Source organism: Rhizobium sp. NLR16a (assembly GCF_017948245.1).
In the GTDB taxonomy this organism is placed as follows: Bacteria; Pseudomonadota; Alphaproteobacteria; order Rhizobiales; family Rhizobiaceae; genus Rhizobium.
In genome coordinates, this window is sequence record NZ_CP072871.1 from 112,062 (window position 1) to 168,030 (window position 55,969).

Sequence of the window (55,969 nt, forward strand, 5' to 3'; positions counted from 1 at the left end):
TCGGCAATGCGAGACCCCTCGACCAGGCGCTCCAGCATGCGACGAGCGAAATGCTGACCTGGCTGGCGTCGGATTACGGCCTGGACCGGACAGCGGCCAGCCATCTGCTCGGCCAGGTCGTGCGTTACGACGTCGGCAACGTCTTTGACCCGGCCTATACGATGGCCTGCCGGGTCGCCAAGAAATGGCTGGTTCGCCAGTCATGACGGACCAGCATATGCGTCAGTCGTGCCGCGACAGGAAGCGGGAAACGGTCGCCAGGCAAAGCTGCTTTTCCTCGACATGCGGCATATGGCTGGAATTTTCGAAGAGCACCCATTCGCAGCCCGGGACGCGTTCGAGATAGGGCCTTACGACGAGGGGCGTCGCCTCGTCATGTTTGCCCGAGATCAGCAGCGTCGGTGCTTCGATGCGGTCGAGCCTGTCTTCGATCGTCCAATCCTTCATCGTTCCGATGACGTGGAATTCCGTCGGGCCGTTCATGTTGCGATAGACGGTGTTGTCTTCGTCCATGATGGCGAATGTCCGCGCCACATCGGGCGGCCATGGCGCGACGCGGCAGACATGGCGATCATAGAAGACGCGGGAGGCGGCGATATAGTCCGGATCGGTAAGGCTTCCCGCCCGTTCGTGCTTCAGCAGCGTGTCCTGCACCTCCTTCGGCAATTCCTGCCGCAGCCGATTGGCTTCGGCAACCCAGGTGTGCATGTTGGCCGGCGAGTTGGCGATGACAAGGGCCTTCAGGCCTTGCGGCCGGCGCACCGCATGTTCGGCGCCGAGCATGCCGCCCCAGGACTGGCCGAGGAAGGCGTAACGATGCTGGATGCCGAGATGGGCAAGCAGTGCGTCGAGCTCTTCGAGGAACAGGCCGACCGTCCAGAAATCCGGGCCCTTGTCCGGAAGGCGGGTGGAATTGCCGTTGCCGAGCTGGTCGTAGTGGATGACCGGGCGGCCGTCGAGGGCGGCGATTTCCTTGAAGGAATCGACGTAGTCATGCGTGCAGCCGGGCCCACCGTGGGCAACGACGAGAGGCAGCTTGTCGCTTTTCAGCGAACCGGTGACGCGGTACCAGGTGCGATAATCGCGAAAGGGCAGATAGGCTTCACTTGTTGCGACTTCGGCCACCGACATCTCCATTCCTCGGAAGTTTGGCAACCATAACGCGGCAACCGCGGCGAAGGCAGCTATCACAAGTTATAGGATGGCAATGATCGGCCGCGCTCTTAGAGCAGGCGGTAATGAGTGGCGCGTACGACGGCCTGCGTACGGTTGCGGGCGCCGAGTTTCTTGGCCGCGGCGTTGAGATGCATGACCACGGTCGGGACGGAACGGCCGATGATGCGCGAGATTTCCTTGGCGGAATAGCCTTCCGCCGAATGGCGGAGGCATTCGCGCTCCCGCTCGGTCAGGCGAATGGTGCCGACGCTTCGAGCCTTCGTGTCGAAAAGCGAATAGGCGGTCTCATGGAAGACGTGGGCAAGCAGGTTGAAGTCAGCGATAGCGCGCAACGCATGCCGTTCGAAATCGCGGTCGCCGCGGAAACGGATGCCGGTGACCGTCGCATAATCGCCTCCCGGCATATGCACCGGCACGGTGACACCGGTCGACATGTCGCGTTCGAGGAGATAGCGCGTCACCGGTGCGGTGTCGTCACTCATGAAGCGGTTGATCAGCGTGTCCGCATTCGTGTCGTAATTCCAGAAGAACGGCGCGGTGCTGCGCAGCGCCACCTGCTGGACCGGGTCGATGCGGAAATAACCGCGATCGAACCAATAGTCGTGCATATCGTCGGCGATGTTCCGGAGCTTCAGCAGCGACGGGATCATGATCGCGCCGTCGAGGTCGTAGGGCACCGGCGTATAGTCGTAGATGAGAGCCTCGAAGCCCAGCTGCTTCATCGCCTCGAAGGCCTGGTCGATCCGGCCGTCCAGCGTCTCATGCGCCGTAAACTGCCGTCTGATCGTTCCGATGTCGTCAAGCATGGGCTGCTCCCGGTTTCGGCGTGGCGCCCTACCCTATCACTTCTTATAGCTGGCACGGAACGCGATTTACGGTAAAAAATTAACCACGCCCAAATATTGAGCAAGGGGTATTTTCTGCTGGAGCAATCAATGTGGCGTGAAATACAGCCGGACGCGCGATTTGAGATCGATGCCGGTGGCTATCGCGTCGTCGCCTATAGCTTCGGGACCGGCAACGAGACGGTGTTCTGCCTGAACGGCGGTCCCGGTCTGCCCTGCGATTACCTGCGCGAGGCGCACTCCTGCCTGATCGACAAGGGCTACCGCGTCGTCGCCTTCGACCAGCTCGGCACCGGCGCCTCCGATCGGCCGGACGATCTCTCGCTCTGGACGATCGGCCGCTATGTCGAGGAGACCGAAACGGTGCGCAAGACGCTCGGACTCGGAAAGGTCCACATGCTCGGCCATTCCTGGGGCGGGTGGCTGGCGATCGATTATGCCTTGACCTACCCCGAAAACCTCAAGACGCTGATCCTCGAGGATACCGTCGCCGACATGCCGCATCTGATCTCGGAACTGGAACGGCTGCGGGCAGCGCTTGGTCCGGAAACAGTCTCGATGATGCAGAAGCATGAGGCGCAGGGGACCTACGATCATCCGGAATATATCGCCGCCGTCACCATCCTCAACTACCGCCATGTCTGCCGCCTGGCCGAATGGCCGGCGCCGATACGCCGTTCGCTCGACGACTGGAACATGGCGCCTTACGCGACGATGCAGGGCCCGAACGAGTTTCTTTACATCGGCAACCTCAAGGACTGGAACCGCATCCCGGATCTGCCGCGGCTGACGCTGCCCGTGCTGATCACCACGGGAGAGCATGACGAGCTGACGCCCGCCTGCGCGCTCAGGATGAAGCTGGCGCTGCCGAATGCCGAGCTCCGGGTGTTCGCCAATGCCAGCCACATGCCCTTCTATGAGAACCCGCAGGACTATTATCCGGCGCTTCTCGATTTCCTCGACCGGCACAAGGCAGCCTGATGCAAGTGAAAGCGGCTCAAACCGGACGAGGACAGAGGGGCGGCCGTGCTCATGTATCGCTATAAATTCGTTCTGACCCGACCGCTTCAGTTCCTGCCCGTCATCTTCGGCATCAGCGTCATCACCTTCATTCTGGTTCGGCTGATCCCCGGCGATCCGGCGCGCAACATCCTCGGTACGCGCGCCACACCGGCTGCCCTTGCCAGCATCCGTGCCCAATACGGTCTCGATCAGCCGATGTGGCTGCAATATGTCTATTTCCTCAAAAATCTCGCCAATGGCGAGATGGGCAAATCGATCCTCTACAAGATCGACGTGCTGAAGCTGATCGTCACCCGCATCGAGCCGACGCTTGCCCTCGTCGCCGCAAGCGTCGTGCTGTCGGTGCTGATCGCTGTGCCGATGGCGGCGATCGCCGCACGCAATGCCGGCCGGGCGCCGGACCATGCGGTGCGCATCGTCTCGACCTTCGGCATCGGCTTTCCGCCCTTCTGGTTGGGGCTGATGCTGATCATCCTCTTCAGCGTCGAACTCGGGCTGCTGCCGGTTTCCGGCTACGGCGCGACGCTCGGCGACAAACTTGCGCATCTCGTGCTGCCGAGCCTGACGGTGGCGCTGTCGCTCTCGACCGTTTTGACGCGCAGCCTGCGCGCCGCGATGATCGAGTCGCTGAAATCAGATGTCGCGACGGCGGCGCGCGCCCGCGGCATGCCCGAAGGCATCGTCTTCTGGCGGCACGTGCTGCCGAATTCGCTGGTGCCGACGATCAACCTGCTTGCCGTCAACATCGGCTGGCTGATCGGCGGCACGGTTGTGGTCGAGAGCGTCTTCGCGCTGCCCGGCATGGGCCAGCTCCTCGTCAGGGCGATCTTCTCGCGTGACTATATGGTGGTGCAGGGCGTCGCGATGGTCTTTGCCTGCGCCACCGTGCTGATCAACTTCATCGCCGATATCGTCACCGTTGCCGTCGATCCGAGGGTGAAGCTATGAGCGTCGAGGTGACAACACCCGCGTCCCCTGGCCGCCTCCTCCTCGGCCGGCGGCCGATGTTTGCCGTCGGCGCCGGCGTGCTGTTGTTCTTCATCCTGCTGGCGCTTGGCGCGCCTCTTCTCGCGCCCTATGACCCGATCATGCAGAATGCCGAGGTGCGCCTGCAGGCGCCTTCGCTGCTTCACCCCTTCGGCACCGACAATTTCGGCCGTGACATCCTCTCCCGCGTCATCTGGGGTGCGCGCATCGATCTGCAGATGGCGCTGATCGGCGTCGTCTTCCCGTTCCTGATCGGCACGACGGTCGGCACCATCTCCGGCTTCTTCGGTGGAATCGTCGATGCACTGTTCATGCGTCTGGTCGATATCATTCTTGCCTTTCCCTTTCTCGTGCTGATGCTGTCGATTATCGCGATCCTCGGCCCAGGACTCGGCAGCTTCTACATCGCCATGGCGCTGGTCGGCTGGGTCTCCTATGCGCGGCTGATCCGGGCGCAGATGCTGGTGCTGAAGAGCAGCGATTACGCAGTGGCCGCCGTCAGCCTCGGCTTCAGCCGCAGGCGTATCATGTTCCGGCACCTGCTGCCGAACGCGATTGCCGGCTCGATCGTCTTTTCCATGTCCGATGCGACTCTGGTGCTGCTGAGCGGTGCGGCCGTCAGCTATCTCGGCCTCGGCGTCCAGCCGCCGATCGCCGAATGGGGCGTCATGGTCGCGGAGGGGCAGAGCTTCATCACCACCGCCTGGTGGATCACGCTGTTTCCCGGCCTCTCCATCGTCTGCCTTGCCTTCGGCTTCAGCATGCTGGGCGATGCGCTCGGCGAATTGCTGGGAGTGCATGAATGAGCGGTCCTGTGCTCTCCGTTCGCGATCTCACCGTCAGAGCGCATCTCGATTCCGGCCCGCGCACGCTGCTTGATGCAGTCTCGCTCGATCTCGGTCGCGGCGAAATTCTCGGTCTCGTCGGCGAGAGCGGCTCGGGCAAGAGCCTGTTCTGCCGCTCGCTGGTGCGCCTCTTGCCCTCCTCGCTGCTGAAGATCGAGAGCGGTTCCATGCTGCTGGAAGGACGCGACCTGACGCGGATCCATGACGTTGAGATGCTGAAGGTGCGCGGCGGTGAGATCGGCATGATCTTCCAGAACCCGACCAGCCATCTCGATCCGGTCATGCGGATCGGCAATCAGATCGCCGAGGGCATCCGCTATCATCAGGGCCTTGGTGCCCACGAAGCTCGCGCCGCGGCGTTGGAAATTCTCGCGCAGGTCGGCTTTCCCGACCCCGGCCGGCAGTACGACAGCTATCCGCATGAATTTTCCGGCGGCATGCGCCAGCGGGCGATGATCGGTGTTGCCCTGTCCTGCAATCCGAAAATCCTGATCGCCGACGAACCGACGACGGCGCTCGACGTCACCATTCAGGCGCAGATCCTGCGGCTGCTGATCGATATTCGCGACCGCCGCGGCCTGTCGATCATTCTCATCACTCACGATCTCGGCATCGTCGCCCAGACCTGCGACCGCATCGCCGTAATGCGTGGCGGCAAGCTCATCGAAGAGGGGCCGAAGCGGACGATCCTCGCACAGCCGCAACATCCCTATACGATCAACCTGATCGACAGCCACCCGTCGATATCAGGCGGGATGCCGGCGCCGGCGCTCGAGATCGCCGAGGCACGCGCGCCGGCGAGACCCTTGCTCGAAATCGATGATCTGCACGTGCGTTTCAGAGCCGGTGGCAGCCTGGTCAAGGGTGGCGCCAAGACGGTCAGCGCCGTTGCCGGCGTCAGCCTGCAGATCATGCCGGGCGAGACGGTCGGCATCGTCGGCGAATCCGGCAGCGGCAAAAGCACGCTTGCCCGCGCCGTGCTCGGTCTCACGCCACTTTCCTCGGGTCATGTCACCTTCGACGGTGTCGATCTCACGCTGCAGAAAAGCGCTGGCCTGGCAAAGCTCAGGCGCGAAACGGCGATGGTGTTCCAGGACCCCTATAATGCCCTCAATCCCCGGCTGACGATCGGGCAGATGCTGGCCGAGGTGCTGAAGGTGCAGGGCAAGGTCGCCAAGGTCGATATTCCGGCGCGCATCGGCGAACTGCTCGATCTCGTCGGCCTCGAGCGCGAATTCGCTGAGCGCAAGCCGCGCAGCATGAGCGGCGGTCAGTGCCAGCGCGCCGGCATCGCCCGCGCGCTTGCCGTCGAACCGAAGCTGATTATCGCCGACGAATGCGTGGCGGCCCTCGACGTCACCATCCAGGCGCAGATCATCGAGCTTTTCCGCCAGCTCACCGCGAAGATGAACCTGACGCTGGTCTTCATCGCCCATGATCTGGCGATCGTGCGCAATCTCTGCGAACGCGTCGTCGTGATGTATCGCGGAGAGATCGTCGAGGAGGGCCGCTCCGACGAGGTCTTCGCGCGGCCGAAGCATGCCTATACCGCGGCGCTGATCGCTGCCATTCCCGACATCGATCCTGACAAGCCGCTGCTGCAAGGGCACCGGCCGCAGGGACGAGGCGCAATCCATATCCATCAGACGCATGCCATAACAAAGAAGGGAACGAACTGATGCCAAACAGGTGGAAATCAATCGGGCTTGCCGCCATGCTCGCTGGCCTGACATTGAGTGCAAGCTATGCCGAAGCCGCCGGTGTGCTCACCATCGGCCGCCGCGAGGATTCGACGACATTCGATCCGATCAAGACGGCGCAGAACATCGACAACTGGGTGTTCTCGAACGTCTACGATGTGCTGATCCGCGTCGACAAGACAGGCACCAAGCTGGAGCCGGGCCTTGCCGAAAGCTGGACCGCCTCCAATGACGGGCTGACCTACACCTTCAAGATCCGCGATGCGAAATTCTCGGACGGTTCGCCGCTGACGGCGGAAGACGCGGCCTACAGCCTGCTGCGCATCCGCGACGACCCGGCCTCGCTCTGGAGCGATTCCTACAAGGTGATCGACACGGCGGCTGCGACCGACGCGCATACGCTGACGATCAAGCTCAAGAATCCGTCGGCGCCGTTCCTGTCGACGCTGGCGCTGCCGAACGCTTCCGTCATTTCGAAGGCGGGCATGGAAGCGCTGGGCGCCGATACCTATGCCGAAAAGCCGGTCGCATCCGGCGCCTTCACCGTCGAGGAATGGCGGCGTGGCGACCGCATTATCCTTAAGAAGAACCCAAACTTCTGGCAGGCCGACCGAGTCAAGCTCGACGGCGTCGAATGGATCTCCGTGCCCGACGACAATACCCGGATGCTCAACGTCCAGGCCGGCGAGCTGGATGCGGCGATCTTTGTACCGTTTTCCCGGGTCGAGGAGCTGAAGAAGGATACAAGCCTCAACGTCGACGTCGATTCCTCTACTCGCGAGGATCATCTTCTGATCAACCATGCGCACGGCGCGCTCGCCAAGAAAGAAGTCCGCCAGGCGCTCGACTTGGCGATCGACAAGAAGGCGATCGTCGACGCCGTCACCTTCCGCCAGGGCACGGTTGCCAACTCTTACATTCCGAAAGGCGCGCTTTATTATTTCGCCGATAATTTGCAGCGGCCCTACGATCCTGAAAAAGCAAAGGAGATGCTGCTTGCTGCTGGCGCTTCCGACCTGACGCTCAATTATCTGATCCGCGCCGGTGACGAGGTCGACGAACAGACGGCCGTGCTGGTCCAGCAGCAGTTGCAGAAGGCCGGCATTACCGCCAACCTGCAAAAGGTCGACCCGAGCCAGGAATGGGACATGACGGTTGCGGGCGACTACGACATCTCCGTCAACTATTGGACGAACGACATCCTCGATCCGGACCAGAAGACAACCTTTGTTCTCGGCCACGATTCGAACAATAATTACATGACCAACTACAAGAATGAGGCGGTGAAGGAGCTGGTCGCCAAGGCGCGTCTCGAACTCGACCCGAAGAAACGCGAAGAGATGTATGTCGATCTGCAGAAGATGGCCAAGGACGACGTCAACTGGATCGACCTCTATTACAGCCCCTACATCAACGTCTCGCGCAAGAATATCGAGAACTTCCACCAGAACCCGCTCGGCCGCTTCTTCCTGGAAGACACGGTCAAGAACTGAGTTCGGGCAGCTCGCAAATGCTCCGCCGCCGTAGGGGCGGCGGAGCCTGATTTATTGCTGAAACAACCAGCTGGCACGGCTTGCTTATTCGGCAGCCGCCAGCTTGTCCTGCGTTTTGGTCTCGAAATCGCTGGCGTCGTGGCGCTCGTGCAACTGGCTCGACGGGTCGCCGGAGAGGCGGTTGACCATCCGGCCGCGCTGCACCGCGGGCCGGCTATAGATATTGTCGGCCCAGCGCAACACGTTTTTATAGTCCCCGACTTGCAGGAATTCCGCGGCCTCGTAGCTCCAGCCCTTCACCAGGCCGCCGTACCACGGCCAGATGGCAATATCGGCGATCGTGTATTGACTGCCTGCCACATATTCGCTTTCGGCAAGACGGTGATCGAGCACGTCGAGCTGACGCTTCACCTCCATCGCGAAGCGGTCGATCGCATATTCGATCTTGGTTGGTGCATAGGCGTAGAAATGGCCGAAGCCGCCGCCGAGATAGGGCGCGCTTCCCATTTGCCAGAACAGCCATGACAGGCATTCGGCACGCTCACTCGGCTCGGTCGGCAGGAAGGCGCCGAACTTCTCGGCGAGATAGGTGAGGATGGCGCCGGATTCGAAGACGCGGACCGGCTTCGGGCCGCTGCGGTCCATCAGCGCCGGGATCTTGGAGTTGGGATTGACGGCGACGAAGCCGCTGCCGAACTGGTCGCCCTCGCCGATCCTGATCAGCCAGGCGTCATACTCCGCACCGCCATGACCGAGCGCCAGCAGTTCCTCGAGCATGATCGTGACCTTCTGGCCGTTCGGCGTTCCGAGCGAATAGAGCTGCAGCGGGTGGCGGCCGATCGGAAGCTCCTTCTCATGTGTCGGTCCCGCTATCGGGCGATTGATGTTGGCGAATTGGCCGCCATTCGCCTTGTTCCAGGTCCAGACCTTCGGGGGGATATAGTCGGAGGTACCGCTCATCTTTTAAACTCCTGGCATTGATCAGACAGAGTGCGACGCTGGTTGGGTCGTCGCATTTTTCCTGACATAGCAGAGGCGATGAGGTTTTGTCACAGCTATCGGAGCGGCTTCACGCAATCGTCAGAGCCTTGGCAAGGTTGATGAAAATCTGCCGATTCAGGCCGCACCCTCGCCTTCATGATTGACCGCCGTCCGGGTACCGGAGGAGAACATGATCAGCGCGAAGAGCGGTTCGGTGCCGAGCGCGCGCGCCCAGTGACGGATATTGCGGGGAATGCGGATCGCATCGCCAGGTTCGAGCCGATAAAGCGCATCGCCGAGCTTGTGTTCGCAACTGCCGGAAACGACGTAGAGGATCTCCTCGCAGTCGGGGTGCGAATGCAGCTGGTTGCGTTCGCCGGGATTGATGCGACAGGTACCGAAGGTCATCTCGGCGCCGGGCGTGCCGTCGCCGGTGATCTTCCAGTTGAGTTCGCCCCAACTGGTCGGCATGAATTCACCGCCAGCTTTCCTGAAAATCACATCGGTATCGCTCAAGGCTGTCCCTCCCTGTCAGAGATTGGTGGTGACGCCGGCATTCGTGCGTCTGTAGAATTCGAAGAGCTTCATGATCTCGCGGGCGATTTCGAGCGTGCCCCTTGATATCTGGGTGCCGGCAAGGATCGCATCCGTCAGATGCAGGATCTCGGGCACATAGCCGAGATAAAAGAGATTGTTGTTATAGAGCTGGCCGAGCGAATGCTCAGGCTCATAGAGCAAAGCGGCATTCTCGTCCGGCTGGATGAAGCTTGCGGCGCGGCCATAGGACGGCAGGTCCGCCTTGCGGAAATACGTCAGACGGCTGCCGTTTTCGATGATGGCGTTGGCGCCTTCGCCGATGATCTCCACGCGCTCGAAGATGCTGCCGCCCGACTGGCCGGCGGCGAGGTGCAGCGTTCCGATCGCGCCGGAGCGGAAGCGCAGGCTGGTGACGCTTGCCCCGGCCAACGGCTCCCACTCATAACTGGCACGCTCTATCTCGCCGCCGAGGAAATTGAGGATCGCGCCTGGATGGTAGATATGGTCGAGAAAGCTCTGCATCTTGACGAGATCGGCGCGGTCTTCCGGCCTCGGCAGGCTCTGGGGATAACGGACATTGATCGAGGTCAGCCTGCCGAAACCCGGCGAGCCGATCAGATCCTTGAGTTTCTCGATCGTCGGAAAGAAGGTCTTCTTGAGACCGGTCATCACCATGCGGCCGGCCGCCGCACTTGCCGCCTGCAGCATTTCGATATCGTCGATGCTTGCCGCTGTCGGTTTTTCCATCCAGACGTGCGCGCCCGCTGCAAGGGCGTCGAGCGCCAGATCGGCCGCCTGGACCCGGCCGTCGGGATGATAGGCGGTGACGAGAAAGACCAGCTCCGGCTTTTCTCGCTCCAGCATCTCGCGATGATCGGTATAGGCCTTGCCGGCGCCGAAGAGTTTTGCGAATTTCTCGGCGCGGCCGAGATCGAGATCGCAGATGCCGGCAAGTTCCACCGGCGCATACCGCAGCGCCGGATAGACATTGCGATAGGCATGGCCGCCGGCGCCGATGAAGCAGGCCTTGATGCGATGGTCGAATTCGAAATTGTAGCGGATTTCCCGCTGGATCTGATGCGACATGGTCAGCCCTTGATTGCCCCCTGCGTCAGCCCCTCGGTGAAGCGGCGCTGCATCAGGATGTAGAGAAGAATGATCGGCAGGAACGAAATGACGGTGCCCGAGAAGACCAGGCGATAATCGGAGGCATAGGTGCTGGCGAAACGGACCAGCCCGAGCGGCAGCGTCTGTACCTCGGGGCTGATCAGCACGATCAGCGGCAGGAAGAAATCGTTCCAGGTGGAAAGCGCGCTGATGATGACGAGCGCTTGCACCGCGGGTGTCGAGATCGGCAGAAAGACCTTGGTGAGGATCTGGAAATGCGAAGCGCCGTCGATCTTGGCGGCCTCGATCAGATCGTCCGGCACGCCGATGAAGAAGCTCCGCATCAGGAAGATGCCGAAGGGAATGCCGTTGCTGACCTGCACCAGCACGATACCAGCAAGCGTGTTGACGAGATTCAGTCCGAAGAGCACCTGGTAGAGCGGGATGACGATCGCCTGGACCGGCACGGTGAGCCCGAGGATGAAGGCGTAGAACAGCCATTCCCGGCCGGGGAATCGGATCTTGGCAAGCGCATAGCCGGCCGGCGCGCAGGTGATGAGCGACAAGGCGACGACGCCGACGAGGTTGATGAGGCTGTTGCCGACGAGGTCCCCGAAGCCGCCGGTCTGCCAGGCGTCGAGATAATTCCGCCACATCAGGTCGGCGGGCCAGGTGAAGGGATCGGCCTGGCCAATCTCGGCCTCTGTCTTGAAGCTCGAGATCACCAGCCAGACGAAGGGAGCGAGGATCAGAATCAGGACCGGGGTTAGCGCCAGCGCCACCGGCCATTCGCGATTGCGCACACTCATTGGGAAAGCCTCGCGCGCCAGCGGTTGAAGACGATGGTGATGGCGAGCGCAAGCAGGCTGAGCAGGATGCAGAGCACCGCCGCAAGCCCGTGATCCTGGGACTGGAAGGCAAGCCGGTAGATGTAGGTGGTGATCAGTTCGCTCTGATAGAACGGGCCGCCATTGGTCATGACGAAGACCGTGGCGAAGCCTTTCAGGCCATTGATCATCGCCAGCGAGACGACGAAAGTGGTCACCTCGCGAAGCCCCGGCAGCGTGACATAGATCAGCTTCTGGAAGGCGTTGGCGCCGTCCACTTCCGCCGCGTCGTAAAGCGAGTGGTCGATATTCTGCAGGCCGGCGATGAAGAGCAGCATGTAGAGGCCGAAGCCCTGCCACGAGCTTGCGACATTGACGGAGAACAGCACCAAAGCGGGATCGGAAAGCCATCCTCGCGTGAAGGCGCCGAGCCCGATCCGCGTCAGGGCCGTGTTCAGCAGGCCGAAAAACGGGTCGTAGATATTGGCCCAGATGACGCCGACGACGGCGAGCGACACCAGATGCGGCAGGAAGAAAGCGGTGCGGAAGAAGACTTGTGTCACTCTCAGTCTGCTGACGGCAAGCGCCAGCAGCAGACCGAGGCCGCCGGCCATCACCACATGATAGGCCAGCCAGAGGAAGGTATGGACGAGGCTCTTCCAGACGATCGGATCCTGCGCCGCCTTGGCGTAATTGTCGAGGCCGACGAAGCGCGCGGAGGTATTGAAGCCGGCGGAACTGTTGAAGCTCAGCCAGAAGGTGGCGGCGATCGGCAGCAGCGTGAAGACGGCATAAAGGGTGAGCGCCGGCGCCATCAGCCAGAATGCGGTGCCGGCATCGCCATCGGCTGAGCCGGACCCGGCTACCCGGCGTTTGGACATACGGGCGGATGTGCCACCCGTATGTCCCGCCATGGCGGGGACGGTGCTGAGAGGAGCCACGACCTTGCCGCCGGGCGTTTCTGGGATGACCACTATTTCGCCTCTGCCATCTTCGCCTGGATCTGCTTCATGCCGTCCTCGCCGCCGATCTGGCCGGAGATCAGGCCCTGAATGACCTGGAAGTAGGTGTCGAGCACGGGGCCTGGCAGATAGACGCTCGGATTGTAGCCGACGCCGCCTGCGGCAGCCGCGAAGATGTCCTTCAGCACGGGGGTCGGCGGCTCGACACCGGGAATTTCGCGCGGATAGATCATCGTGCTTGCCGGATCCTGCGCGCGCTTCTTCATCACGGCATCCGAAAGCATGAAGTCGATCCACTTCATCGCAAGCTCCGGCTGCTTTGAGTTGACCGGAACGAGCCAGCTCCAGCCGACGCCGCCGGTGGGGATATCAGCACCCTTGATGTCAGAAGGCATGGGCGCATAACCGGCGTTGGCGAGGTCGTAGCCGGCCTTGCGGGCATTGGCGGTGAACCAGGGACCGGCAACGAACATGGCCGCACGCTTGTTGAACCAGAGGCGCGAGGCGCCGTCGAGATCGAGGCCTGCCATTTCCTTCTTGATATAGCCCGCCTCGATCAGCTTCTGCAGCCGGACGGCGCCGGCGGCGACCGATGGGTCGTCGAAAGCGATCTCGCGGCGCAGCGCCTTGCCGATCACTTCCTTGCCGCTCGCCGATTGCAGTAGGTTGCCGAAGAGGTGGCCGGCGCTGCCCGGTGTGCGCGGACCGATGGCGATCGGCTGCAGCCCGGTTTCTTCGATCGCCTTCATCAGCGTTTCGAACTCGGCCCACGTCGCCGGCATTTTCCAGCCCGCCTGCGCGAAGAGATCTTTGTGATACCAGATGCCGAGAGCATCGAGCCCATCCGGAACCTCGTAGATTTCCCCGCCGAACTGGCCCTTCAGCTCGGTGTAGAGCCAGGGATAGATCTCATCCTTCCAGCCGCGCTTTTCATATTGTTCGGTGAGCGGCACGACCTGCTTGGCGTTTTTGACGACGCTGATGCGGCCGATACCGGAATTGGTGAGGATTACGTCAGGCCCGGCATCCGACTGGATCGCCGCCTGCACCGCGCCGTTGCTGATCGTGCCGGTCGGCGGCATGAATTCAACCGTTACACCGGGATTGGCCTTCTCGAAATCGACCTTGATGCCGTTCCAGAGCTGCGCGACCAGCGGTTCGGTGATCTGCTCCGGACCCCACATTTTCAGGGTCTCGGCATGCGCCGGCAAGCTTACGGCGATCATCGCCGCCAGTGCCGTTGTCCGGGCCAGAAATTTCAGCATTGTTCCCTCCTCCGGGCCGCTCCTTGGCCACGTTTTCCGCTCGTTGAAAGGAGACCTCCCTCTCCTTCATTCACCCGGCTAACGCGCCGGATTTTCTTTCTGAAAGCGCGCCATGACGGCCTGCTGGACGTCGCTGATATGCGCGTGCATCAGCACCTTGGCGCCGGCGATGTCGCGCGCCCGGAAAGCCTGCAGGATCTGATCGCGCTCCTCGGCGGCCCTTTCGGCCAGGTCACGACTCTCATTGGCGATCGAGCGGCAGATCTGGATCTGCAGCGCGAGCCGCGCCAGCGTTTCGACCAGCGGCGCGCTTCCCGAAAGGTCGGCGATGGTCTCGTGAAATTCCTTGTCGCGGATGCCATAGGTCGCCATGTCGCCGCGGCGCAGTGCCGCCACCGCCTCATCCAGGATGCGCTCGAAGTTTGCGATATGCCGGTCGCTCATCTCCGGAACGGCGAGCTCGACGGCGAAGCATTCGAGAGTCTTGCGCAGATTATAGAGGTCGTCGATCTCCTTCGGCGTGAAGCTGCGCACGAAGAAGCCGCGATACGGCCTGATCTCGATCAGTCCTTCCTTGGCAAGCGTTCCTATGGCCTCGCGGAACGGCGTGCGGCTGACCTGCAGGCGCTCCGTCAATTCCTTCTCATCGATCGAGACGCCGCTCGGCAGTTCGCCGGAGACGATCAGGCGAACGATCTCCTCGTAGATCCGTTCACGAAGGGTGAGGTGGCGAGGTGCGTTCATGATTTCTGTTTCCGTCTGGCGTTCATGATTTAAGTATGCAATATGCGAAATAATATACAATATGGAAAATACAAAAAGCAGGAACTTTATCGAAGTATGTGAAAATTGATCGAAAAGAGGAGGAAAAACAATGGGAAAGGTCTATATCGTCGGTACCTGCGACACCAAGGGCGCTGAATTGAACTATGCCAAGGAGGTGGTTCTTTCGGCCGGAGCCGATGCGGTGCTGGTCGATGTCGGCACGCTGGGGGACGGCGCGGACGCCGATATCAAGGTGCGCGTAGTCGCCCAATTTCATCCCGCCGGTGCGGCGGCCGTCCTTGGACAAACGGACCGGGGGACAGCGGTTTCGGCCATGGCCAAGGCGTTGACGGCTTTTCTCAATTCGCGTGGCGACATCGGTGCCGTGCTCGGTCTTGGCGGAACCGGTAATACCGCACTGGTCACGGAGGCGATGCGGGCACTGCCGATCGGGGTGCCGAAACTGATGGTCTCGACGGTCGCCTCAGGCAATGTCGCGCCCTATGTCGGGCCGAACGACCTCACCATGATGTATTCGGTCGTCGACGTCGCCGGCCTGAATGCCATCTCGCGCAAGGTGATCGGCAATGCCGCCAATGCGGCGGCCGGCATGGTCCGCAACCCCATTCCCGCCTCGGCGGATGACCGGCCGGGCATCGGCATGACCATGTTCGGCGTCACCACTTCCTGCGTCACCCAGGTTCGGGAGATGCTCGGCGAGACGCATGAAATCTACGTCTTCCATGCCACCGGCGTCGGCGGCCAGTCGATGGAGAAGCTTGCCGATTCCGGTCTGCTGCAGGGCGTGATCGACGTGACGACGACGGAGGTTCCCGATCTCCTTGTCGGCGGTGTTTTTCCGGCGACCGAGGATCGCTTCGGTGCCATCGTCCGCACCGGCCTGCCCTATGTCGGCTCGGTCGGTGCCGTCGACATGGTGAATTTCGGCGCGCGGGAAACGGTGCCGGCAGCCTTCCGCGACCGCAGGCTCCACATCCACAACGCGCAGGTGACACTGATGCGAACCACGCCGGAAGAGAACAGCAGGATCGGCGCCTTCATCGTCGACCGGCTCAACCGGATGCAGGGGCCGGTTCGTTTCCTGCTGCCGCTTCAGGGCGTTTCGGCAATCGACGCCGCCGGTCAGCCGTTCCACGATCCCGAAGCCGACGCGGCACTGTTTTCCGCCATCCGGACCGGCTGGCACGACGCGCCGAACAGGCGCCTCGTCGAGGTCGATGCCCATATCAACAGCCCGGAATTTGCCGTCGCACTCGTCGCCGGCTTCCATGAGATCCATGCCTGAGGAGAGAGTTTTGACCCGTATCGATAGAAACGACATATTGACCAAGCTTCGACGGAAGATCGCCGAGGGCCGGCCGATCATCGGCGGTGGCGCCGGCACCGGCCTTTCCGCCAAGAGCGAGGAAGCCGGCGGCATCGACCTGATCGTGATCTATAATTCCGGCCGTTACCGCATGGCCGGGCGCGGCTCGCTGGCCGGCCTGCTGGCCTATGGCAATGCCAATGAGATCGTCAAGGAGATGGGCCGCGAGGTGCTGCCGGTTGTGCGCCATACGCCGGTGCTTGCCGGCGTCAACGGCACCGACCCCTTCATGCTTCCCGATCACTTCCTCGACGAATTGAGGGCAATGGGTTTTGCCGGCATTCAGAATTTCCCGACCATCGGGCTGATCGACGGCACCTTCCGCGCCAATCTCGAAGAGACCGGCATGGGCTTCGATCTGGAAATCGACATCATCGCCCGCGCCCACGCCAAGGACATGCTGACGACCCCTTACGTCTTCAGCAGCGACGACGCCGTGGCCATGACCAAGGCCGGCGCCGACATCGTCGTCTGCCATCTCGGCCTGACCACCGGGGGCGCGATCGGCGCCGAAACGGCGCTGACGCTCGACGGCTGCGTGGAAAAGATCAACGCGTGGTCGGATGCCGCAAGATCGGTGCGCAACGACGTCATCGTGCTCTGCCACGGCGGGCCAATCGCCATGCCCGCGGATGCGGCCCATGTGCTCGCCCGCTGCAAGGGCTGCAACGGCTTTTACGGGGCAAGCTCGATGGAACGCTTGCCGACCGAGGTCGCGATCAGGGCGCAGGTCGAGGACTTCGCAAAGATATAGGCGCGGCTTCGTCCGGCTGCACGCCAACGGCCGGCGATGAGCTATGGCATGACCATCGCGCCAGAGGCTTGCTGGGAGCGAAGGATCTGGTCCAGCTGTGCGACGAGGGCGCGGCTGCCTTCCACATCCTCCGCCAACCTGGAGAAAACATCCGCCATGCCGCGGAAGATGGTTGCCGCCGGATCGCCCTCTCCGAGGAAATCGGCAATCTCCTGCATTTCGGCAACCCAACGATAGGCCTTGGGATACATGTCTGGAATGGATTTCGACAGCTTGCGGTCGAAATCGGGAAGGCTTTCGGAGAGCTCGGCCTTCAGGCTCTCAACCGCGCCCGAGCGCGATGCGGCAAGCAGCATGGCAGCGCCAAGGCCGATAAATCCCTTGTTGATGCCGGCATAACACATTTTCAGCGCCGAAGCTGCGCCGAGCGGTCCGTCCAGCCTGCGGACCCGTAAGCCGTAATCTTCGAGCAGTCTGCTTCGCTCCGCGCCGTCGCCGCTGACATAAAGGGTCGGACCTGATTTTCCGGCAACCGGCGGCCCTCCGATGATAGCGCCGTCCAGCACCGTCACGCCGATGCCGTCGAACCGGGCTGCAAGCGTCTGCATTGTCTTCGGTGCAATTGCATTGAGGTCGATGAAGGGCGGCGCCGGCGTCCTCGCCGATATGTCGGCAACCAGTTCGGCGACTCTGAGTGCCTCAGCTGGCGGAACGATCGACAGGATCAGCTCGGCTTCGGTCAGCTCTTGGCGGCCGACCGGCACCATGCCGGTTGTCTTGGCTCGCACGATCGTCTGCTCGCTTCGGCCATCGAGGCAAGTCAGCACCGTAGCGCCATGCTCGATCAATCGTTTGGCGACCGCGCTTCCCATTGCGCCCGCTCCGATAATGGCAAAGCTCGGCATCTGAAACCTCGATGTTGTGACGGCACCCGCATGAGAGTTACCGCCGATCGGGCGGTCGTCAACTGCGACAATGCGGCTGAATTCTCGTCTTGAGGCGGCCGATGGTTGCCAATATGCCGGCGGCAGTCCGGCTTGACTTTAGTCAAAGCAGGCGCTGTGGATAGCCTTATGATCAGGCAAATGACTCGCATTCGAGGATATTGATCTCAATGTATCGCACGATCATCTGCTGCATCGGCATGGGCTCGAGACAGACGGCCAACCGTCTGCTGCGCCGGGCTGCGGCGCTGGTGGATGAAGGCGGAACGATCGTCGTCATGCATGTCATCGAGAATATCCCGCGCCACCACCTGACCGGCGTCCCCGAGGAATTCGAGACGGCTGCCATTATCGACGCCGAACGGAAACTTGCGTCGCTGTGCAAGGAGCTGGACATCCCGGCGATGATCGAAGTTCGCATCGGCGTTGCCGCCTCGCTGCTCGTCTCGGCCGCAAGGGAGAGAGCAGCCGATCTCATCCTGCTGTCATCCCACGTGCCCGATATCACCGACTATGTCTTCTCCTCGATCGTCGAGAAGGTCGTGCGCCATGCAGGGTGCTCGGTTCTCATCGACCGGCGCCTCGATCATGCCGGAGAAGATTCTGCGGCTCAAACAGAAGACGTCGTTTCGCTCTGATCCTGGCGAGCCTCCGCCGATCATGGCATGACGGGATTTTGACGCTTGGCATCCCCTCCCCTGCGGCGGCCCGGCAACCTATATCAATGCCAACCCAACCAGCAGTATTCACTGCCCGACCGGAGATATGCATGAGCCAGGATCCTTATGAGCTTCTGGGCGTGAAGCGAGATGCGACGCAGAAGGATATTCAAAGCGCCTTCCGCAAGCTCGCCAAGAAACTTCACCCCGACCTCAACCCCGGCGACAAACGCGCCGAGGACAGGTTCAAGGAAATTTCGACCGCCTACGAGATTTTGAGCGATGAGGAAAAGCGCGGCCGCTTCGACCGCGGCGAGATCGATATGTCGGGCGCCGAGCGGGCCCAGCGCAACTATTATCGCGATTATGCCGCGGCAAGCGGTCCCAACGATCCCTATCACAACAGCGCCGGCTTCGCCGATTTCGGCGACGCCGATGACATCTTTGCGAGCTTCTTTTCGCGCCGCACCGGCGGTGGCCGGTCGCGCAGCCAGGGTCAGGATCGGCGGTTCTCCATGGAGGTCGATTTTCTCGAGGCCGTCAACGGCGCCAAGACCGAGATCAAGTTTCCCAATGGCCCCGCGCTCGAGGTGCAGATCCCGCCGGGAACCCGCGACGGCCAAACCTTGCGGCTGCGCGGCAAGGGTGAACCGGGCATTGGCGGTGGGCCAACGGGCGATGCGCTGATCGAGATTCGCGTGCGGCCCCATCGCTTCTTCACGCGTGACGGCGACGACATCCGCCTGGAACTGCCGATTTCGCTCAGCGAAGCCGTGCTCGGCGGCAAGGTTCGGGCACCGACGCCGTCCGGACCGGTCAGCCTGACGCTGCCGCCGCATTCCAACACCGGCAAAGTGTTGCGTCTCAAAGGCAAGGGTGCTCCGAAACGCGGCGGTGGACACGGCGACGTCTACGTCACCCTGAAGATCGTATTGCCCGACCGCCCCGACGAGCGGCTCACGTCTCTGGTGGAGGAATGGGCGGCCGCACATCCATACGATCCGAGAAAGAACATGGAGGCCTGATCATGGATGATCTCGAATTCCGTCTTTACTTGAAAATCGATGTCGTCCAGCTCGACTTCTGGATCGAACACGGCTGGCTGATCCCGGAGACGTCGAGCGGAGGGCGGCAGTTTCGCGAAGTTGACGTCGCCCGTGCCCAGCTCATCCTCGATCTCATCGGCAATATGGGTGTCAACGAGGCCGGCGTCGACGTCGTCATGAACCTGGTCGACCAGCTCCACGGCCTGCGAGGAACGATGAGCAAGCTCATGACGGCGATCAGCCGCCAGGAGCGCGAGGTCCAGCAACGGCTGTTCGATAGTCTCCAGAATATCGACCGGCTTTAGAAATTGGCCACGTGCGTCTCTTCAGGTTGTGTACCAGTAGCGGACGATGTGGAAGAACAGCGGCGCGGCGAAGGTGATAGAGTCCAAGCGGTCGAGCACGCCGCCGTGACCCTCGATTACATAACCCCAGTCCTTGGCGTTGAGGTCGCGCTTGATCGCCGAGAGTACGAAGCCGCCGAAGAAGCCCGCGACGACGATGACCGTGCTGACGGCCGCCGCCTGCAGCGGCGAGAACGGCGTCAGGCGATAGAGCAGCGTTCCGACAAGGATGGCCGAGGCGCCGCCGCCGAAGAGGCCTTCGAGCGTTTTCGATGGGCTGATATTCGGCGAGAAACGATGTTTTCCGAGAAGCTTGCCCCAGACATATTGGAAGACGTCGCTGAGCTGCACGACGATGACGAGATAGACCAGGAGAAGGGCCGAGGGCGTGCCGGTCTGCAGCATCAGAAGTGCGGGAGCATGGCTGATCGAATAGACTGTCAGCATCAATCCCCATTGCACCCTGGCGGTGCGCGCCAGGAATTCGTTGACGTCGCCTGTCAAAGTCGCCACTGCTGGCAGGATCAGGAAGGCATAGACCGGGATGAAGATCGCGAAGAGGCCGTACCAGAGTGTCCCGAGTAGCACATAGTGCACCGGCAGCACGACGAAGAAGGACAGGAACAGCGCCAGGTGATCGCCGCGCCGCGATGGCGTCAGCGTCCAGAATTCGCGAAGCGCCATGAAGGACAGGAATGCGAAGAGGACGACCACCGCAGTATCGCCGAGCAGTATCGCACCGCCGAATATTGCCACCATGATCCACCAGGAGCGGATTCGGGCATTGAGATTGTGGACGGTCGCGACGGATCCGGGCTCGGTCGCGCGCCGCTGAAGGATGAAGCCGATGGCCGAGGCGACCGCCAGCAGACCGAGGATTGCGGCAAGCACGATGGAGAAAAAGCTGCTCATGCGATGTGCTTTCCGTCCGCCAACTCGATGACTGCTGCACGGGCGCGGGCCAGGAACACGTCCTTTGCTTCGCCCGGTTCGATGCGCAGCGGCTTGCCGAAGCGCGCCGTGCAGGTGATCGGCACGATGAGCCAGCTTCCCTTCGGCAGGATGCGCTGAAGATTGTCGAGATGGATCGGCACGAGATCGACATCGGGGAAACGGCAGGCAAGGCGATAGATGCCGCTGCGGAACGGGGCGATCTCCTCGCTGGCGCTTCTCGTGCCTTCCGGGAAGATCAGGACCGAGCGCCCCTCCTCGAGCAGGCGCTCGACCGGCTCCAACGGGTTGCTCTCGGGCAGAGGCTTGCGGTCTATCAGGACGGCGCGCAGGCCTTTCTCGGCAATGAAACGCCGAAAAGCGCTCGTTCCCCAGTAATCGCGCGCCGCGACCGGGTGGGTCAGCCGCCGCACCGGCCACGGCAGCGCAGCCATGACGGCAACGGTATCGACATGGCTGTTGTGATTGGCGAAATAGATGCGGCGGCGGGGGTCGGGCGTACAGCCCCGCCACTCGCTTCGGGCGCCGACCATGATCCGGACGAACAGCACGAGAAGGCGACGGACGAGCGCGACCGGCCAGGACGACGACCGGCTCGCGATCGGCCGCCCCGAGGCGTCTTCTTCTTCACCCATTTCAATTTCCCCAACCCAATTGATCTATGCATAGCCTGCCGGAGTCGTCGCGCCAAGCCCTGCAAACCCGGCCCGAGAAGCACGGCGGCACCGCGCGTGCAGCCCTGCCATATCTCGTTCTTTCAGCCAGGTCGTGGCGACCGATCAGCCTGATTTTTAAGCTCATTCGTTGCTTGACACATTTTTGGGCGTTGCTATGATTTTTGAACCAAATGGTAAAAAAAGGGGAGCAATCAATGACCAAAGACATCCTGATTTCACGCCGGGCAGTCATCGCATCGGGCATTGCGCTTGGCGTCAGCGGCTTCGCCCCGCTGGCCAGGGCTGCTGCGCCGTTGAAAGTTGCCGGCATCCATGCGTCGCCGGTTGAAAATGCCTGGAACTCCTGTCTGCACAAGGCCCTCCAGGATGCGGCCAAGGACGGCGTCATCGAATATGTCTTCTCCGAGGGCGTCTCCGGCACCGATTATCCCCGCGCCATGCGTGAATATGCCGAACAGGGCAACAAGCTGATTATCGGCGAGGCCTATGCGGTGGAAAAGGAGGCGCGGCAGGTCGCGGCCGATTATCCCGATACCGCTTTCGTGCTGGGTTCAAGCGGCGAGCAGGCCGGCGACAATTTTGGCGTCTTCGGCACCTGGAACCATGACGGCGCCTATCTCGCCGGCATGCTGGCGGGCAAGATGACCAAGTCGAACATCGTCGGTTCGGTCGGCGCCATTCCGATCCCCGAGGTCAATATGCTGATCAACGCCTTTGCCGCGGGCGTCAAGGCGGTCAACCCCAATGCCAAGCACCTCGTCTCGTTCATCGGCACCTTTTTCGATCCGCCGAAGGCCCGTGAAGCCGGTCTTGCCCAGATCGACGCCGGCGCCGACATCCTGTTCGGCGAGCGCATCGGCACGGCCGACGCTGCCAAGGAACGCGGCATCAAGTCGGTCGGCTCGCTGGTCGATTACACGCCGCGTTATCCGGATACGGTGTTTGCCAACGCCATGTGGTATTTCCGCCCGATCCTCAATGCCGCGATCGCCGATGTCGCTGCCGGCAAACCAGTCGGGAGGAACTACACGTCTTACGGCCTGATGAAGGAAGGCGGCAGCGATATCGTCTTCGTCAAGGGCGTGGCGCCTGCCGAGGCGGAGGCCGCGATGGAAGCCAAGCGGGCGGAGATCAAGGCCGGCACCTTCGAAGTTCCGAAGTTGATGGAAGAGCCGAAGTAGTTCGCCCCATGCAGGGCGATGCGACGGAACTGGCGGCAGCGATCAGGCATGGCAGCCTGAGTGCTGCAGAAGCGTTGCAGATCTCCCTCGAGGCCGCCGCACGGCATGAGTCGCTCGGCGCGATCGCCTATCTCGATGCCGCCATGGGTTTCGCCGCGGCGCACGCCTGCGATCGGGAGCGGCAGAGCGCGCCCGGCGATTTTGCCGCCCGGCCCTTTCCCGGCGTGCCGACCTTGGCGAAAGATCTTGGCGGCCCCTTTGCCGGGTTGCCGGTGACGGCTGGTTCTCGCCTCTTCGAACGAAAGGGCGGCGAAGCCGATTCCGATCTTGCTTCTCGGTTCCGCGATGCTGGCTTCTGCCTGTTCGGCTTGACGACGAGCCCGGAATTCGGCCTTTCGCTCGCCAGCGAACCGGCAATCGGGCCTGTCTGCCGCAATCCGCTCGATCCGGCCCGCACCGCCGGCGGCTCCTCCGGCGGCGCTGCGGCGGCGGTTGCGGCCGGGATCGTCGCGATCGCCCATGCCACCGACGCCGGCGGCTCGATCCGTGTGCCGGCCGCCTGTTGCGGCCTCGTCGGACTGAAGCCGACCCGCGGCGCCATTCCGGGCGGACCATCCTTCGGCAACCACCTCGCCGGCATCGCCAGCGAACTCGCGGTCTGCCGCTCGGTGCGGGATACGGCACTGATTTTCAGCCGGTTGACCGGTCATGCGCGCGGCCCTGTTGCGGATCCCTCCCCTGTCGATACCGGCGCTGGCCGTTTGCGGATCGGCTTGCTGACCGATACTGGGTCGGCCTACCCGACCGAGGGCGATCGGCTCACAGCCGTCGAGGCGGCGGTGCGCGTGCTCGAGAACGATGGACATGTCGTCGTCCCGCTCGCCTGGACCGACTTCGAATGGAGCGTCATCGCCAGCAGCCGCGCCTTCGCCGATATCGTTTCCGTCAACCTCGCCGCGCTCATCGAGGCGGCAGTGCTCGATGAAAGCAGGGCCGAGCCTCTCACGCAGGCTTTCGCGGCGCGCGGGCGGGCACTGTCGGCCATTATGCTCTGGAACACCCTGAGCGACGCCGTCCTGGTGAGCCATCGTCTCTGGTCACTGTTCGACAGGGTCGATTGCATCCTGATGCCGATGCTCGCCGCCGCGCCCCTTGCGATCGGCTCCTTTCCGTCCGATCATGCCGACACGGAACTGCATCTCGAACGAATGGCGGCATTCGCGCCGCTTGCCTGCCTGGCCAATATTTCGGGTTTTCCTGCTTTGACGCTCCCTTTCGGACAGGATCAACAGGCTATGCCGCTGCCGCTGCAGCTCTTGGCGCCTATGGGCCACGAGCCACGCCTTCTGTCGCTTGCCGCACGCCTGGAGGCCGAGGGGCGATGGCAGCACCGGTTTCCGGTGGCGGGATTGTTGTCATGACCGGGTCTGTTCTCGAGATTGTCGGCGTCAGCAAACGCTTCGGCGCCAATCTCGCCAATGACGATATTTCCATGACCCTCGCCAAGGGCGAGATCGTGGCCCTGCTCGGCGAGAACGGTGCCGGCAAGACCACGCTGATGAGTATCCTTTTCGGCCATTACGTGCCGGATGCCGGCCGAATTCTGATCGACGGCGCCGAGCTGCCGCAGGGAAAGCCGCGCGCGGCAATCCGCGCCGGCGTCGGCATGGTGCACCAGCATTTCTCGCTCGCCCCCAATCTGACGGTCCTTGAAAATGTCATGACCGGCACGGAGGGACTATGGTCCTGGCGTTCGGCAACGTCAGCGGCGCGCAAGAAGCTCCTGGCCATTTCCGAGCGCTTCGGCCTCACGGTTGATCCCGACGCTCGCCTTGGCGATCTGTCGGTCGGTGAGCAGCAGCGAGTGGAAATCCTCAAGGCGCTCTACAACGACGCCCGCATCCTCATCCTCGACGAGCCGACGGCGGTGCTGACCAACATCGAGGCCGAGCGGCTGTTCACGACGCTGAAGGAAATGGCCCGCCAGGGCCTGTCGTTGATCTTTATCTCGCACAAGCTCGATGAGGTCATGGCTGCGGCCGACCGCATCGTCGTCTTACGCGGCGGCAAGATGGTCGCCGAACGCAGGGCAGCGGAAACCAGCAAGGCGGAACTCGCCGAACTGATGGTCGGGCGGCGCGTCACACGGCCCGTGCGCGAGCCGTCGACACCCGGGGCCATTGCCCTCGAAGCGGACGGCGTGACGGTGCGCACCGGCGGCGTCGATCGGCTGAAATCGGTCAGCTTTCGGCTGCATCAGGGCGAGATCCTCGGCATCATCGGCGTTTCGGGCAATGGCCAGGCGGCGTTGGCGCGCCTTCTGTCCGGCACGCTGGCGCGCAGCGGCGGCGACCTCAGGCTGTTCGGGGAAGCGGTCGGTCATCTCGGCGTCGCCGATGTCGTCGAAGCCGGCATTGGCCGCATTCCCGAGGACCGCAACCATGAGGGCGTGATCGGCGAAATGGCCATCTGGGAAAATGCGGTGCTGGAGCGCATCGCTTCGCCCACCTTCTCGCGCCGCGGCCTCGTCAACCGCAAGGCCGGCATGGCCTTTGCCCGCGAGATCATCGACGGCTTCGACGTTCGCGGCGGCGGCCCGGCAACCCGCGCGCGGCTGCTGTCCGGCGGCAATATGCAAAAGCTCATTCTCGGGCGCAGTCTATATCGGCGGCCGCGCATCCTGATCGCGGCGCAGCCTGCGCGCGGCCTCGATGAAGGTGCGGTTGCCGCCGTGCATGCGCGCCTGCTGGAAGCTCGTCGGCAGGGGACTGCGGTGCTGCTGATCTCGGAGGATCTTGACGAGGTGATTGCGCTTGCAGACCGCATACAGGCGATCGTCGGCGGCCGGCTGTCGCCGCCCGTCGACGCCGATGGCGCCGACGCCCGCAGGCTGGGGCTGATGATGGCCGGCGAATGGCAAGAGACCCGCGAGGCCGATCATGCGATTTGAGCGCCGCGAGCACCGCCCGCTTTACCTGCTGATCGCCACCCCCGTCATCGCCATCATCGCGGCGCTGGCGCTGGCGGGCATCTTGATCTCGATCGCCGGCGCACCTGTTCTCGACGCCTATTGGCGCATTCTGACCGGCGCCTTCGGTTCGCGGCTTTCGGCGACCGAAACGCTGACACGGGCAACGCCGCTGATGCTGACCGGGCTTGCTGCCGCCGTCGCCTTCCGGGCGCGGCTCTGGAATATTGGCGCCGAGGGCCAGTTCTATCTCGGCGCCATTGCCGTTGCGGCAGCAAGTTCGAAACTGCTGGGCAATCTTCCCGCGCCCATCCTCGTCCCGCTCCTGCTGCTGATCGGCGCCATCGCCGGCATGGTGCTGATCCTGGTTCCGCTATGGCTCAGGCTGCGCTTTTCCGTCGATGAGGTCGTCACCAGCCTGCTCATCAACTTCATCGCCGTGCTTTTCGTGTCGATGCTGATCGACGGGGTTCTCAAGGATCCGCTCGCTTTCGGCTGGCCGCAGTCGCAATCCGTCAGCGATCACGCCATGCTGCCGAAGCTGATCGCCCGCTCGCGCCTGCATATCGGCTTTTCGATCGCCATCGTTCTTGCCGTCGTCGTCCATTTCGTTCAGTCCCGTACGGTGTTCGGCATGCAGTCCCGCGCTGCGGGCCTCAATCCCGCCGGCGCGGTCTTCGCAGGTGTGCCCCTCGGCAGAACGCTGGTGAAGGTCGCCTGCCTCTCGGGCGGGCTTGCGGGGCTTGCAGGCGCGATCGAGGTGATGGGCGTCAAGGGTTACGTGACGACCGATCTGTCGCCCGGTTTCGGCTACGCCGGCATCGTGGTGGCGATGCTTGCCAATCTCAATCCGCTCGGTGTCGTCTTCGCCGCCATTTTCACGGCCACCATGTTCGTGGGCGCCGACGGCATGAGCCGGGGTCTCGGCATCCCGACCTATATCGCCGATGTCACAGTGGCGCTGTCGCTGCTGACGATGCTGATCGCGTTGTTCTTCACCCAGTACAGGATCCGGCGATGATGCAGCTGTTCGATATCATCGCCTCCGCCGGCCTCTGGGCGGCAATCCTGCGGATCGCCACGCCGCTGATTTTCGGCACGCTCGGCGCCCTGCTCTGTGAACGGGCGGGTGTGCTCAATCTCGGCATCGAAGGCATCATGACCTTCGGCGCGATGATCGGCTGGCTTTCCGTCTATCATGGCGCCGATCTTTGGACCGGCCTGCTGATTGCTGCGATCGCCGGCGGCGTCTTCGGTCTGCTGCATGCGGGGCTGACGGTGACGCTCGGCCTCTCGCAGCATGTCTCCGGTCTCGGCGTCACGCTCTTTGCATCGAGCTTCAGTTATTATGTCTTCCGGCTGATCGTGCCGCTTGCCAATACGCCGCCGACCATCGTGCCGTTCCAGCCGATCGCCATTCCCGTCCTCTCGACGCTGCCTTTCATCGGCCCGGCCTTCTTCACGCAGACCGCGCCGACCTATCTTGCGATCCTGATCGCCCTGTTGATGGCCTACATCATCTTCCGCACGCCCATGGGGCTTGCGATCCGCATGACCGGCGAAAACCCGCATGCTGCGGAAGCCCAGGGCGTCAATCCGATGAAGGTGCGTTACGGCGCGGTCATCGCCGGCAGCGCGCTGATGGGAATGGGCGGCGCCTTCCTGACCTTGTCGGCGTTCAACAGCTTCTTCCCGACCATGGTGCAGGGGCGCGGATGGATCTGCATCGCGCTCGTCGTCTTCGCCTCCTGGCGGCCGGGCCGGGCGCTTTTCGGCGCCCTGCTCTTCGCGTTCTTCGATGCCTTTCAGCTTCGGCTGCAAACCGTGCTGAGCGGGCTTGTGCCCTATCAGCTCTTCCTGATGACGCCCTATATTCTCTCCATCGCCGCGCTTGCCGTCATGGCCCGCCGCGCCCGCGTTCCGCAGGCGCTGATGCAGCCCTACCGCCGCGGCGAGCGCTGAGACCGTCCACATCCAACGAGGCTCCGATGTTCGATCTGATCGTCAGAAACGCAAATCTCCCCGATGGCCGCACCGGCATCGATATCGGCATCGAGGGCGGCAGGATCTTTGCCGTCGAGCCCAATCTCCAGGCGCAGGCTGGCGAAGAAATCGATGCAACCGGCAGGCTGATCAGCCCGCCTTTCGTCGATCCGCATTTTCATATGGACGCCACCCTGTCGCTCGGCCTGCCGCGCATGAACGTCTCCGGCACGCTGCTCGAAGGCATAGCACTTTGGGGCGAGCTGCGCCCCATCGTGACGAGGGAAGAACTGGTCGATCGCGCGCTGCGCTATTGCGATCTGGCGGTGACGCAAGGCCTGCTTTTCATCCGCAGCCATGTCGATACCAGCGATCCCAGGCTGGTGACGGTCGAGGCGATGATCGAGGTCCGCGAGAGGGTCGCGCCCTATATCGACCTGCAATTGGTCGCCTTCCCGCAAGACGGCTATTACCGCTCGCCGGGCGCGATCGACGCGCTCAACCGTGCTCTCGACATGGGCGTCGACATCGTCGGCGGCATTCCGCACTTCGAACGGACGATGGGCGAAGGGACGGCCTCGGTCGAGGCGCTCTGCCGTATCGCCGCCGATCGCGGCCTGCCGGTCGACATGCATTGCGACGAAACCGACGATCCGCTCTCGCGCCATATCGAGACGCTGGCCGCGCAAACCATCCGCTTCGGACTGCAGGGACGTGTCGCTGGCTCGCATCTGACCTCGATGCATTCGATGGACAATTATTATGTTTCCAAGCTCATCCCGCTGATGGCAGAGGCTAAGATCAACGTCATCCCCAATCCGCTGATCAACATCATGCTGCAAGGCCGGCACGATACCTATCCGAAACGCCGCGGCATGACCCGCGTGAGGGAGTTGATGGATGCCGGGCTCAACGTTTCCTTCGGGCATGATTGCGTCATGGACCCGTGGTATTCGATGGGATCAGGCGACATGCTGGAGGTCGGCCATATGGCGATCCATGTCGCGCAGATGGCCGGCATCGAAGACAAGAAGAAGATCTTCGATGCCCTGACGGTCAACTCGGCAAAGACGATGGGCCTTTCAGGTTACGGCCTGGAGAAGGGATGCAACGCCGACCTCGTCATCCTCCAGGCGCGCGATACGCTGGAAGCGCTGCGGCTGAAGCCGAACCGACTGGCCGTGATCCGCCGCGGCAAGGTTATCGTCCGCTCGGCGCCGCGCATCGGCGAGCTTTTCCTGGACGGGCGTCCGGCCCGGATCGATGGTGGTCTGGATTACGCGCCGCGCTATTGAGACGCGACGACGCCTGCGCGCTATCTCGTCGCGCGGCGGGCTGTGATGATCCAGGCGCGGGAGTCGAAAAACACACCCTCCGGCGCCATATGCGCCGCCAGCAAATCGCGCAGACGCTGCAGCGGTTTGCCGGGCGGCTCATCGGTGCGTGCGAGCGCGTCCTTCACAAGATAAAGGCCGGCGAGCGCCTCGGACGCCGCATCGACGTCCGGTCCATAGAAGACCGGCTCTCGCACGTCGGCAAAATCGATCGACGTAAAACCTGCGGTACTCAAAAGGTCCTTCGCAATGGGAGGATTGCCAAGCGAAAACGGATTGGGACCACCTGCCGAAACCGTAGTTGCGGGCGCCAGGGCCTGCCGGATGGCGCCAGACCACTCGTTATGCTCCCGGCTTTGCCACACCATCCACACAAGGCGGGCGCCCGGACGCATCGCCCTGCCGATATTGGCAAATGCCGCCGCCGGATCGGCAAAAAACATCACGCCGAACCGGCTGATGCAGAGGTCGAAGCCGGCAGCCGGAAAGGCATGGAATTGCGCGTCTGCCTGCTCGAATACCACATTTCGCAAACCTTCCGCAGCACTCCGTCGCCTTGCGACTTCGAGCATCTCGGCTGATGTATCCACTCCGACCGCTTTTCCTTGCGGCGCGGCGCGGGCGGCCTCGCGCGTCGTCTGTCCCGCGCCGCAGCCGATATCGAGCACCAGGTCACCGGGGGCAACGCCGGCAGCAATACGCAGGTGCCGATTGTGTCTCGCCAATTCCGCGTCGTAAAAGTCGGCACGATCCAACGCCATAACACTCACTTTGCTTTGTTCGAGGATCAATCTTCAGTCTGATGGGGTTTCGCGTGCCAAAACAGATTGCATATGAGGATCAGTTATGCAAGATTAAGACTGGTTGCGAATTGCAATCGGAAAGATGGGTATGGAAATGACCGGGTCAACTCTCGTCGCCGAAAAGATCGTCGCATTCGAAAATGTGCAACTGCACACCCAGGCCTTCGGCGATCCGGCCCACCCGCCCGTATTGTTGATCATGGGGGTGATGTCTTCGATGCTGTGGTGGCCGGAAAGGTTCTGCGAGGAACTCGCCGCACAAGGGCGCTACGTGATCCGCTACGACCAGCGCGACACCGGCCTTTCCACGTGTTATCCGCCGGGCGAGCCGGACTATTCGTTTAGCGATCTGGCCGACGACGCCATCGCCGTTCTCGACGGTTATGGAATTGAGGCCGCGCATCTGGTGGGCATGTCGATGGGCGGTTTCGTGGCGCAAGAGGCCGCATTGCGCCACCGCCGGCGCGTGCGGACACTTACCGTGATCAGCTCGTCGCCGGTCGGAGTCGACGGCCTGCCTTCTTCGACCAAAGCTTACAAGGAACATTCCGCCGCTGCCGAAAGTCTCGACTGGTCGGATCTTGGGACCATCGCCGATTTCCTGCGCCGCGATTCAGCCATGCTGGCCGGCACCAGGCATCCGCACGATGCCGAGGCGGCAACCGCCCTCATCGCACGCGACATGAGCCGCGCCGCGTCCTTTGTCAGCGCGATCAACCATTTCATGCTGTTGAGCGAGGATGGCGCCGCCACGTTGCATGCGTCCGGTATCGATGTGCCGGTTCTCGTAATTCACGGGACGTCGGATCCGCTCTTCCCGATCGAACACGGAGAGGCCTTCACCTGTGTCGCGCCGAGCGCTGAGCTGCACCGGCTTGTTGGTGGCGGGCACGAAATTCACGATCGGGACATCGACGAAATGGTGCGTATCATTGCCGATCGCACCGGGTTCTGACCCGCCTGCCGAGCGGCTGGACGCGCCATGCATGCCGGCATTGTTTCCGGCATGCATGCGCCAATTGCGTCAGGCAATCTTCTGGCGGGCCGGCAGCTTCCAGCCGGGCCGGATGAAATGGCAGGTATAGCCGTTCGGAATCCGTTCCAGATAATCCTGATGCTCTGGCTCGGCCTCCCAGAAATCGCTCACCGGCACGACCTCAGTGACGACCTTGCCGGGCCACAAGCCGGACGCGTCGACATCGGCGATCGTATCGCGGGCGACACGCTCCTGCTCCGGGCTGGTGTAGAAGATCGCCGAGCGATAGCTCGTGCCGACGTCGTTGCCCTGGCGGTTGCGCGTGCTCGGATCATGGATCTGGAAGAAGAATTCGAGGATTTCGCGATAGCTGATCCGGGCGGGGTCGAAGATGATCTCGATCGCCTCGGCATGGGTGCCGTGGTTGCGGTAGGTGGCATTCGGCACATCGCCGCCGGTATAGCCGACGCGGGTCGAAATAACGCCATTATAGCGGCGGATGAGGTCCTGCATGCCCCAGAAGCAGCCGCCGGCGAGCACTGCACGTTCTTCGGTCATTGGGTGTCTCCTTGTTTCCCGAGAGATAGTGTCTCGCACCTTAGATTTCCATATCTCGAGTCCGGCGACCGGCCTGGTTCACGCGTTGACCAGGAAGCCTTCCTTGAGCCAGGGATGCAGCGCCTTGCTGGCCGCGAGGATATCGCCGCGCCCGTCGACTTCAGCGCCGGAAAACCGCGTGACGATGCCGCCGGCCTCTTCGACCATCAGCGCCGAAGCGCCGAAATCATGGATCGAGAGCCCATCCTCGAAAAAGCCGTCCAGCCGGCCGCAGGCGACATAGGCGATCGACAGCGCCGCCGAGCCCAGGCGGCGCACGCCCGCCGTGTTGGCCATCAGGCGTTTGATGGCATCGAAATAGGTCTCCTCCGCAACCGCCTTCACCTGGCCGGGAATGGGCAGCCCGGCGCCGATCAGCACGTTTTCGATGTCGGCGACATCGGCGCAGCGGATGCGCTCGCCATTGAGATAGGCGCCGCCGCCGATCTCGGCGCTGAACAGTTCATCGAGCATGGCGTCGTAGACGACACCGGCGACCAGTCGCCCGCCTTCGGCGATTGAAATCGTCATACCGAAATGCGGAACGCCCCAGGCGTAATTGGTCGTTCCGTCGATCGGGTCGATGTAGATAATCGGGGTCTCCGGCCCAGCCGTGCGGTTACCGACGGCCTCCTCGCCCTGGATGGCATATTCAGGGAAGGCCTTGACCATCTCATCGACGATGATACGCTCGACGGCGACATCGATTTCAGTCTGATAATCGCGCGGCGCCTTGGCCAGCATTTCCCCGGATGTCCGCCGCCGCAGGGAAGCCCGGGCCGTCTCGCCCGCCTTCAAGACCGTTTCGGCAAGCACGATGAGGCGGGGCGACGCGTTCGGGGAAAGGCGCGCTGAAGTCGGGGAGGATGCCATGAAAAAAATCCGGATGCTGCAGATATGAACGAAGTGAATCGTGCGGAGCCACTCCCTTCGCAGAGACCGATGATGGTTTTATGAAGCTGCCCGCGCCCGACAGGTCTTATATCAGGCGCTCGGACGATGCATCAAAAAGATGGACCTGGGCCGGATCGACCGAAAGTCCGATCATCTCTCCTGGTCTGACCTTGTCGCGCCGCGTCTCGACGATCGTCAGTTCCGGCTGCGTCGCCGCGACGATGAAGGTCGAGGAGCCCGTGGATTCGACGAAGGCGATCGGCACGTCGAAGCTGCCCTGCCCGGGCGCGACAACCTCGATATGCTCCGGCCGGATGCCGGCGACGAGCTTGCGTCCAGGTTCGATCGCGCGTGCCAGTGCAAGCTTCTGTTTTACCGCGCCGAAATCCAATACCAGGCTCTTGCCGTCTTCGGCGGCGATCGCTGGAATGAAATTCATCGCCGGAGAACCGATGAACCCGGCGACGAACCGGTTCGCCGGCCGGTCGTAAAGGTCAAGCGGCGCGCCCTGCTGTTCGATGATGCCGTCGCGCATCACCACGACATGGTCGGCCATCGTCATCGCTTCGACCTGGTCATGCGTGACGTAGACGAAGGTGGCGTTCAGCCGGTCATGCAACGCCCGGATTTCCTTGCGCATCGAGACACGCAACGCGGCATCAAGGTTGGAAAGCGGCTCGTCGAACAGGAAGGCTTGGGGGTTGCGGATAATTGCGCGGCCCATGGCGACGCGCTGTCGTTGGCCCCCGGAAAGCTGGCGCGGATAACGGTCGAGCAGTCTGGAAAGGCCCGTGATGGCAGCGACCTCCTCGGCTTTCTGTTTTGCCTCAGCCTTGGGGACGCGGTGCATCTTCAGCGAGTAGGTCAGGTTCTGTTCCACCGTCATATGCGGATAGAGGGCGTAACTCTGAAAAACCATGGCGATATCGCGTGCTCGCGGCGGCACGTCGTTCATCACCTTGCCGGCAATCTTCAGCGTGCCGCCGGTAATTTTTTCCAGCCCGGCAAGCGAACGGAGCAACGTCGACTTGCCGCATCCTGACGGACCGACCAGCGCCACGAATGTGCCCTTGGGAATTGATAGGTTGACGTTCTTAAGCGCGTGAAAGGCGCCGTAGTGCTTCTCGACGCCCGAGAGTTCGATTTGGATGTCCTGGCTCATACCGAAAACCTTGCAGGTCCCCAACCGGGACCGATGAGATGGTCAAGGGTGAAAAACGTCGTCACTTGACTGCTCCAGCGGCGATGCCGCGCGTCAGCGTGCGCTGGAAGATCAAGAAGAAGATCACGGTCGGTATTATACCCAGGAAAGCCGCCGAGGCCTGCAGCACCGGGTCCGACATGTTCTGACCGCGGGTGAGGCCCATGGCGACCGAGACCGTCTGGTTGTTATTCGATACCAACATGACGAGCGGGATCAAGAATTCGTTCCAAGTCCAGATGAAAAAGAAGGTTCCCAGGACCATGAGCGTCGGCCTCAGCATCGGGACGACGACAAACCACAGCGTTTTCCAATGGGTCGAGCCATCCATCTCTGCCGCTTCGAGGATTTCCTTGGGAAAGGTACTCAGCACGGTCGAGAGCAGGTAAGTCCCGAAAGCGCTTTGCAGGACCGCGAAAATGATGATCACGGAAAGCTGCGTATCATAGAGGCCGCTCGCTTTCGCCATGTAGTAAAGCGGGTAAATGATGGACTCCTGCGGCACCATAATGCCGAGAAGAAAGACCACCAAAATCACGCGCGAACCCGGCACCTTGCCGACCCCAATCGCATAGGCGTTGAACAGGCTTATCAGTACCCCCAACACCGATACAGCCAGACTGATCACCACGCTGTTGAGCAGCTTGCGGCCGAAATCAGACACCGTCCAGAATTTCTCGATCGCCGTGAGATCGATCGACCGAGGAATCGAAAGCGGTCCGCCGACCGCGTATTCGGCGCTCGCCTTGACGGCGTTGAGCAGAGCAAGGAAAAAGGGAAAGAGCGTAAAGGCGAGGAGCAGAATAAGGATGGCCAGCACCACCCACCGCATGGGATCGCGTCGGGCGCGATCGGCAGGTGCGGTCGCTTTTGCCTTGGTGGTACCGTCGCTGAGAACTGAGTAAGCCATGATCTACTCCTTCGCCTCCTGCTGGGACTGGAAACGTAGGAAAATCACGGCCAAAGCGATCGTCAGAGTCGTCTGCACGACCGCGATGGCTGCGGCATAGCCGACGCGTTGTGTTGTGAAGAAGTGGTAGTAAGTCAGATAGGATGGCACGAGGGTGGAATTGTCGGGGCCGCCGGCGGTGATGACAAAAATTGGCGCAAAGACTTTAAGCGCTGCGATCAGTGTGGTCAGCACAACGACGAAAATCTCCGGCGCCAGGAGCGGAATGGTGATCGTCACCAGCCGGCTCCACCAGTTTGCGCCATCGAGCTCGGCAGCCTCGTAGAGGGAAGGGTCGATGCGCGAAAGACCGGCCATGAAAACCACCAGACAGTAGCCGACCTGTATCCAGACAATGACGAGCGAGACGGCAGCAAGCGCGTATGTCGCATCGCCGATCCAGTTCTGGGCGAGGTTATCAAGGCCGATGGCCTTCAGCGTGATGTTGATGACACCGACGGGATTGAGAATCCAGCCCCAGAGCACGCCCGCGACCGTTACGGGCAGAATCTGCGGTAAGTAAAAACCGGCCCTGAAGAAGCTCGAAACCCATTCCCCGAATTGGTCCCTGACGTAGTCGAACAGCAGAGCGGCGAGCACCAGGCCGATACACACGGGTATCACGGTCATCGAGACGATGAACAGTAGCGTGTGATACATCGATCCCCAGAATTGATCGTCCGTAAGCAGGCGATGATAGTTCTGCAGGCCGACCGGTCGCGGCGTGCCAACGCCCTTCCATGCCGTGAAGCTCAGCCCGATATTGGCGAGCTGCGGTATGAGCACGATCAGAATGAAGCCGATCACCCCCGGGATGAGGTAGAGGCTATAGCTTCGTGAACCGTCGCTCGATCGCTGGCTGGATATAGCCATATCATTCTTCCTTCAGCCTACCACAATGGGCTGCGCCGGAGGCGCAGCCCAGCGTTCAAGGTCGCGCTACTGGTTCTCCTGCGCGTCGTCGTAGACCTGCTTGATCTCTTCGACGAACTGCTCCGCAGTCAGACTGCCCTGGAAAAGGCCGGTGTCTTTCTGATTGAGCACGTCGTAGTAGCCGGGGACCGGCCAGTCAGGATAGAAACCGAGGCCGTTTTTGTCAGAGATCTGCTTGAAAACCGCTGCGGCGTTCTTACCGATGGGATTGGTGATGGCGGAAAGATCAGCGGCGATCGGGACGCCGCCGGCATTGCCGAGTTCAGCTTGGTACTTCGGCGACAAGGTCAGGCTGATCCACTCGGCGGCGAGATCGGGATTCTTGCTACTTTTGGGAACGACCCAGAGATTGCCTGTCGAGCCGACCGAATATTTCGGTGTCGGAATGACGAACTGACCCCACTTGAAGTCCTTGATGGTCGAGGCAAAGGTGCCGAGATTCCACGTGCCCGAGACGTACATCGGTGCTTTGCCCGAGGTAAAGAGCAGAGCTGCATCCGGGTCCTTCATGCCCGTGGAGTCCTTGCTGATGTAGCCCTTGCTGACCCAGTCGACCAAGGTCTGGGCCGCATAGAGGTAGGGCGCGCCGTCGAGAGGCGCCTTCAAACCCTGATAATTCTGGATCCAGGCGTCATCGGCCTTGGTGTAGGCGAGAGAGGCAAGCAAGTGCTGGCCACTGGTGTCGATGGCGCCGAGCGCGAGGGGCGTCAGACCTTTCTGCTTGAAGGCTTCCAAGTCAGCGACCCACTCTTCAAGCGTGGTCGGCGGCTTGAGGCCTGCCTTTTCGAACATGTCAATATTATAGAAGCACGAAACATATTCGCCGAAGACAGAAACGCCCCAAACAGGGCCAGAGCCATAGATTCCCTTTTCGTCATAACGGCTGAGGACAAAATCGCCTTCGTTAAGGATCTTGTCCCAGCCCTCCTTCTTCACGTAGGCATCCAGATTGGTCAGCAATCCCTGGCTTGCAACCAGGCCAGCGGTCGCATTGCCCTTATTGTACTCAAGCACGTCGGGGGCCTGATCGGAATTGAGGATCATGCCGCCCGAGGCCTGCAACTGCTGAAATGTCTTTTGCTCAAAGCTGACGTTGATGTCCGGATGTTTCGCCTTGAACTCCTCGAGCGCCTTCTTCCAGACAATGCCCTGAGCCGTGGTCGGCTCCTCGAACCACCAGATCTTGAAGGTCTTCTGTTCGGCATGGCCGATCGATGTCATCAGCATCGCCGTGCCGAGCGCTAGCGCAAGTGTCGCAATTCTTTTCATGCCTTCCTCCCAAAAAAGCGGCTGCGCCGCGAAAAGACGAGTTAGTCAGTCATGGCGCCCCGCCCCGGCCTCCCAGCCCGGCGGCGCTCCATTTTAGTCGGTTGATCAGGGATCAACAATGAAATCTCCGCCCCGGCACTTCTTCAGATAGTTGAGCCCGTGAACCTGGCCAGTCATTTCGAGCTCGTCGCGATAGACCGGGTCGTGCCAGCCTTCGATGTCGATCGAGCCGGACCAGCCGGCGAGGCGCAACTCGGAGATGATGTCGGTCCAGTTGCTGTCGCCGAAGCCCGGCGTGCGCATGAAGACGAATTTCTCCTTGCCGAAGATGCCGTGTTCCTTGATGACCTCCCAGCGGATGGTCGCGTCCTTGCCGTGGACGTGGAAAAACTTGTGCGCCCATTTGCGGATCTGCGGCATGGGGTCGATCAGATAGACCATCTGATGGCAGGGTTCCCATTCCAGCCCGATATGATCATCCGGCGTTTCGTTGAAGATCAGCTCCCAGGCATCCGGATTGTGGGCGATATTCCAGTCGCCGCTCGCCCAGTTGCCGTCCATGGCGCAATTCTCGAAAGCGATCTTGACGCCCTTGTCGGCCGCCCGTTTGGCCAGCTCGCTCCAGATTTGTCTATAGCGCGGCAGGCTGTCGGTCAGTGGCTTGCCGCGGACGCGGCCGGTGAAGCCGGCAACGCAGGTGGCGCCGAAATGATGGGCATTGTCGATGCAATCCCTCCAGCCCTGCAGCGTCTCGAGATCGATTGCGCTCTCTTCCAGCGGATTGCCGAACATGCCGAGCGTCGAGATGGTGATGTCGCGGTCGCCGATCGCATCAAGGCAGCGCTTGCCGAGCTCGGCGAGGTTCTGCCCCTTGGTCGTCTGCCAGAAGAAAGGTTCGAAGCTTTCGAAGCCGAGGTCGGCAATCTGACCGATGCGCTGGGCGGCATCGCCCTTGTTGCCGCTGACCATGGTGCCGATGCGAATGGATTTTGCAGGGTTGCTCACGTCACGTCATCCTGTGCTGAATTTCGATGCGCCGGCCGGTCCTGGCGCTTTCGATCGCGCCGAAGACCATGGCAAGGCTCCTGATGTTGTCGGAATTGACGGTCTCGGGCTGCTTGCCGGTGCGGATCGCCGCGATGAAATCGGCGATGACGCTGGCGTGGCCGTGGGTTTCCTCGTGGTGTTCCGGACCGGGAACGTTTACGGAAGCAAAGCCGTGCAGAAGACCGGGCTCTTCACCGGCGACGGCGGCCTTGAAGCTCTCCTCACCGTCCCAGGTCAGCATTCCCTTCGAACCGACGAGACGCCACTGGCTTTCCCAGCTGGTGCGCTCGCCTTCGGCGCACCAGGAGCCGCGATAGGTGAAGACGATGTCGTCGGAAAATTCGAAGATTGCGTTTGCCGACGCGCCGTGCCGGTACCAGGAACCCTTCGGGTTGCGCTCGACGCAATAGACGGCGAGCGGCTTCCTGTCCGCGACGTAGCGGGCAGCATCGAAGGTGTGGATCGCCATATCGAGAAGCAGCACATTGTCCATCTCCTCGCGAAAGCCGCCGAAATGCGGCGCGAGGAAGAAATCGCAGTGAATGGCGGTGAGTTCGCCGATCGCACCACTGTCGACGAAACGGCGCAGGCGCCTGACCCCCGAAATGAAGCGACGGTTCTGGATGACGGCGTGGATGCGGCCGGTCTCTGCAGCGAGATCGATCAGCGCCGCGCCTTCGGCCAGCGAGGCCGCCATCGGCTTTTCGCTGAGCACATGGCAGCCGGCCTTGAGCGCGGTCGAAACGACATCATACCGGGCGGGCGGAATGACGATGTCGAAGACGAGATCGGCTTTCGTGGCGGCAATCATCTCCGACAGGTCAGAGCCGATGACGGCGTCTTCCAGACCGAACTCGGTGGCGAGCTTTTCCGCCGTCTCCCGGTTCAGGTCGACGAGGCCGACGATGGCGATGGAGTCGGCGAGTTGAGGGTGGGACGCGATGGCGCGCAACCAACCTTTGGACATAGCTCCGCACCCGCACAGAATGGCACTGAATTTCACGATTTCCTCCGAGGGAATGGCGCCAACTCTCCTCGTGACACGCATCCCGTAAACGTTTACGACTGTAGGCGAAAACATTTTACGCTGTCAATAGAGGCAAAATGCGAAAATGCGGACCGGAGGAAAAGCGTCAGCCATGAAAGGGATTCGCCAGCTTGCCGAGCACCTGGATATCTCGATCGGCACGGTCTCCCGTGCGCTGAACGGCAAGCCTGACGTCAACGAGGAAACCCGCCGGCGCGTGCTGGCGGCGGCCGAGGAGCTCGGCTATGTCGCCAATCAGTCGGGGCGAAGCCTCCGGCAAGGAGAGACAAAGGTCATCGGCCTGATGATCGAAGCGAGCCGGGAAGCAGTGGAAAATGCCGATAACTTCTTCCTCGGCGTCACAAGCGGCCTGCAGCATGTTTTTGCCCGGCACAAGCTCGACCTCCTGATGCTCCCCTGCCCTGCCGACGAGGATCCGCGCGAATATCTGAAGCGCATGGTGGCGCGGCGTGTCGTCGATGCGATGATCATCTCCAACACGCAGCGCATCGATCAGCGCATCGATCTTCTGTCGCGAGCAAAGATTCCCTTCGCCGCCGTCGGCCGCAGCCTTTCGGCCGGCAATTTTCCCTGGATCGACCTCGATTTCGAAGGCGTTGCCGAAGGTGCTGTCGAAAGGCTGGTCGCGCGCGGCCATCGCCGGATCGCGATCACGGCGCCCTCAAGCGAAGTCAACCTCGGCTACGTCTTTGTCGAGAGCTATCGCCGCACGCTCGAACGGCACGGCATTCCCTTTGACCCGTCGCTCGTCATTCGCGTCCAGTCGAGCGAACAAGGCGGGTATCAGGCAGCGCACGAACTGCTGCAACTTGAAGATCGGTCGACCGCAGTCATCCTGATTTATGAGCTGATGGCGATCGGCCTTTACCGACGCCTGGGGGAATCGGGCGTCTTGCCTGGCCGCGATCTCGCGGTGATCGGCTTCCGCGACGCCCCCCGTGCCCGCTTCCTGCAACCCTCGCTCAGTTGCTTCCGCATGTCGCTCTACGATCTCGGTATTGCGCTCGGCCAGATGCTGCTCGCCAACATGCCGGCCTATCGCGAATTCTATCCGGATGGCGGCGGCAACATCATTTGGCCGCTGGAACTGGTACCGGCGCAAAGCGATGCCTTTGAGGTCGAGAACCAGGCCTGAGCGCTGCGGCGGCCGTTCCCCTCACGTGATCGAACCGTAGGGAAGGGGCATGCCGGCATCTCGTCGCGAAGGTCATATTCGGCCCTTGATAATCGCGGCCTGGCAAGGCAGGAGAGTGACATCACGGAGATTAGATGCAGATGACGAGATTGGCGGATTCGCAAGGCCTGGAGATTTCGCATGAGGGGCATCGCACCCGTCTGAAATGGCACCGGCTGCGCAAGCGGTTTGCCGATCCCCTGTTCTCCGCCGAGGTGATGGCGGAGGGTTTTGCGGCAGGCGCCTCGATGGAACTCGATCTGCGCGTGCGCGCCGACGGCGGCTTCGTCGTGCTGCACGACAGGGAGCTTGAAGGTGAGACGACGGGCCGTGGACCAATCGCTGCGAAGAACGCTGCCGACCTCCGCGATACCAGGATGAAGGACGGCACCCGGCCGCTGATCCTCAGCGAGGATCTCGCCGATATGATGCGGGCAACGCATCCGGCCGCATTGCTGCAATTCGATATGAAGGACAATTACGAAGCTGTCGGCACCCGCGGCATCGAGCATCTTGCCAGGCATTTCCGCAATATCGCCGCCTCGGTGATTGTCAGCGGCGGCAGTCTCGACCTCATCGTGGCAGTCAAGGAAAAGCTACCGCATCTGCTGCGCGGCATCGATCCGACCGACAAGCTCTACGACATCAGGAAGGCCGGCGGCTGGAAAGCTGTCGAAACAGAATTGCGCGCCGATCTAAACGGCCCGACCGAGCCGGACACGGTCTATCTCCACTGGCCGCTGATCCTCAACGCCGCTAAAGAGGGGCTGGATATGATCGCGCTCTGCCAGGACCACGGCAAGCGCGTCGATGCCTGGACCTTCACGCTGAAGCAGCCGGAGGCTGGCTTCAGCGAAGAGGAGTGGCTGAATTTTTTGGCACTGATGGCACTCAAGCCGGATCAGATCACCACCGACGAAGCGCCGGCGACCGAGCGCGCCTGGCGCCGCCGCATTAACGGGTAACGGGTGCCAGTCCTTCGATGTCGAGGATGAAGGCGAATTCGTCGGCAAGCCCCGGCGAATAGGCGATGACCGGTCCGCCTTGCGCAAGCGATTTATCGACCGACGGCATGGCCACGATCGCGCCGGCCTCTTCGGCGATCAGCGCCCCTGCGAGCATGTCCCAGGCGTTGAGGTGGCGTTCGTAATAGAGGTCTGCCGCGCCTTCGGCGACGCGAAGGAGGTCGAGGGCGGCAGCGCCCATGCGGCGATAGTCCATTCCGCGCTCATGAAGTCGCTTGGAGAGCGCGAGATACTCATCGAAGCTCGTCTTGCGCGAATGACCGAGAATGACGAGCGCATTGGCCGGATCGGCAGTCGTCGCCGCATGGATCGCCAGTCCATCCTTGAAGGCGCCGCCGCCGCGTACCGCGTGAAATACTTTGTCCTCGGCAGCGTCGTAGACGACGCCGATCTCGACCTTGTCGCCGACGACAAAGGCGATCGAAACGCCCCAGTGGCGGAAGCCCCTGATATAGTTGGTCGTGCCGTCGATCGGATCGACGACCCAGGTGCCGGCCCCTTCCGATTGCCCGCCGCTCTCCTCTCCCATGAAGGTATCGTCGGGAAAGCGCGAGATGAGCCCGTGGCGGATCGCCTGCTCGGCCCTCCTGTCGGCGATGGTGACGAAGTCCTGCAATCCCTTGCTTTGGACGGCAAGAGTGCCGGGATCCGACTCGAGCCGAAACCCGGCCGTCTCCCGTCCGACCTCGAGCGCAACGGTAATCGCGGCCTCCGCCCGTGCGCGGATGGCAGCGGCGTCGAATGCGGCGTTCATCAGGCAGTCCTTCTTTTTATCAATGTCACCGGTGTGAATTCGACACGCGCCGTCAGCTCCGGTTCGGCCATCCGGCTTATCAACAGGTCGACGGTCTGTTCTGCCTGGAGGTCACAGGGTTGGCGGATGGTCGTCAGGTCGTAGGCGGTCCAAGCGGCCTGGGGAATGTCGTCATGGCCGATAATGGGGATCGGCGGCGCCTCGTCGCGGCCCCTGCCTTGCATGATGCGATCGATCACGCCGCAGGCCATGTAGTCATTGGCGCAGAACAGCCCATCGATGCCGGATGCGGCCAGGTCGGGCGCCGAATCATAACCGCTCCGGTAGTCATTGATTCTGACCTGCAGGAACTGCGCCTCGACGCCAAGCTGCTTGCAGTCGGCGATGAAGGTCTCGCTGCGACGTCGCGCGGTATAGGATTTGGCCGGGGCAGCCATCACGGCGGGCTGTCGCACGCCGCTGTCGATCAGGTGGCTGGCTGCCAGATGCCCGGCCATGCGGTCGTCAGAAATGATACGGTCGACCAAGGGAATGTCGTCGCCCTTGTTGATCAGTACGATTGGCACGCCTTCGGCCGCACATTGTTCGCAGATTTCGGTCGGCGGTGCGTCGGATGTGACAATGACGCCTGACACGGCGTAATGCAGCAATTGGCCGATGACCGTCGAGGTATCCGCCTCCTGTGAGGTCGGCAACAGGATCGGGCGGAAGTTACGGGCGAGCAGCGCCCGAGACAGATGCTCGATCTGCAGCGTGCGGAACGGGTTGTCGAAACCGGCGGCAACGAGACCGACGAGATCGGAGCGCTTGTTGGTGAGGCTTCGGGCAAGATAGTTCACTCGATAGCCGAGTTGCTTGGCGGCCTGATAGACCTTCTCGCGCGTTTTCGGCGAGACGCTGGCATCCGGCGTGAAGGCGCGCGACACGGCAGCGCGCGAGACGCCGGCCGCCCGCGCCACGTCGAAGGAGGTTGCCTTGCGCGGCCCCTTGTCCTTGTCAGCCAAGTGCTTTCTCCTTAATCGGAGGCGGCCGCATCAGATCGGGCAGATCGGTGCAGATGCCGAGAACCGGCAGTTTCATGAGGTCATCGAGAATGGTCCGCCGCTCCTCGTGCCAGAGCACGATCTCGCGGCCAGCCTCGAAGGCGCGGGCCATCAGCGCCTCGGTCACCAGATCCTGCGGGCGCTCCCCTGCCCTCTCCCAGCAGAGATGCAGAATATCCGCGCGGGCCTCCTCACCGAGAGCATGCGGATCGTGGCCGACACGGATCAGCACCGAGAGCGGAAAATCGCAGGCCGCGTCCCTGAGTTCGCGCACCTGCGCGGTATCGAAGGAACCAAGGCAGGCAAAGCGCTGGTTCATTTCGACAAGGTGCCGCCAGCATCGGATGCCCGTCCCCGGCGCCTTGAGTTCGACATAGAGGCCAGTCCCGGTCTCTCGGGCGAGAGCGGCGACCTCCGAAAAGGTCGGCACGTCGACGCCGTCAAGGCCGGCGAGCTCAGCCGCCGTCATTTCCGATATACGTCTGTCGATGCCATAGACCCGCTGCAGATGGTCGTCATGCGAGACGACCACCACGCCGTCAACGGTCAGCTGCGTGTCGAGCTCCCACATCTCCGCGCCGAGTTCGGCCGCGCGGCGGAAAGCGGCGAGGGTGTTTTCGCGTTCGTGGCCGCTGGCGCCGCGATGGCCGATGCAGAAGGGAAGCCGGCCCTTGGCCGTCGGCCAGCCGTAACGTTGGAAGAAGGCTGAAAAATCGCGGGTCATCAGAGCCTCGTTCCGTTCTCGTCGAAGACGAACACGCCGCGGCTGTCGATGCCCCAGGCGACATCGTCGCCGACGTGAACATCGTTGCGCGCCGGCTGGATCGAGCGCAGCAGCGGCCCGCCGGCAACACGCACGTCGTAAAGGTTTTCTCGGCCTTGTGTTTCGGCGAAGGTGATCTTGCCGGACACGGTGACGTCGCCCGCAGGCGTAAAATGCTCCGGCCGGACGCCGAGCATCAGCTTGGCGCCTTCGGCGGCGCCGATGGCTCTCGGCAACGGGACCCGGACCTCACTTTCCGGGATTGCGAAGGCGCCCTTGTCCATGACGCCGCGCAGGAAGGTGATCGGCGGATTACCGAGGAAGCCAGCAACGAAAGCGGTCTTTGGATCGTTGTACATCTCGGCCGGTGTGGCGATCTGGACGATCTCGCCCTCCTTCATGATGGCGATGCGGTCGCACATGCTCATCGCCTCCACCTGGTCATGGGTGACGAGGATGGCGGTGATGCCGGTCTCTCGCTGCAGGCGGCGGATCTCCGAGCGCATTTCGAGGCGCAGCTTGGCGTCGAGATTGGCGAGCGGCTCGTCGAGCAGCAGCACGTCGGGTTTGCGGATCAGCGCGCGGGCCAGCGCCACGCGCTGCTGCTGGCCGCCGGAAAGCTCGGCCGGCCGCCGGTCCATCAGCTTGCCGATCTGCACGAGGGTCGCGATGCGATCGACCTCTTTGCGGATCTCGGCGGCAGGCATGCCCTTGACCTTCAGGGGGAATCCGATGTTTTCGGCAACCGTCATGTGCGGGTAGAGCGCATAGGACTGGAAGACGACACCGACATTGCGGGCCTGGCTCGGGAGATCCGTGACATCCCGCTCGCCGAAGAGGATGCGCCCGCCGGTCGGCCTGTGAATGCCGCAGACCGCAAAAAGCGTCGTTGACTTGCCGCAGCCGGACGGTCCGAGCAAGGCCAGCATCTCGCCGCCGGCGACTTCGAGCCGCATGTTCTCGATGACCTTGGTGGAGCCGAAGCTCTTCGAGAAATTGTCGAGGAGGATGCGCATCAACCTTTGCTCCCGCCGCCGTAGATGTTCATGAGGTATTTGTTGAAGAGCGCGTAAACGATCAACACCGGAATCAGGTAGAAGAGGCCGACCGCCTTGAACATGTTGAAGTCATAATTGTTATCGTCGGCGAGGAAGCCAGCGAGATAGACCGACAGCACCTGCACCTGATTGCCCGGCGCCAACACCTGCGGCAGGATGAACTCGCCCCAGCCGGAGAGGAAGGAGAACAGGCCGAGGGCCATGATGCCGGGCTTGACCTGCGGCAGCACCAGGCTGCGCCAGACCCTGAAACGCGAAGCGCCATCAACGACGCCGGCCATTTCGATTTCCCAGGGCACGGTATCGTAGAAGCCCTTCATCAGCCAGATGCCGAGCGGCAGGTCGATCGCCGCCTTCACCAGGATGACGCCGATCAGCGAGTTATAGAGGCCGATCATCTGCAGCACGATGAAGATGGCGATGATCAGCGTTACCGACGGGAAGGCGTGCAGCACCATGACGCCGGCAAGGAAGAAGCCGCGTGCCGGCACGTTCAGCCGAGACAGCACATAACCGGCCATCGAGGAGACGAGCAGCACCAGACTGGTGGTGCAGGCCGAAAACAGCAGCGTATTCAGGGTCACGTGCCAGATGTTCGCCTTGCCCGCCGTTGTCTGCCACAGGAAACGCCAATGGTTGAGCGTCAAGCCGGAGGGCAACAAGGCGTCCGGCGGCTTCACCGTGACGGTGTCGAGGAAGAGATAGACATACATCAAGAGCAGCGGCAGGCTGACGATGGTCAGCGCCGTCAGGACAGGCCAGCCGCGATAATTTGCCGAGGGCTGCGAGCGTTCGGCCATGGTCAATCCTCGATCAAGGGCTTGGCGACAAGCGTGCCATAGTTGAAGACGCGCAGATAAAGCAGCGACAGCACCACGCCGATGACGACGAGCACCAGCGCCATGGCGGCACCCAGTCCGTATTCGAGATTGCCGGCATAGTTTCTGAGTGCGGTGTGATAGGCGGAGAGCGCCCAGACCTCGGTCGCGTTGCCCGGCCCGCCATTGGTGGCGAGCAGGATTTCATTGAAGGAGGCGAGCAGCGACAGCGTCTGATAGCAGGTGACGAAGAGGATCGGCCAGCGCATCTGGGGCAGGATGATGTAGCGGATCTGCTGCCAGCGTGAGGCGCCGTCGACCTCGCTCGCATAGAACTGGCTCTTCGGGATGGCCTTCATCGCCGACGAGAACACCAGCATGCCCATCGAGGCGCCGATGAAGCCGTTGATCAGCACGACGAAGAACCAGGCATTATAGGCGGTATCGAGCAGATAGTTCTTCGGGGGGTAGCCGAACTTGCCCATCAGGATGGAGATGAAGCCGCTGTCCCAGGCGAGCCACTTCCACAGCATGACGTAGATGACGACGGGCGTGATGCGCGGCAGGAGCCAGATGCCGCGAAAGATCGAGGCCGGCGTCGGAGGCATGTAATGCGTCCAGATGGCAAGCAGCAGCGCATAACCGACGTTGAAGAGCATCAATACTAGCGCGACATAGAGAACGGTATTGAAAAGCACACGCGCCATGTCGGGCGAGCTGGCCATGCGTGAGAAATTGTCGGTCGTCCAGGTCCAGCCGGTATAGGTGGTCTTGGCGACGGTTTCCTTCTGCTCCGGCGTCAGCTTGAAACCCAGACCGTCCAGCGACGAAAACAGCTGTTCCTTGCTGTCGAAGCGCGTGTTGAGGACGGAGCGGTTGAACTGTTCGGAGATATGTTTGACCTCACGCGTCGAAGGGCGTTCGGCAAGATCCTTGATCATGCGTTCGACCTCGCGCCGCGTCGCAAAGATCTCGCCGGCGTGTTTGGCGCGCAACTCCGCCGCGATCGCAGGCGCAAGGCCGAGGCCCTCCACGGCCTTGAGGCCGGCTTCGTCGATCGTGTAGCGCGGCTCGGCCATCTCGGCCGCGATCTCCGGCATCGCCGATTTCAGCGTGATCAGCGAATTAGGTGCGATCTGATAGACGCCCCCTGAAATGCCAGTCGCCGTGGTCATGTTGGTCATGGAGAAGACTGCCGTCAGAACGACCGGCATCAGGAAAAACAGCACGATCATGACCGCCGCAGGCGCGATCATCACCAGTCCGAGCGTTCTGGACGTTTTCATGGAAGCCTCCTCGAAGGGATCGATCGGGCGGCGGGGTTGCCGCCGTCCGGAGGGATGCTTCGATCTCAGCGGATGACGATCTTGTCACCGAGCGTGCTTTTCAGCTCGCTTTCGGCATCGCCGATGGCGGCGTCGACGGTCTTGGCGCCGGTCCAGGAAGCTTCGAGGTTCTTCCACATGATGTTCCAATAGGTGCCGAAATCGGAATTGTTCGGCATCGCATTGGCATGCGGCAGCAGCCGTTCGGTGGCTTCGCGGGTCCAGCGGTCAGCCGAGTAAAAATCCACTTCAGACTCCGCCTCAGAAATGCCGAGATGGGCTGACTTGACCGCATGCAACGCATTGATGCGCGGCTCCGAGGCGATCGTGATCAGCTTGGCGGCGATATCGGTGTCCTCCTTGTCGTGGCCTGCGGTCAGGAGGTAGACGAGCGGATGCGTCAGCGTGTTGGCCTTGCCCCCTTCGCCGGCCGGGATCAGCGTGAAGATCACGTTGCCGAAGAAATCCTTGAGGCCTTCCTGATTGACGAGTCGGGCATAGTGCCAGGTGCCGCCGTCCCAGATGCCGGCCTTGCCGGTGGCGACTTCCTTCCACCACTGGTCGCCCGGCATGCCGATGTGGTTCTTCTTGGTGACGCCTGATTTAACAGCGTCGGCGAAGAACTGGTAAGTGCGTGCCATCGCAGCCTTGTCGAAAACAAGCTTGCCGCCTTCTTCCATCGTGCCGCCGAAGCTGGTGTAGAACTGCCAGTAATCCGGACCGTTGCTGGTGCGCGGATAAAAGCCGTAGCCGGGCTGGACGAGGCCCTTGTCCTGCATCTTCCTGGCGTCTTCGAGCAGGTTCTTCATCGTATACTTACCGTCCTGCACGTTCTGCGGCAGGGCGTCGAGATCGGCGTCACTGTAGCCGATCGCCTTCATATACGGTTTCCAGAAGAACATCGGCCGGGATTCGGCATCCTGCGGGATGCCGTAGACGGTGCCGTTGTAGGAGGCGATCTTCAGAAGATTTTCGTAGATGCCGTTGAGCGGCCAGGAGTCGAGGTCGACATAATCTTCGATCGGGACGATCAGGCCGGATTGCGACCAGGGCGCGATGTCCTCATGGCCGCTTACGACGATGTTCGGGGCGGTCTTGGCTTCTGCGGCAAGGGTCAGCGCCTGTTTGAAGTCTTCCCAGGCGCTATAGGGCTTTTTCTCGACGGTGATTTTCAGGTCTTCGCCCTTGAGGGCGGCTTCGCGCTGCAGCTGCTGCGCCGCGATCTCGATGGCATCGAGACGATAGACGTCGTTCGGGCCGGTGCCCCCGGCCCAGACGCTGATGGTAACATCCTTGGCGAATGCAAATACGGAGGTCGAGGCCAGGATGGCAGCCGCGATCGTAAGGGATTTCAACGTCGGCAAAATGGTCATCTTCTTCATCTCCCCAGAAGAGCAGTGTGAAGCCTCTTGACGGGTCATCACTGGTGTTGACGACCGCTTCGAGAGCCCGCGAAACGTGACAAGTCCCGCTCTATTGGCTTGATGTAACGGTCGAATGACAAAATTGAGCACGTGTGCAAAAATTATTATGACGATGTGCGCGGGACTTGCAAGCGGCAGTGTTAGACGGGCATCTTTTGTGCTTCAAATTGCGGCTTTCCTGGTCTAGCATCGCCTCATGAGCCTTGAATCCGTCCGCGCCTTCCTCCGTGCTCACGCACCCGATATCGACATCATCGAAACCGCCGAGAGTTCCTCGACGGTTGCCCTTGCCGCCGAAGCCCATGGCGTCGAGCCCGCCCAGATCGCCAAAACGATCTGTCTGCGCGTCGGCGAACAGATGATGCTGGTGGTCGCCGGCGGTACGGCGCGGCTCGACAATCGCAAGTTCAAGGACACTTTCGGGGCCAAGGGGCGCATGCTCGATGCCGAAGAGGTCGTGGCGGTCACCAGCCATCCTGTCGGCGGCGTCTGCCCGTTCGGCCTGCCCGCGCCGCTGCCGATCTATTGCGATATTTCGCTGAAACGTTTCGATGAAGTCGTACCGGCGGCCGGCTCGACCAATTCGGCCGTGCGCATCGCTACGGGACGGCTGGCCGAGCTCACCGGCGCCAGTTGGGTCGATGTTTGTCAGTAAAACACTCGCAAAACTTCAAACAGAAGAAAGACGACCTATATTCTATCCCGACATGCCGTGATTGTGCATGACAGGAGACCAGGAATGCCGAGTGCCGTTTCGCGTTTTGCCAAGATGGCGGCCATTGCCGTACTGACGAGCGCTACCGTTTTTGCCACGATCAGCGATGCCGATGCGCGACGCGCCGGCGGCTTCGGCGGGTTCGGAAGCCGTGGCACCCGCACTTTCAGCGCGCCTCCGGTTACCCGTACGGCGCCTGCCCCGGCTGCCCCCATCGAACGATCGATGACGCCGCGCCCGCAAACGACGGCACCCTATAGCACGCAGCAGCCCGGCTACGCCCAGCAGCGCCCGGGTTTCTTCAACGGCTTCGGCCGTTCGATGATCGGCGGGCTGATCGCCGGCGGTCTCCTCGGCATGCTGCTCGGCCAGGGTTTCGGCGGCGGCTTCGGCTTCCTCGGCATGCTGCTGCAGATCGCTTTGATCGGCGGCGCCGTCATGCTTGCCATGCGTTATTTCGCCAACCGCCGCCAGCCTTCTTACGGCGCCAGCGGTCAGAGCCGGTCCTACGGCCAGTCCGTTAAAATGTCGCCCACGAACTCTTCGTCGTTCCAGATCCCGGCGATCGGCTCGGGCGCCGGTTACGGCGGACTGCCGCGCGGCAATCGCTTAAGCGACGAGATCGGGCTGGTCCAGGCTGATCTCGACCAGTTCGAGGAGTTGCTGACGAGCGTGCAGACCGCTTACGGCGCCGAAGATTACGGCGCGTTGCGCCGGCTGACGACGCCCGAGGCCATGTCCTACCTTGCCGAGGAACTGGGAGAAAACGCCACCAACGGCGTGCGCAACCGTGTCTCCGACGTCAAGCTGCTGCAGGGCGATATTGCCGAGGCCTGGCGCGAGAACGGCCAGGAATATGCGACGCTCGCTATGCGTTATTCCTCGATCGATGCGATGGTCGAACGCGACAGCGGTCGCGTCGTTTCCGGCGACGACCGCCGTCCGAGCGAAAGCACCGAGATATGGACCTTCGTGCGCAGGCCGGGCGCGGACTGGAAACTCGCCGCGATCCAGGGCACCGGGCAGCGCGCCGCTTAAAGAAGGCTCTTATTCACGCCGCCCAGGCTGTCAATCAGCTTGGGCGGCATCTTCAATTCACCGCGACCGGCTTGGAGCGCATGCGGGAGACCGTCTCGCGCTCCGCCCGTTTGCAGCGCATCGGCGGCAGGCCGCGATCCATCAGGTCCATGTCCTCGAGCACCATGTCGCCCATCTTCTTGAAGGCGCTGTCGAGCGCTCCGGCCCGGTGCGCCGAGCGGATGAAGCCCTTCAGGCTGCGTACCGGATGATCAGGCGGCAGCGGCTCTTCAGGGTAGACGTCGCTTGCCGCGACGATATGGCCTGACGAAACGGCCGCCATCAATGCGTCGAAATCGACAACGTCGGCGCGGCTGAGCAGGATGAAGGCCGCTCCCCTGCGCATGCTGGAAAAGGCCTCGGTACCGAGAAATCCCCTGTTTTCGCTGGTGACGGCTGCGACGACAAAGACGAAATCGCTCTTCGTCAGGACATCCTCCAGGCTTGCGGGCTCGACGCCGTTTTCTTCGAGGATCGAGCGGGGCAGCCAGGGATCGAAGACCCGGATGCGCGCCCTGAAACCGGACAGCAAGCGGCGCAGCGCTCTGCCGAGATCGCCGAAGCCGACAATGCCGATCTCGGAACCGGCGATCAGCCGCGCGCTCGCATTGCCCTCCCCGCCCCAGAGCTCGCTGCCCTGGCGAAAGGCCACGTCGGCATCGACGATGCCGCGCGCCAGGGCCAGCGCAAAGCCGAGACCGATTTCGGCCACCGGCTCGGCGAAAACCTGGCCCGTCGTCACGACATGGATGCCGCGCTCGAACAGCACGTCATAGGGCATGTTGTTGAGAAGATTGCTCTCGACGTTGAGGATCGAGCGTAGAGCCGGCATTCTGGCGAGCGTTTCCGCCGAGAGCGGCGGCTGACCGATCACATAGCGCGCTCTGCCGAGAATTTCGTCGCCAAGCCCGGCGATGTTCTTCGGATCGGCTTCGACAACTTCGTATTTCGCCTGCAGTTCGGCGCGTGCCTTATCGCTGAAGATCAGATCGAGCGTGCGCGGCTCGGGCGCGCTGATTGCCAGCGGTCGTTCGGCATTTGTCATCGGCATCTCCTCCGTCGCGGCGGCTTGCGTTGCCGGCTGGAGAATTGATAACCTCCGACCGCGGCCGTTTCCAGTTGGTGGACGAGAAATTGCAGAGCGAACCGCGCACCGGTGCTGATCATGAGTGGCCGAAGCAATGGAAAGCGGCATTTGCCTATCAGATAAGCAATTGAATTCTCTGGCTATTCGTGGCTTTTCTGTTGACGGTCCGAACTGCCTGAATTAGCTTGAGGCATCCCGGCAGGAAGTCGAAGAATTGCAAAGGAAACGAACCATGAAGTCAGTACTTAAGAGCGGCCTGCTTGCCTTGGCTGCCGCAGCGCTACCGGCTGTCGCTTCCGCCCATCCTGCCGTCGGCGACGCTGCCGGCTTCAGCCACGGCTTTGCTCATCCGATCTCCGGCCTCGATCATGTCCTTGCCATGGTGATGGTCGGTGTGGTTGCTTTCCAGCTCGGCGGTCGCGCCATCTGGCTCTTGCCGTTGACCTTCGTCCTGATGATGGCATTTGGCGGTGCTCTCGGCGTTGCCGGCGTTGATCTTCCCTTCGTTGAGACAGGCATTGCGCTTTCCGTCGTCGTTCTGGGGGGCATGATTGCAATCAATGTCAGGGCGCCGCTGGCTACGGCGCTCGGCATGGCGGGTCTCTTCGCCATCTTTCATGGCCATGCGCACGGCGCCGAAATGCCGGACGACGCTGCCGGCGCCGCCTATGCTGCCGGCTTCATGATGGCAACCGGACTGCTGCATGGCGCCGGCCTCGCGCTTGGCTGCGTGATCGGCCGCGCCGGCGAACGCCAGGGCGTTTTCGTCACGCGGGCGGCCGGCGGCCTTGCCGCCATCTCGGGACTGGGCATCCTGGCCGGTCTGATCTGATCTGTCCGCATTTCGGCAAGAAGCCGATACGCAGCTAACGCACCTCGCTCGGACAATTACGCTCGGCATGCGCGATGCAATGCCGGACATAGTTTTCGCATTATTGCGCTGACGAACCGCGGAGTTGCGCCGCGTAATCCGCTGCGGTCAATACCACGCGTGAATTGACAATATCCAAATTGACGCAGGCACCTCTTGCTGATTGTCGGCGGGAGGTAAAGCTCTGTATAGTGATTTCAGAAATTTCTGAAATCACAGACTCAACGGAAATTGACATGAACCTTCCGCCTCTCGTTCAGTCCTTTGTTCTCCATTTCGGGGAAATGGGATCGCGCTGGGGGATCAATCGCACAGTCGGTCAGATCTACGCCCTGCTATTCGTCTCCCCCGCCTCGCTCTGCGCCGAGGAGATCGCCGATTCCCTCAGCATCTCGCGCTCCAATGTGTCGATGAGCCTGCGCGAGCTGCAGGCCTGGAATCTCGTCCTTCTCAAACACAAGCCGGATGATCGCCGCGATTTCTTCACCACACCCGATGATGTCTGGCAGATATTGAGGACGCTTGCCGAGGAGCGGAAGAAACGGGAGGTCGACCCGACGCTGTCGGTTTTGCGCGAAATCCTGATGCAGCGCCCGGCAAGCGAAACCGAGCGCTATGCGCAGGAACGCATGGGCGAGATGCATACGCTGATCGAACAGCTGACGCATTGGTATGAAGACGTAAAACAACTTGAAACGGAAAGGCTCGCGACGCTACTCTCGCTGGGCGCGAAAGTGACAAAGCTTCTGGAGGCCAAGGACCGAGTCATCTCGCTCGGCCGCAGCCGCCGGCCGAATCCTGCGAACAAGAGTTAGCGGCATGGGCACTGCTTTCTTCGACGCGACAAACGAAGCGGATGGACGGCCGCGGGCTGGAAAGGTCGCGACACCACGCGCCGATGCGGGCAAAGGCCGGCTGCGCAATGCGGCGATGCTGCAGGCGCTGGCCGCCGTCATCTGGATCCCGCAGGCTGCGCTGCTGGCCGTCTCGGTTGGCCGTCTCGCCGGCGGCGGCGGGCAGCATGACGTTCTCTGGCCGGCCTTTGGCATTCTCGTTCTCGGATTGGTAAGAAGCTGTCTCGACGCGGCTGGGGGGCGCCTGGCCTTCCGCGCCGCGCGGAGCGAACTCAGCCGAAAGCGGCAGGCGGCGGCCGCTTCCCTCTCCTTGGCGTCGCCGGTCGACCGCGGCCGGCCGGCATCCGGCAAAGCCGCGAGTGTCATCGGCGAACAGGCTGAGCTCATCGTGCCCTATCTCGCCCGTTTCCAGCCGGCGCGGGTGAAAGCGAGCCTTGTGCCGCTCGTCATCCTTGTCTTTATCCTCGCCGTCTCCTGGATCGCCGCGCTGGTCCTGCTGTTTGCCGCGCCGCTGATTCCGATCTTCATGGCGCTGATCGGTTGGCGCGCCCAGGCGGCCAGCGAAAAGCAGCTTGTGGCGACCGGCGATCTCAACGGCTTCCTACTCGACCGCCTGCGCGGACTGACGACGATCCGTGCTCTGGATGCGGTCGATACAACGGCCCTGCGGCTGCGTCGCGAGGCGGAATCGCTGCGTGCGCGCACTATGTCCGTGCTGAAGATCGCCTTTCTGTCCTCGGCCGTGCTCGAGCTTTTGGCAGCGCTCGGCGTGGCTATGGTTGCCGTCTATGTCGGCTTCAGCCTGCTCGGCGAAATCCGTTTCGGCACTTGGACAGGACGGCTTGACCTGACAGAGGGACTGTTCATGCTGCTGCTGGCGCCGGCCTTCTTCGAGCCGCTGCGCGAACTCTCGGCCGTCTGGCACGACCGGGCGGCGGGGGAAGCGGCGCTGAAAGGCCTGGACGCGCTTGCCGCCGAAGGTCTGTCCATTCGAGGATTGGCCGAACCGGCGGCTCTCGCCAGCACCGAGGCGCCCGGCATCCGACTTGAAAATCTCGCCTTTGGTTACGGCGCCGACGAGCCGCTGATCCTCGACCGCTTCAACCTCGATATCGCCGCCGGCGAACATCTGGCGCTGCTTGGTGCCAGCGGCTCCGGCAAGTCAACGCTTCTTTCGCTGATAGCGGGAATGGCGCCCTGCGTCGGTGGCCGCATCGTCATCGGTGGCATCGAGCTTGGGGATGACACCGTCGCCACGCTGCGGGGCGCGATGGCTTGGATCGGCCAAAAGCCGCATATCTTTGCCGGTACCATCGCAGGCAATATCGCACTCGGCAGGCCTGGTATCTCGCGCGGCGACGTGGCGGACGCGCTTGCCGCCGCCAGCCTCGGAAAGGTTGCCGACGCTTATGGGGGCCAGCCGCTCGGCGAAGGCGGGATCGGTCTTTCCGGCGGCGAGGCGCTGCGGCTTGCGATCGCACGCGCTGCTTGCAATCCTGATCTGAAGATCATTCTGGCCGACGAGCCGACCGCGCATCTCGACGCGGACACGGCGGCTGATGTGACCGAGACCTTGCTCGCGCTGGCGCGGGGTCGTACCCTCATCGTCGCGACACATGATCCGCTGCTCGCCGCCCGCATGCACCGCGCCATCCGCATCGATGCGGATTTCGCCATGAGGGAGGCGGCTGAATGAGCTTCTTTGTTGCAGACATCAAGCCGATCCTTCGTCTGTTCTTGGCCGAACGTCGACGCGCGTTGTTTGTCGGCGCCGTGCTTTCGGCGGCAACGGTGACGGCAGGGGTCGCGCTGCTCGGACTCTCCGGCTGGTTCATCACCGCCACTTCCCTTGCCGGGCTATCGGCCGCGGCCGCCATGACCTTCGACGTTTTCGCACCGGCCGCCGGCATCCGCCTGCTCGCCGTCGTCAGGACGGCGGCACGCTACGGCGAGAGGCTTGCGACCCATGATGCAACACTCGGCGTGCTTGCCGCGCTGCGCGAAAGACTGTTTCGCGGCTTTGCCGAACCGGGTGCTGCCCGTGCTCTGGCGCACCGTCCGGCGAGACTGCTGTTCCGGCTGACGGGCGATATCGATGCGCTTGATTCCCTCTATCTCCGAATTCTCGTGCCGGCTGCTGTCGCGATCGGCGCAACACTGACTGCGAGCGTGGTGCTGGGCCTGATGCATCCCCCGTTCGGCCTGTGTTTCGGCCTCTTTCTCGCCGGAGCCGGCCTTGGCCTGCCATTGATCGCGGGCCGCGTTGCGCGCAAACCCGCCCGCAGGCGTGCCCATGGCATCGAGGCGCTGCGGTCACGGACGATCGATCTCGTCGCCGGCCAGACCGACCTGCTGATGGCCGGCCGGCTCAAGGCGCAGAGGAGCGCCATCGCGGATGCCGACAGTTACGCGGCTCAAGCCGATGATCGGTTGAACCGTGTCGAAACCGGTCTGACATTCGGTTTCGGCCTCGTCTCCACGCTCCTGCTGACGGCATCGCTGCTCACGGTGGCCGCGCTTACGGAAACGAAAGCGATTAGCGCGCCGATCGCAGCCCTCGGCCTGCTCGTCGCCTTCGCGGCGGTCGAACCCTTCGCGGCGCTCCGCCGCGGGGCTCTGGAACTCGGCCGAACGCTGCTGGCCGCAAAGCGGATCGCACCGCGGCTTGCCGTCGCTGATGAGACCCAACCGCCAGCGACGCCGCTGCCGGGACACGCCTTTTCTCTGGCTGGCGTGTCCGCCTTCCATGAGAATTCCGCCGTGCCGGCGCTGGAGGACATCGACCTGGTGCTCAAGCAGGGCGAACGCCTTGCCGTCATCGGCAGCAGCGGCGCCGGCAAGTCGAGCGTGCTCGCTCTGCTTTCCCGCGAGTTGCCGGCAAGCGCAGGAAGCGTCGCCGCGATGAGGGCGACCTTGCTGACGCAACGGACGGAACTCTTCGAGGATAGCCTGCGCGGCAACCTTCTTCTTGCGAACCCGGATGCGAGCGAGGACCGCCTTCGCGAAGCGCTCGCCGCCGCCGGCCTGCTTGCCGATATCGAGGCCATGCCAAAGGGGATCGACACAAGGCTCGGCGAGTGTGGGCTCGGACTTTCGGGCGGCCAGTCGCGCCGGCTGGCGCTTGCCCGGCTGTTCCTGCGCGACACGCCGCTCTGGCTGCTCGACGAGCCGACCGAAGGCCTCGACGGCGCCACCGCTCGCGATGTGCTCTCACAGCTGTCGTTAATGGCGGCAGGCCGCTCGCTGGTGATCGCCACGCATATCCGCCGCGAGGCTGCGGTTGCCGACCGCATCGCCGTCATCGAGGGCGGCCGTATTTCGGAAGTTTCGCGCCGTGGGGAGGCGGCGTTCGAAAAGGCGCTCGACCGGCTTCGATCGGACTGAGCAAGACCCGCATGCCCTCACCCGCCGGCCGGCGCTGAGGAACGCTCCGTACCCCGTGGGACCGTGGGAGAAAGACAATGGAACTAGATATCGTAGCACTTTCGCGCTTCCAATTCGCGCTGACGGCGCTTTACCACTT

General features: G+C 62.3%; 55 protein-coding genes and 1 pseudogene (2 of these 56 only partly in view). 27 read left to right on the top strand and 29 right to left on the bottom strand.

Annotated features, from left to right (window positions below):
* A protein-coding gene (locus J7U39_RS30895) for an acetamidase/formamidase family protein (RefSeq protein ID WP_210633560.1) crosses the window boundary here: on the top strand, positions 1 to 206 show its 3' end. The gene continues 709 nt to the left of window position 1, outside the view; 206 of the gene's 915 nt are visible here — the last part of the coding sequence; its start codon lies beyond the left edge, outside the window; its stop codon occupies positions 204 to 206.
* 16 nt (positions 207 to 222) lie between these two features.
* Here the strand turns inward: J7U39_RS30895 and J7U39_RS30900 are convergent, their stop codons facing one another.
* Together J7U39_RS30900 and J7U39_RS30905 are read right to left on the bottom strand one after the other, a co-directional pair.
* Positions 223 to 1,125: a proline iminopeptidase-family hydrolase gene (locus J7U39_RS30900; protein WP_210633561.1), complete on the bottom strand. Its 903-nt coding sequence runs from the start codon at positions 1,123 to 1,125 to the stop codon at positions 223 to 225.
* A gap of 98 nt (positions 1,126 to 1,223) precedes the next feature.
* Entirely contained in the window at positions 1,224 to 1,982 is a 759-nt protein-coding gene (locus tag J7U39_RS30905; protein WP_210633562.1) for a LuxR family transcriptional regulator, read from the bottom strand.
* Positions 1,983 to 2,111: 129 nt separating this feature from the next.
* Between J7U39_RS30905 and J7U39_RS30910 the strand changes: the two genes are divergently transcribed.
* From J7U39_RS30910 to J7U39_RS30930, 5 genes and pseudogenes are all read left to right on the top strand, one after another.
* A complete protein-coding gene (locus tag J7U39_RS30910; RefSeq protein WP_210633563.1) occupies positions 2,112 to 3,002 on the top strand; it encodes a proline iminopeptidase-family hydrolase in 891 nt (296 codons plus the stop codon).
* Between the two features lie 51 nt (positions 3,003 to 3,053).
* Complete coding sequence (locus tag J7U39_RS30915; protein ID WP_210633564.1) at positions 3,054 to 3,992, top strand: ABC transporter permease; 939 nt, start codon at positions 3,054 to 3,056, stop codon at positions 3,990 to 3,992.
* Positions 3,989 to 4,837, top strand: coding sequence for an ABC transporter permease (locus J7U39_RS30920; RefSeq protein ID WP_210633565.1), 849 nt, complete (start codon positions 3,989 to 3,991; stop codon positions 4,835 to 4,837). The genes J7U39_RS30915 and J7U39_RS30920 overlap by 4 nt, the downstream gene beginning before the upstream one ends.
* Positions 4,834 to 6,535 (top strand): annotated as a pseudogene (locus J7U39_RS30925) (ABC transporter ATP-binding protein). The gene J7U39_RS30920 and the pseudogene J7U39_RS30925 overlap by 4 nt, the downstream one beginning before the upstream one ends.
* Before the next feature lie 19 nt (positions 6,536 to 6,554).
* Positions 6,555 to 8,069, top strand: a complete 1,515-nt coding sequence (locus J7U39_RS30930; protein ID WP_210633566.1) for an ABC transporter substrate-binding protein — start codon at positions 6,555 to 6,557, stop codon at positions 8,067 to 8,069.
* Between the two features lie 84 nt (positions 8,070 to 8,153).
* Here the strand turns inward: J7U39_RS30930 and yghU are convergent, their stop codons facing one another.
* From yghU to J7U39_RS30965, 7 genes are all read right to left on the bottom strand, one after another.
* Positions 8,154 to 9,029, bottom strand: coding sequence for a glutathione-dependent disulfide-bond oxidoreductase (yghU, locus tag J7U39_RS30935; protein ID WP_210633567.1), 876 nt, complete (start codon positions 9,027 to 9,029; stop codon positions 8,154 to 8,156).
* A 156-nt stretch (positions 9,030 to 9,185) separates the two neighbouring features.
* On the bottom strand, positions 9,186 to 9,566 hold the full coding sequence (locus J7U39_RS30940; protein ID WP_210633568.1) for a cupin domain-containing protein: 381 nt from the start codon (positions 9,564 to 9,566) through the stop codon (positions 9,186 to 9,188).
* Positions 9,567 to 9,581: 15 nt separating this feature from the next.
* A complete protein-coding gene (locus tag J7U39_RS30945) occupies positions 9,582 to 10,673 on the bottom strand; it encodes a Gfo/Idh/MocA family oxidoreductase (protein ID WP_210633569.1) in 1,092 nt (363 codons plus the stop codon).
* A 2-nt stretch (positions 10,674 to 10,675) separates the two neighbouring features.
* Positions 10,676 to 11,503, bottom strand: coding sequence for a carbohydrate ABC transporter permease (locus J7U39_RS30950; RefSeq protein WP_210633570.1), 828 nt, complete (start codon positions 11,501 to 11,503; stop codon positions 10,676 to 10,678).
* A complete protein-coding gene (locus tag J7U39_RS30955) occupies positions 11,500 to 12,435 on the bottom strand; it encodes a sugar ABC transporter permease (protein WP_210633802.1) in 936 nt (311 codons plus the stop codon). Before J7U39_RS30955 ends, J7U39_RS30950 begins: the two co-directional genes overlap by 4 nt.
* A 59-nt stretch (positions 12,436 to 12,494) precedes the next feature.
* On the bottom strand, positions 12,495 to 13,748 hold the full coding sequence (locus tag J7U39_RS30960; protein WP_210633571.1) for an extracellular solute-binding protein: 1,254 nt from the start codon (positions 13,746 to 13,748) through the stop codon (positions 12,495 to 12,497).
* 78 nt (positions 13,749 to 13,826) lie between these two features.
* Positions 13,827 to 14,492, bottom strand: coding sequence for a GntR family transcriptional regulator (locus J7U39_RS30965; RefSeq protein ID WP_210633572.1), 666 nt, complete (start codon positions 14,490 to 14,492; stop codon positions 13,827 to 13,829).
* 130 nt (positions 14,493 to 14,622) lie between these two features.
* Between J7U39_RS30965 and J7U39_RS30970 the strand changes: the two genes are divergently transcribed.
* Both J7U39_RS30970 and J7U39_RS30975 read left to right on the top strand, forming a co-directional pair.
* Positions 14,623 to 15,819 carry a Tm-1-like ATP-binding domain-containing protein gene (locus J7U39_RS30970; protein WP_210633573.1) on the top strand — a complete coding sequence of 399 codons (1,197 nt, stop codon included), beginning with the start codon at positions 14,623 to 14,625 and terminating at the stop codon, positions 15,817 to 15,819.
* Positions 15,812 to 16,654, top strand: a complete 843-nt coding sequence (locus J7U39_RS30975; protein WP_210633574.1) for a phosphoenolpyruvate hydrolase family protein — start codon at positions 15,812 to 15,814, stop codon at positions 16,652 to 16,654. The genes J7U39_RS30970 and J7U39_RS30975 overlap by 8 nt, the downstream gene beginning before the upstream one ends.
* 41 nt (positions 16,655 to 16,695) lie before the next feature.
* On the opposite strand, the gene J7U39_RS30980 is transcribed toward J7U39_RS30975, so the two are convergent.
* Entirely contained in the window at positions 16,696 to 17,559 is an 864-nt protein-coding gene (locus J7U39_RS30980; RefSeq protein ID WP_210633575.1) for an NAD(P)-dependent oxidoreductase, read from the bottom strand.
* A gap of 209 nt (positions 17,560 to 17,768) precedes the next feature.
* Here J7U39_RS30980 and J7U39_RS30985 point away from each other — a divergent pair, with 209 nt between their 5' ends.
* From J7U39_RS30985 to J7U39_RS30995, 3 genes are all read left to right on the top strand, one after another.
* Entirely contained in the window at positions 17,769 to 18,236 is a 468-nt protein-coding gene (locus tag J7U39_RS30985; RefSeq protein ID WP_210633576.1) for a universal stress protein, read from the top strand.
* A 131-nt stretch (positions 18,237 to 18,367) separates the two neighbouring features.
* The gene (locus tag J7U39_RS30990; RefSeq protein WP_210633577.1) at positions 18,368 to 19,282 is read left to right on the top strand and encodes a J domain-containing protein; all 915 of its coding nucleotides are present in this window, start codon (positions 18,368 to 18,370) and stop codon (positions 19,280 to 19,282) included.
* A gap of 2 nt (positions 19,283 to 19,284) precedes the next feature.
* Positions 19,285 to 19,608: a chaperone modulator CbpM gene (locus J7U39_RS30995; protein ID WP_210633578.1), complete on the top strand. Its 324-nt coding sequence runs from the start codon at positions 19,285 to 19,287 to the stop codon at positions 19,606 to 19,608.
* 21 nt (positions 19,609 to 19,629) lie between these two features.
* Here J7U39_RS30995 and J7U39_RS31000 read toward each other — a convergent pair whose 3' ends face one another.
* A complete protein-coding gene (locus J7U39_RS31000; RefSeq protein WP_210633579.1) occupies positions 19,630 to 20,559 on the bottom strand; it encodes a phosphatidate cytidylyltransferase in 930 nt (309 codons plus the stop codon).
* Positions 20,556 to 21,233, bottom strand: coding sequence for a lysophospholipid acyltransferase family protein (locus J7U39_RS31005; protein WP_247241822.1), 678 nt, complete (start codon positions 21,231 to 21,233; stop codon positions 20,556 to 20,558). Before J7U39_RS31005 ends, J7U39_RS31000 begins: the two co-directional genes overlap by 4 nt.
* A gap of 236 nt (positions 21,234 to 21,469) precedes the next feature.
* On the opposite strand from J7U39_RS31005, the gene J7U39_RS31010 reads away from it, so the two are divergent.
* The 6 genes from J7U39_RS31010 to J7U39_RS31035 are packed head-to-tail and all read left to right on the top strand — an operon-like array spanning position 21,470 to position 28,702.
* Positions 21,470 to 22,456: a BMP family protein gene (locus J7U39_RS31010; RefSeq protein ID WP_210633580.1), complete on the top strand. Its 987-nt coding sequence runs from the start codon at positions 21,470 to 21,472 to the stop codon at positions 22,454 to 22,456.
* A gap of 8 nt (positions 22,457 to 22,464) precedes the next feature.
* Positions 22,465 to 23,877, top strand: a complete 1,413-nt coding sequence (locus J7U39_RS31015) for an amidase (protein ID WP_210633581.1) — start codon at positions 22,465 to 22,467, stop codon at positions 23,875 to 23,877.
* Entirely contained in the window at positions 23,874 to 25,406 is a 1,533-nt protein-coding gene (locus tag J7U39_RS31020; protein WP_210633582.1) for an ABC transporter ATP-binding protein, read from the top strand. Before J7U39_RS31015 ends, J7U39_RS31020 begins: the two co-directional genes overlap by 4 nt.
* Entirely contained in the window at positions 25,396 to 26,445 is a 1,050-nt protein-coding gene (locus J7U39_RS31025; RefSeq protein WP_210633583.1) for an ABC transporter permease, read from the top strand. The genes J7U39_RS31020 and J7U39_RS31025 overlap by 11 nt, the downstream gene beginning before the upstream one ends.
* The gene (locus J7U39_RS31030) at positions 26,442 to 27,386 is read left to right on the top strand and encodes an ABC transporter permease (RefSeq protein ID WP_210633584.1); all 945 of its coding nucleotides are present in this window, start codon (positions 26,442 to 26,444) and stop codon (positions 27,384 to 27,386) included. Before J7U39_RS31025 ends, J7U39_RS31030 begins: the two co-directional genes overlap by 4 nt.
* Positions 27,387 to 27,412: 26 nt before the next feature.
* The gene (locus J7U39_RS31035) at positions 27,413 to 28,702 is read left to right on the top strand and encodes an amidohydrolase family protein (protein ID WP_210633585.1); all 1,290 of its coding nucleotides are present in this window, start codon (positions 27,413 to 27,415) and stop codon (positions 28,700 to 28,702) included.
* A 20-nt stretch (positions 28,703 to 28,722) separates the two neighbouring features.
* On the opposite strand, the gene J7U39_RS31040 is transcribed toward J7U39_RS31035, so the two are convergent.
* A complete protein-coding gene (locus J7U39_RS31040) occupies positions 28,723 to 29,502 on the bottom strand; it encodes a class I SAM-dependent methyltransferase (RefSeq protein ID WP_210633586.1) in 780 nt (259 codons plus the stop codon).
* A 130-nt stretch (positions 29,503 to 29,632) separates the two neighbouring features.
* On the opposite strand from J7U39_RS31040, the gene J7U39_RS31045 reads away from it, so the two are divergent.
* On the top strand, positions 29,633 to 30,499 hold the full coding sequence (locus J7U39_RS31045; protein WP_210633587.1) for an alpha/beta hydrolase: 867 nt from the start codon (positions 29,633 to 29,635) through the stop codon (positions 30,497 to 30,499).
* A gap of 69 nt (positions 30,500 to 30,568) precedes the next feature.
* Here the strand turns inward: J7U39_RS31045 and msrA are convergent, their stop codons facing one another.
* From msrA to J7U39_RS31085, 8 genes are all read right to left on the bottom strand, one after another.
* Complete coding sequence (gene msrA / locus J7U39_RS31050; protein WP_210633589.1) at positions 30,569 to 31,078, bottom strand: peptide-methionine (S)-S-oxide reductase MsrA; 510 nt, start codon at positions 31,076 to 31,078, stop codon at positions 30,569 to 30,571.
* Positions 31,079 to 31,156: 78 nt separating this feature from the next.
* Positions 31,157 to 31,990 (bottom strand): inositol monophosphatase family protein, encoded by an 834-nt coding sequence (locus J7U39_RS31055; protein ID WP_210633590.1) that lies wholly within the window; start codon positions 31,988 to 31,990, stop codon positions 31,157 to 31,159.
* 106 nt (positions 31,991 to 32,096) lie between these two features.
* Positions 32,097 to 33,173: an ABC transporter ATP-binding protein gene (locus tag J7U39_RS31060; RefSeq protein WP_210633592.1), complete on the bottom strand. Its 1,077-nt coding sequence runs from the start codon at positions 33,171 to 33,173 to the stop codon at positions 32,097 to 32,099.
* Positions 33,174 to 33,234: 61 nt separating this feature from the next.
* Positions 33,235 to 34,122: a carbohydrate ABC transporter permease gene (locus J7U39_RS31065; RefSeq protein WP_210633594.1), complete on the bottom strand. Its 888-nt coding sequence runs from the start codon at positions 34,120 to 34,122 to the stop codon at positions 33,235 to 33,237.
* Positions 34,123 to 34,125: 3 nt separating this feature from the next.
* Positions 34,126 to 35,034: a sugar ABC transporter permease gene (locus tag J7U39_RS31070; RefSeq protein ID WP_210633596.1), complete on the bottom strand. Its 909-nt coding sequence runs from the start codon at positions 35,032 to 35,034 to the stop codon at positions 34,126 to 34,128.
* Between the two features lie 66 nt (positions 35,035 to 35,100).
* Positions 35,101 to 36,363 carry an extracellular solute-binding protein gene (locus J7U39_RS31075; RefSeq protein WP_011427579.1) on the bottom strand — a complete coding sequence of 421 codons (1,263 nt, stop codon included), beginning with the start codon at positions 36,361 to 36,363 and terminating at the stop codon, positions 35,101 to 35,103.
* 105 nt (positions 36,364 to 36,468) lie between these two features.
* A complete protein-coding gene (locus J7U39_RS31080; protein ID WP_210633598.1) occupies positions 36,469 to 37,368 on the bottom strand; it encodes a sugar phosphate isomerase/epimerase in 900 nt (299 codons plus the stop codon).
* Between the two features lies 1 nt (position 37,369).
* Positions 37,370 to 38,413 (bottom strand): Gfo/Idh/MocA family oxidoreductase, encoded by a 1,044-nt coding sequence (locus tag J7U39_RS31085; protein WP_210633600.1) that lies wholly within the window; start codon positions 38,411 to 38,413, stop codon positions 37,370 to 37,372.
* Positions 38,414 to 38,549: 136 nt separating this feature from the next.
* Here J7U39_RS31085 and J7U39_RS31090 point away from each other — a divergent pair, with 136 nt between their 5' ends.
* Positions 38,550 to 39,593 (top strand): substrate-binding domain-containing protein, encoded by a 1,044-nt coding sequence (locus tag J7U39_RS31090; RefSeq protein ID WP_210633602.1) that lies wholly within the window; start codon positions 38,550 to 38,552, stop codon positions 39,591 to 39,593.
* A 134-nt stretch (positions 39,594 to 39,727) separates the two neighbouring features.
* Positions 39,728 to 40,597: a glycerophosphodiester phosphodiesterase family protein gene (locus tag J7U39_RS31095; protein ID WP_210633604.1), complete on the top strand. Its 870-nt coding sequence runs from the start codon at positions 39,728 to 39,730 to the stop codon at positions 40,595 to 40,597.
* Here the strand turns inward: J7U39_RS31095 and J7U39_RS31100 are convergent.
* The 7 genes from J7U39_RS31100 to J7U39_RS31130 form a co-directional block, all read right to left on the bottom strand.
* Entirely contained in the window at positions 40,587 to 41,411 is an 825-nt protein-coding gene (locus J7U39_RS31100) for an inositol monophosphatase family protein (protein ID WP_210633606.1), read from the bottom strand. The genes J7U39_RS31095 and J7U39_RS31100 overlap by 11 nt on opposite strands.
* Positions 41,411 to 42,415: a LacI family DNA-binding transcriptional regulator gene (locus J7U39_RS31105; RefSeq protein ID WP_210633608.1), complete on the bottom strand. Its 1,005-nt coding sequence runs from the start codon at positions 42,413 to 42,415 to the stop codon at positions 41,411 to 41,413. The genes J7U39_RS31100 and J7U39_RS31105 overlap by 1 nt, the downstream gene beginning before the upstream one ends.
* The gene (locus J7U39_RS31110) at positions 42,408 to 43,178 is read right to left on the bottom strand and encodes a glycerophosphodiester phosphodiesterase (protein WP_210633609.1); all 771 of its coding nucleotides are present in this window, start codon (positions 43,176 to 43,178) and stop codon (positions 42,408 to 42,410) included. The genes J7U39_RS31105 and J7U39_RS31110 overlap by 8 nt, the downstream gene beginning before the upstream one ends.
* The gene (locus J7U39_RS31115) at positions 43,178 to 44,233 is read right to left on the bottom strand and encodes an ABC transporter ATP-binding protein (protein WP_210633611.1); all 1,056 of its coding nucleotides are present in this window, start codon (positions 44,231 to 44,233) and stop codon (positions 43,178 to 43,180) included. Before J7U39_RS31115 ends, J7U39_RS31110 begins: the two co-directional genes overlap by 1 nt.
* Positions 44,233 to 45,075, bottom strand: a complete 843-nt coding sequence (locus J7U39_RS31120) for a carbohydrate ABC transporter permease (RefSeq protein WP_210633613.1) — start codon at positions 45,073 to 45,075, stop codon at positions 44,233 to 44,235. Before J7U39_RS31120 ends, J7U39_RS31115 begins: the two co-directional genes overlap by 1 nt.
* Positions 45,076 to 45,077: 2 nt before the next feature.
* Positions 45,078 to 46,379 carry a sugar ABC transporter permease gene (locus tag J7U39_RS31125; protein WP_210633614.1) on the bottom strand — a complete coding sequence of 434 codons (1,302 nt, stop codon included), beginning with the start codon at positions 46,377 to 46,379 and terminating at the stop codon, positions 45,078 to 45,080.
* Positions 46,380 to 46,444: 65 nt separating this feature from the next.
* Positions 46,445 to 47,791, bottom strand: a complete 1,347-nt coding sequence (locus tag J7U39_RS31130) for an extracellular solute-binding protein (protein WP_210633616.1) — start codon at positions 47,789 to 47,791, stop codon at positions 46,445 to 46,447.
* Positions 47,792 to 48,038: 247 nt separating this feature from the next.
* Here J7U39_RS31130 and J7U39_RS31135 point away from each other — a divergent pair, with 247 nt between their 5' ends.
* Positions 48,039 to 48,497, top strand: coding sequence for a YbaK/EbsC family protein (locus J7U39_RS31135; RefSeq protein ID WP_210633617.1), 459 nt, complete (start codon positions 48,039 to 48,041; stop codon positions 48,495 to 48,497).
* A gap of 84 nt (positions 48,498 to 48,581) precedes the next feature.
* Positions 48,582 to 49,595, top strand: a complete 1,014-nt coding sequence (locus tag J7U39_RS31140; protein WP_210633619.1) for a Tim44 domain-containing protein — start codon at positions 48,582 to 48,584, stop codon at positions 49,593 to 49,595.
* Between the two features lie 52 nt (positions 49,596 to 49,647).
* On the opposite strand, the gene J7U39_RS31145 is transcribed toward J7U39_RS31140, so the two are convergent.
* The gene (locus J7U39_RS31145) at positions 49,648 to 50,679 is read right to left on the bottom strand and encodes a hydroxyacid dehydrogenase (RefSeq protein WP_210633620.1); all 1,032 of its coding nucleotides are present in this window, start codon (positions 50,677 to 50,679) and stop codon (positions 49,648 to 49,650) included.
* Between the two features lie 274 nt (positions 50,680 to 50,953).
* Between J7U39_RS31145 and J7U39_RS31150 the strand changes: the two genes are divergently transcribed.
* The 5 genes from J7U39_RS31150 to J7U39_RS31170 form a co-directional block, all read left to right on the top strand.
* Positions 50,954 to 51,553 (top strand): HupE/UreJ family protein, encoded by a 600-nt coding sequence (locus J7U39_RS31150; protein ID WP_210633622.1) that lies wholly within the window; start codon positions 50,954 to 50,956, stop codon positions 51,551 to 51,553.
* Positions 51,554 to 51,828: 275 nt separating this feature from the next.
* Positions 51,829 to 52,407, top strand: coding sequence for a GbsR/MarR family transcriptional regulator (locus J7U39_RS31155; RefSeq protein ID WP_210633624.1), 579 nt, complete (start codon positions 51,829 to 51,831; stop codon positions 52,405 to 52,407).
* 4 nt (positions 52,408 to 52,411) lie between these two features.
* Positions 52,412 to 54,142 (top strand): thiol reductant ABC exporter subunit CydD, encoded by a 1,731-nt coding sequence (gene cydD, locus J7U39_RS31160; protein ID WP_210633626.1) that lies wholly within the window; start codon positions 52,412 to 52,414, stop codon positions 54,140 to 54,142.
* Positions 54,139 to 55,830 carry an amino acid ABC transporter ATP-binding/permease protein gene (locus J7U39_RS31165; protein ID WP_210633628.1) on the top strand — a complete coding sequence of 564 codons (1,692 nt, stop codon included), beginning with the start codon at positions 54,139 to 54,141 and terminating at the stop codon, positions 55,828 to 55,830. Before cydD ends, J7U39_RS31165 begins: the two co-directional genes overlap by 4 nt.
* A 77-nt stretch (positions 55,831 to 55,907) precedes the next feature.
* A protein-coding gene (locus tag J7U39_RS31170) for a cytochrome ubiquinol oxidase subunit I (protein WP_210633629.1) crosses the window boundary here: on the top strand, positions 55,908 to 55,969 show its beginning. 1,519 nt of this gene lie beyond the right edge of the window; the window shows 62 of its 1,581 coding nt (coding positions 1-62); its start codon is at positions 55,908 to 55,910; its stop codon lies beyond the right edge, outside the window.

Coding starts and splice junctions, on each gene's coding strand:
- J7U39_RS30905 (WP_210633562.1), bottom strand. CDS start 1,982: ATGCTTGACGACATCGGAACGATCAGACGGCAGTTTACGGCGCATGAG.
- J7U39_RS30910 (WP_210633563.1), top strand. CDS start 2,112: ATGTGGCGTGAAATACAGCCGGACGCGCGATTTGAGATCGATGCCGGT.
- J7U39_RS30915 (WP_210633564.1), top strand. CDS start 3,054: ATGTATCGCTATAAATTCGTTCTGACCCGACCGCTTCAGTTCCTGCCC.
- J7U39_RS30920 (WP_210633565.1), top strand. CDS start 3,989: ATGAGCGTCGAGGTGACAACACCCGCGTCCCCTGGCCGCCTCCTCCTC.
- J7U39_RS30930 (WP_210633566.1), top strand. CDS start 6,555: ATGCCAAACAGGTGGAAATCAATCGGGCTTGCCGCCATGCTCGCTGGC.
- yghU (WP_210633567.1), bottom strand. CDS start 9,029: ATGAGCGGTACCTCCGACTATATCCCCCCGAAGGTCTGGACCTGGAAC.
- J7U39_RS30945 (WP_210633569.1), bottom strand. CDS start 10,673: ATGTCGCATCAGATCCAGCGGGAAATCCGCTACAATTTCGAATTCGAC.
- J7U39_RS30950 (WP_210633570.1), bottom strand. CDS start 11,503: ATGAGTGTGCGCAATCGCGAATGGCCGGTGGCGCTGGCGCTAACCCCG.
- J7U39_RS30955 (WP_210633802.1), bottom strand. CDS start 12,435: ATGGCGGGACATACGGGTGGCACATCCGCCCGTATGTCCAAACGCCGG.
- J7U39_RS30960 (WP_210633571.1), bottom strand. CDS start 13,748: ATGCTGAAATTTCTGGCCCGGACAACGGCACTGGCGGCGATGATCGCC.
- J7U39_RS30965 (WP_210633572.1), bottom strand. CDS start 14,492: ATGAACGCACCTCGCCACCTCACCCTTCGTGAACGGATCTACGAGGAG.
- J7U39_RS30970 (WP_210633573.1), top strand. CDS start 14,623: ATGGGAAAGGTCTATATCGTCGGTACCTGCGACACCAAGGGCGCTGAA.
- J7U39_RS30975 (WP_210633574.1), top strand. CDS start 15,812: ATGCCTGAGGAGAGAGTTTTGACCCGTATCGATAGAAACGACATATTG.
- J7U39_RS30980 (WP_210633575.1), bottom strand. CDS start 17,559: ATGCCGAGCTTTGCCATTATCGGAGCGGGCGCAATGGGAAGCGCGGTC.
- J7U39_RS30985 (WP_210633576.1), top strand. CDS start 17,769: ATGTATCGCACGATCATCTGCTGCATCGGCATGGGCTCGAGACAGACG.
- J7U39_RS30990 (WP_210633577.1), top strand. CDS start 18,368: ATGAGCCAGGATCCTTATGAGCTTCTGGGCGTGAAGCGAGATGCGACG.
- J7U39_RS30995 (WP_210633578.1), top strand. CDS start 19,285: ATGGATGATCTCGAATTCCGTCTTTACTTGAAAATCGATGTCGTCCAG.
- J7U39_RS31000 (WP_210633579.1), bottom strand. CDS start 20,559: ATGAGCAGCTTTTTCTCCATCGTGCTTGCCGCAATCCTCGGTCTGCTG.
- J7U39_RS31005 (WP_247241822.1), bottom strand. CDS start 21,233: ATGGGTGAAGAAGAAGACGCCTCGGGGCGGCCGATCGCGAGCCGGTCG.
- J7U39_RS31010 (WP_210633580.1), top strand. CDS start 21,470: ATGACCAAAGACATCCTGATTTCACGCCGGGCAGTCATCGCATCGGGC.
- J7U39_RS31015 (WP_210633581.1), top strand. CDS start 22,465: ATGCAGGGCGATGCGACGGAACTGGCGGCAGCGATCAGGCATGGCAGC.
- J7U39_RS31020 (WP_210633582.1), top strand. CDS start 23,874: ATGACCGGGTCTGTTCTCGAGATTGTCGGCGTCAGCAAACGCTTCGGC.
- J7U39_RS31025 (WP_210633583.1), top strand. CDS start 25,396: ATGCGATTTGAGCGCCGCGAGCACCGCCCGCTTTACCTGCTGATCGCC.
- J7U39_RS31030 (WP_210633584.1), top strand. CDS start 26,442: ATGATGCAGCTGTTCGATATCATCGCCTCCGCCGGCCTCTGGGCGGCA.
- J7U39_RS31035 (WP_210633585.1), top strand. CDS start 27,413: ATGTTCGATCTGATCGTCAGAAACGCAAATCTCCCCGATGGCCGCACC.
- J7U39_RS31040 (WP_210633586.1), bottom strand. CDS start 29,502: ATGGCGTTGGATCGTGCCGACTTTTACGACGCGGAATTGGCGAGACAC.
- J7U39_RS31045 (WP_210633587.1), top strand. CDS start 29,633: ATGGAAATGACCGGGTCAACTCTCGTCGCCGAAAAGATCGTCGCATTC.
- msrA (WP_210633589.1), bottom strand. CDS start 31,078: ATGACCGAAGAACGTGCAGTGCTCGCCGGCGGCTGCTTCTGGGGCATG.
- J7U39_RS31055 (WP_210633590.1), bottom strand. CDS start 31,990: ATGGCATCCTCCCCGACTTCAGCGCGCCTTTCCCCGAACGCGTCGCCC.
- J7U39_RS31060 (WP_210633592.1), bottom strand. CDS start 33,173: ATGAGCCAGGACATCCAAATCGAACTCTCGGGCGTCGAGAAGCACTAC.
- J7U39_RS31065 (WP_210633594.1), bottom strand. CDS start 34,122: ATGGCTTACTCAGTTCTCAGCGACGGTACCACCAAGGCAAAAGCGACC.
- J7U39_RS31070 (WP_210633596.1), bottom strand. CDS start 35,034: ATGGCTATATCCAGCCAGCGATCGAGCGACGGTTCACGAAGCTATAGC.
- J7U39_RS31075 (WP_011427579.1), bottom strand. CDS start 36,363: ATGAAAAGAATTGCGACACTTGCGCTAGCGCTCGGCACGGCGATGCTG.
- J7U39_RS31090 (WP_210633602.1), top strand. CDS start 38,550: ATGAAAGGGATTCGCCAGCTTGCCGAGCACCTGGATATCTCGATCGGC.
- J7U39_RS31095 (WP_210633604.1), top strand. CDS start 39,728: ATGCAGATGACGAGATTGGCGGATTCGCAAGGCCTGGAGATTTCGCAT.
- J7U39_RS31100 (WP_210633606.1), bottom strand. CDS start 41,411: ATGAACGCCGCATTCGACGCCGCTGCCATCCGCGCACGGGCGGAGGCC.
- J7U39_RS31110 (WP_210633609.1), bottom strand. CDS start 43,178: ATGACCCGCGATTTTTCAGCCTTCTTCCAACGTTACGGCTGGCCGACG.
- J7U39_RS31115 (WP_210633611.1), bottom strand. CDS start 44,233: ATGCGCATCCTCCTCGACAATTTCTCGAAGAGCTTCGGCTCCACCAAG.
- J7U39_RS31120 (WP_210633613.1), bottom strand. CDS start 45,075: ATGGCCGAACGCTCGCAGCCCTCGGCAAATTATCGCGGCTGGCCTGTC.
- J7U39_RS31125 (WP_210633614.1), bottom strand. CDS start 46,379: ATGAAAACGTCCAGAACGCTCGGACTGGTGATGATCGCGCCTGCGGCG.
- J7U39_RS31130 (WP_210633616.1), bottom strand. CDS start 47,791: ATGACCATTTTGCCGACGTTGAAATCCCTTACGATCGCGGCTGCCATC.
- J7U39_RS31135 (WP_210633617.1), top strand. CDS start 48,039: ATGAGCCTTGAATCCGTCCGCGCCTTCCTCCGTGCTCACGCACCCGAT.
- J7U39_RS31140 (WP_210633619.1), top strand. CDS start 48,582: ATGCCGAGTGCCGTTTCGCGTTTTGCCAAGATGGCGGCCATTGCCGTA.
- J7U39_RS31145 (WP_210633620.1), bottom strand. CDS start 50,679: ATGACAAATGCCGAACGACCGCTGGCAATCAGCGCGCCCGAGCCGCGC.
- J7U39_RS31150 (WP_210633622.1), top strand. CDS start 50,954: ATGAAGTCAGTACTTAAGAGCGGCCTGCTTGCCTTGGCTGCCGCAGCG.
- J7U39_RS31155 (WP_210633624.1), top strand. CDS start 51,829: ATGAACCTTCCGCCTCTCGTTCAGTCCTTTGTTCTCCATTTCGGGGAA.
- cydD (WP_210633626.1), top strand. CDS start 52,412: ATGGGCACTGCTTTCTTCGACGCGACAAACGAAGCGGATGGACGGCCG.
- J7U39_RS31165 (WP_210633628.1), top strand. CDS start 54,139: ATGAGCTTCTTTGTTGCAGACATCAAGCCGATCCTTCGTCTGTTCTTG.